Genomic DNA, 43,025 nt, shown 5'->3' with positions numbered 1-43,025 from the left:
AGGCTCGAAGGGCTGCGCAAGCTGGTCGAGCGGTATCTGCAGGAAGCACGCGTGGCGGCCGACAAGCGTGAACAGCGTCTGCTTGACGAGTTCTCGCAGCGACTAGCCGGTCGGGTCAGGAACGATTGAGTTGCCGCTCCCGAGGTTGAGTGCTAAATCTTCAAGGGCGTGGCGTATGTCGTCGCCGCGCAGTTCGTTCAGGATCAGGGAGCGCTACATGACCATCACTTCGCAGCCTTCGGCAGATGGACAGGAATTGACCATCTATATCCAGGGCCGCTTCGACTTCAGTACCCATCAAGCTTTCCGTGATGCCTACCAGCGCGTCAGCGAGACGCCAAAGCGCTACGTGATCGATCTCAAGGACGCCACCTACCTGGACAGTTCGGCCCTGGGCATGCTGCTCCTGCTTCGCGACCATGCGGGCGGCGAGGGCGCCATGATCCGCTTGATCAACTGCAGCCCCGAGGTTCGCAAGATCCTGTCGATTTCCAATTTCGAACAGCTGTTCTCCATCGAGTGATGGCCCGTGGCCTGACGATACTCATCGCCGAGGACAATCCGGCCGACCGCATGCTGCTCTCGGCCATCGTCAGTCGCCAGGGGCACCGCGTGCTGACCGCGGGCAACGGCCTGGAGGCCGTGGCGATGTTCGAGCAGGCGCGACCGCAACTGGTCCTGCTCGATGCGCTGATGCCGATAATGGACGGCTTCGACGCCGCCCGCCGCATCAAGACGCTGGCTGGCGACGAGCTGGTACCGATCATCTTTCTCACCTCGCTCGCCGAGAACGAGGCGCTGGTCAAGTGCCTCGAGGCCGGTGGCGACGACTTCGTCGCCAAGCCCTACAACCCGATCATCCTCGAAGCGAAGATCCATGCCATGGGCCGTCTGCGGCAGCTGCAGGCGACGGTGCTGGAGCAACGTGATCTGATCGCCCGGCAGAACCGGCAACTGCTCGACGAGCAGCGCCAGGCCAAGGCCATCTTCGACAAGGTGGCCCATGCCGGCTGCCTGGGCGCGCCGAACATTCGCTACCTGCAGTCGCCGCTGGCGCTGTTCAACGGCGATCTGCTGCTCGCCGCGCAGGCCCCCACCGGCAACATGTTCGTCCTGCTCGGCGACTTCACCGGGCACGGCCTGCCTGCCGCGATCGGCGCCATGCCACTGGCCGAGACCTTCTACGGCATGACCGCCAAGGGCTATTCGAGCCAGGACATCGTTCGCGAACTCAACACTAAGCTCAAGCGCATCCTTCCGGTCGGGGTGTTCTGCTGCGCGACGCTGCTGGACATCAACGTCGCGCAGGGGCTTCTGCAGGTCTGGGCCGGCGGGCTTCCCGACGGTTACCTGATCCGGCCGGGCGAGGCGGAGCCGGTGACGCTGCGTTCGCGGCATCTGCCGCTCGGCGTGCTCGATGCGCAGGCCTTCGACAATCGTTTCGAAAGCCATTCGCTGGCCCTCGGCGATCGTCTGCTGCTGGTGTCCGACGGCGTGGTGGAAAGCCGCAACGTTCAGGGCGAGCTGTTCGGCGAGGAGCGCTTGCTCGGCCTGATCGCCGGTCACGACCCGGCCAGTCTGTTCGACGAACTCCAGTGCGCGCTGATGGCCTTCCACGGCGAACTCCAGGACGACCTCAGCATGGTCGAGGTCCACCTGGTCGAAGGCGCCGAAAGCGGCGCATTGCCCGCGGTCCCGAGCGGTGCCCTGCAGCCGAGTCCGCTGGACTGGTCGGTGAATTTCGAGCTGCGCGCCGAAACCCTGCGCAGCTACAACCCGCTGCCGCTGCTCTTGCAGCTGCTGCTGCAGGTCCAGCCGCTCAGGCCGCAGGCGGGCACCATCTACACCGTGCTGGCGGAGCTCTACTCCAATGCGCTGGAACACGGGGTGCTCGGCCTGGACTCGTCGATCAAGCGCGACGCCGAGGGGTTCGCCCGTTACTACGCGCTCAGGCAGCAACGCCTGCAGGCCCTCGAAGAAGGCTACGTGAGGTTCCACTTCCACCTGCAGCCGACGGCGGAGGGCGGGCGCCTGTGCATCATCATGGAAGACAGCGGGGGCGGCTTCGATGCGACCCGCGTGTGTGCGCTTCGCCACGACACCAAGGAGCTGGCCGGGCGAGGGTTGCGCCTGGTAGAAGAGCTCTCCGACCGCTGCGAGTGGGAGGCCGACGGCAGAAGCGTACGCGTGGAGTTCAGCTGGTCGCTCGGCGCATAATCATCTTTTTCCTGGAGCGGGCCCGTGTCCCTACCTCATCTCGACAGTGCCGTACTGGCTACGCTGCAGGACGTGATGGAAGCCGAATATCCGGTGCTGCTGGAGACCTTTCTCAACGACTCGCAAGAGCGCCTGCGCTCGCTGCACCTTGCCTGCGAGGCGAAGGATGCCGAGGCGCTGCGGCGGGCCGCCCACAGCTTCAAGGGCAGCTGCAGCAATCTGGGCGCCGCGGCCCTGAGCGACCTGCTGCGCAGGCTCGAAGCGCAGGCGGGCAAGGGGCTGCTGGGCGACGCCGCAACCCTCATCGAAGAGGCGGAACACGAGTTCGCGACCGTCCGCGCTCTGTTCCTCGCCGAGCGGCAGCGTTACGGTCAGCCCTGATGCCAAGTCTCTGACGGTTTTCGCTGGCCCGGAAATTGCTCGATAGCGGTACGACCCATCAAAGCGGAAATAACGATGTCCGTTTCCCCTGATCTGCTATTGAAGCTCACGCCACCCGACCTGCGCACCAAGGCGCTTTCCCAGGGGCAGAACGCGCCTGTCAACAACGCGGGCGCGAGCACGGCACCCAATACGGGCAAGACCACCAGCCGCAGCGACGCCGCCAGCTTCGCCCAGGTGTTCGCGCAGGAGCGCCAGGCCAAGCCGGCGCAGCCGTCCAGGCCTGCCGAGCGCACCGACAGCACCGCAGCCAAGCCTCAACGGGACAAGCCGGCGGATGCCAAGCCCAAGGCCGATCCGCGTGACGGCGCGCAGGCCGCCTCGACGGGTACGCCTGCCGCCGCACCGGCCAGCGTTGCCGCTAGCGGCAACGATTTGCCTGCGACCGAGGCCGGACAGGAGGCGCCGCAGGACGGCGAGCTCGATCCGCTGCTGATGCTCGGGCTCTCCGGTCAGTTCCAGCCTGCGGTCGATCCGCTCGCTGCCCAGCAGGCGGCCCAGTTCGGGCTCGGGGGCCTGCTGCCGCAGGGGGCCGAGGGCGTACCGGCGGCGGAGGGCGACGCTGCCGACCCGATGTTGTCGCTGGCCGGCCTGAGCGAGCCTGCCACCGACGAACTGGCCCTGCAGAAGCTGTCGCTGCCGGCGACCGGCGACGGCGAGGCCGAACCTGAGGCATTGCAGTCCTTCGCCAGCGCGTTGCTGGGGGCGCAGAGTCCAGAAGGCGAATCCTCGGTGGAGCTGGACGCGGATCTCGAGGAGCTGGTGGGCGGGGCGGTGAGCCTCAAGGACAGCCGCGCGCTGGCCAGCGAATCGCAGGACAACCGTGTCAATGCGCTGACTCAGCCGGCCGCGGCCCAGGTCCAGACGCACAGGGCGGCGCTCGCCCCGGGCCAGCCGGTGCAGATGCAGCAGGAAGGCTGGAGCGAGGCGGTGGTCGACCGCGTGATGTGGCTGTCCAGCCAGAACCTCAAGTCGGCCGAGATCAAGCTCGACCCCGCCGAACTCGGGCGCATGGAAGTGCGCATCGACATGAACAAGGATCAGACCCAGGTGACCTTCCTCAGCCCGCACGCCGGCGTGCGCGATGCGCTCGAGGGACAGCTGTCGCGCTTGCGCGACATGTTCGCCCAGCAGGGCATGAACCTGGTGGACGTGAACGTCTCCGACCAGTCCCGCGGCTGGCAGGGCCAGGGCGAGGGCGGTGGGCGCAATGCGGGCCGTGCCGACAGCGGTGGTTCGCAGGACGAGGAGAACGTGCTGGGCGTCAGCGAGATCAGCGGTTCCCGCGTCTCCGGCGACCGTGGCCTGGTGGACTACTACGCCTGATTCTCATGGCGACTCGCCGCGGTTCGCGACTGGCTTCGTGAATACGGCGGGCTTCGCCATTTACGGCATCGCCGGCGTGTCCGATACTTCGACCTATCACGTTGCTGTCCGGCATTTGACGCTCGGGACGGCGCGCTTAACGACGGATTTTTGTCATGGCTAAGAAACAGGCCCCTGCCGCTGCGGCAGGGCCGGACGCTTCCCCCGGCGGCAAGGGCAAACTCAAACTCATCATCCTCATGGTTCTGGCGCTGCTGCTCGCCGTGGGCGCCTCGGTCGGCGCGACCTGGTTTCTGATGAAGAAGGACGGCAGCGAGGCGCCCGCGCGTGACGAGGCCGCCTCGGCGGTACCGACCGTCAGACAGGAAGCGGTTTATGAAGTACTGGCGCCTGCTTTTGTGGTCAATTTCAATCACAAGGGCCGCCAACGCTACATCCAGGTGAGCATCACGCTGATGTCGCGCGACCAGGCGGCGCTCGACGCGCTCAAGGAACACATGCCGCTGTTGCGCAACCGGCTGGTGATGCTCCTGTCCAGCCAGGATTTCGCCGCGCTGATGACGCCGGTCGGCAAGGAGATGCTGCGTCAGCAGGTGACCGCTGGCGTGCAGGAACTGGCCCAGAAAGAAACCGGCAAGCTTGCTGTCGAGCAAGTGCTGTTCACCAACTTCGTACTGCAATAGAAGGGCTTGCCCCAGATGGCCGTTCAAGACCTGCTCTCACAAGACGAAATCGACGCGCTCCTGCATGGAGTCGACGACGGTCTGGTCGAGACCGAAAGCGATGCCGAACCGGGGAGCATCAAGAGCTACGACCTGACCAGCCAGGATCGCATCGTCCGCGGACGCATGCCGACGCTGGAGATGATCAACGAACGTTTCGCCCGCTACACCCGTATCAGCATGTTCAACCTGCTGAGGCGCTCGGCCGATGTGTCGGTCGGCGGCGTGCAGGTGATGAAGTTCGGCGAATACGTGCATTCGCTCTACGTGCCGACCAGCCTGAATCTGGTGAAGATGAAGCCGCTGCGCGGTACGGCATTGTTCATCCTCGACGCCAAGCTGGTGTTCAAGCTGGTGGACAACTTCTTCGGCGGCGATGGCCGCCACGCCAAGATCGAAGGTCGTGAATTCACCCCCACCGAGCTGCGCGTCGTGCGCATGGTGCTGGACCAGGCCTTCGTCGATCTGAAGGAAGCCTGGCATGCGGTGATGGACGTCAACTTCGAATACATCAACTCCGAAGTGAACCCAGCGCTGGCCAACATCGTCAGCCCCAGCGAAGTGGTGGTGGTCTCCACCTTCCATATCGAGCTGGACGGTGGCGGCGGCGATCTGCACATCACCATTCCCTATTCGATGATCGAGCCGATCCGGGAAATGCTCGATGCCGGCTTCCAGTCCGACGTCGACGATCAGGACGAGCGCTGGGTCAAGGCGCTGCGTGAAGACATTCTCGACGTCAACGTGCCGCTCGGGGCCACCGTCGTGCGCCGGCAGCTCAAGCTGCGCGACATCCTGAACATGCAACCGGGCGATATCATTCCGGTCGAGGTGCCGGAAGACATGATCATGCGTGCCAATGGCATGCCGGCATTCCGGGTCAAGCTCGGCGCGCACAAGGGCAACCTGGCGCTGCAGGTGCTGTCGCCGGTAGAACGGCCCCGCTAAGCAATCTTTCTTTTTTAATTTCGTGCCGGTCGAGGATTAGCAATGGCAGACGAGAACGAACAGTCCCCCGAAGAGCAGGCACTGGCCGACGAATGGGCGGCCGCGCTGGCCGAGGCGGGCGATGCCAGCCAGGACGACATCGATGCGCTGATGAACGGGGCCGCAGCCGCGGCGCCTGCCGCACCACGCGCACCGATGGAAGAATTCGGCGGGATGCCCAAGCCCAGCGGGCAGGTGAGCCTGGAGGGGCCGAACCTGGATGTCATTCTGGACATCCCGGTATCGATCTCGATGGAAGTCGGCAGCACCGAAATCAGCATCCGCAACCTGCTGCAGCTCAACCAGGGTTCGGTCGTAGAACTGGACCGCCTGGCGGGCGAGCCGCTCGACGTGCTGGTCAACGGAACCCTGATCGCCCATGGCGAAGTGGTGGTGGTCAACGAGAAGTTCGGCATCCGCCTGACCGACGTGATCAGCCCCAGCGAACGCATCAAGAAGCTGCGCTGACATGCGAATCCTCGGACTTTTCGCCTCGCTGGCCTCGCTCGCCGCGTTGCCCGCTTTCGCCGCCGAGCCTGCGGCCACCATGAGCAGCGCGAGCATGGGCTCGCAGGTGACCAAGCTGTTGCTCGGGCTGCTGCTGGTCATCGGTCTGATCTTCCTGCTGGCCTGGCTGCTGCGCCGGGTCCAGCAGCTCAACCCGCGCGGCGCCCAGGTCATCAAGCTGATCTCCACCCAGGCGCTGGGGCCGCGCGATCGCCTGGTGCTGGTACAGGTCGGCGGCGAGCAGGTGCTGCTGGGCATCAGCGCGGGGCGGATCACGCCGCTGCACGTACTCAAGGAGCCGGTGCATCTTCCCGATGCGGAACCGGCCAATCCGGAATTCGCCCAGCGCCTGATGGAGCTGCTGGGCAGGGACAACAAGGACAAGCTTTGATGCCGCGTATTCTGCTGGCGATTTTCCTGGCGCTGGTCGCGCCCCTCGCGCTCGGTCAGGATGCCGGCGGGCTGCTTTCGCAGGGCGACAGCCCGCTGTCGATCCCCGCGATCACCCTGAGCACCAACGCGGAGGGGCAGCAGGAGTATTCGGTCAGCCTGCAGATCCTGCTGATCATGACGGCGCTGAGCTTCATCCCGGCGTTCGTCATGCTGATGACCAGCTTCACCCGGATCATCATCGTGTTTTCCATCCTGCGTCAGGCGCTGGGCCTGCAGCAGACGCCGTCGAACCAGATCCTGGTCGGCCTGACCATCTTCCTGACCCTGTTCATCATGGCGCCGGTGTTCGACCAGATTAACCGCGACGCCCTGCAGCCCTACCTGAACGAACAATTGCCTGCACAGGAGGCGATCGCGCGGGCCGAGGTGCCGATGAAGAACTTCATGCTGGCGCAGACCCGCGAAAGCGATCTGGAGCTGTTCGTGCGCCTGTCACGGCGTACCGATATCCAGAGCCCGGACGCCACGCCGCTGACGATCCTGGTGCCGGCCTTCGTGACCTCCGAGCTCAAGACCGCCTTCCAGATCGGCTTCATGATCTTCATTCCCTTCCTGATCATCGACATGGTGGTCGCCAGCGTGCTGATGGCGATGGGCATGATGATGCTGTCCCCGCTGATCATCTCGTTGCCGTTCAAGATCATGCTGTTCGTGCTGGTCGATGGCTGGGGGCTGATCATCGGGACCCTGGCCGGCAGTTTCGGAACCCTTTAGGAGCGCGACCATGACACCCGAAGTCGCAGTCGACCTGTTCCGCGAAGCGCTCTGGATGACCGCCATGATGGTCGGCATCCTGGTGGTGCCGAGCCTGCTGATCGGCCTGGTGGTGGCGATGTTCCAGGCCGCGACCCAGATCAACGAGCAGACCTTGAGCTTTCTGCCGAGGCTGCTGGTGATGCTGCTGACCCTGATCTGGGCGGGGCCCTGGCTGGTGCGGGTGTTCATGGAGTACACCGAGACCCTGGTCCGCAACATTCCGATGCTGATCGGCTGACATGCTTGAGCTGAGCAACGCGCAGATCGGCGGCTGGGTGGCGCAGTTCCTGCTGCCGCTGTTTCGCATCGCCGCCTTGCTGATGACCATGCCCATCATCGGTACCCAGCTCGTGCCGGGGAGGGTGCGGCTGTACCTGGCGCTGGCGATCACCGTGGTGCTGGTGCCTGCCCTGCCGCCGATGCCGGTGGTCGACGCGCTGACGCCGCGGGCGTTGCTGCTGATCGCCGAGCAGATTCTCATCGGGGCGATGCTGGGGTTCGCGCTGCAACTGTTCTTCCATGTGTTCATCGTCGCCGGCCAGTTGCTGGCGATGCAGATGGGCCTTGGTTTCGCCTCGATGGTCGACCCGGCCAACGGCGTCTCGGTGGCGGTGATTGGCCAGTTCTTCAACATGCTGGTCGTGCTGCTGTTCCTGGCGATGAACGGCCACCTGGTGGTGCTCGAAATCATCACCGAGAGCTTCGTCACCCTGCCGGTGGGCGGCGGGCTGAGCAGCAACCATTTCTGGGAGGTGGCCGGCAAGCTGGGCTGGGTGTTCGGCGCCGGCCTGCTGCTGGTGCTGCCGGCGATCACCGCGCTGCTGGTGGTCAACCTGGCGTTCGGCCTGATGACCCGCGCGGCGCCGCAACTGAACATCTTCAGCATCGGTTTCCCGCTGACGCTGGTGCTGGGGCTGGTCATCGTCTGGGCCGGCATGGTCGATTTCCTGGCGCAGTACCAGCTGTTCGCCACCGAGGCGCTGCAGTTGCTGCGCGAGCTGGTGGGGTCGCGATGAACAGGTCTTTCATGGAGGCGATTTCGCATGGCTGAAAGCGAAAGCGGTGCCGACAAAAGCGAGGAACCCACGGAGAAACGGCTCCGTGAATCCCGTGAGAAAGGCCAGATCGCGCGTTCGCGCGATCTCACCACCGTCGCGGTCACGCTTGCCGGCGTAGGCGGGCTGCTCGCGTCGGGCGGCAGCCTGGGCCAGGCCATGATGGGCATGATGCGCGGCAACTTCGCCCTGAGCCGGGAAACCCTGCTCGAAGAAGGCGCCATGGCGATGATGCTGATGAGCAGCGGCATGATCGCGCTCAAGGCGATCATGCCGCTGCTGGTGGTGCTGCTGGTGGCTTCGGTCATCGGTCCGATCGCCCTGGGCGGCTGGCTGTTCTCGGCCAAGGCGATGGCGCCCAAATTCAGCCGGATGAACCCCGGCGCGGGGCTCAAGCGGATGTTCTCGACCAAGGCGCTGGTCGAGCTGCTCAAGGCGCTGGGGAAGTTCCTGGTGGTGCTGCTGGTGGCGCTGGTGGTGCTCTCGGCCTATCAGGACGACCTGTTGTCCATCGCCAAGCAGCCGCTGGACCTGGCGATCATGCACAGCGCCGAGATCGTCGGCTGGTGTTCCCTGTGGATGGCCTGTGGCCTGATCCTGATCGCGGCGGTGGACGTGCCGTTCCAGCTCTGGGACAACAAGCAGAAGCTGATGATGACCAAGCAGGAAGTGCGTGACGAATACAAGGACACCGAGGGCAAACCCGAGGTCAAGGCGCGCATTCGGCGGATGCAGCGTGAAATGGCCGACCGCCGGATGATGCAGGCGATCCCCGAGGCCGACGTGATCATCACCAACCCGACCCACTTCGCGGTGGCGCTCAAGTACGACGCCGAGCGGGGCAACGCGCCGATGCTGCTGGCCAAGGGGGGTGACTTCCTGGCGCTGAAGATCCGGGAGATCGGCCAGGAGCACAAGGTCACGGTGCTGGAGTCGCCGGCGCTCGCCCGTGCGGTGTACTACTCGACCGAAGTCGACCAGGAGATTCCAGCCGGGCTGTACCTGGCGGTCGCGCAGGTGCTGGCCTACGTCTACCAGTTGCGTCAGTACCGCTCGGGCAAGGGACGCAGGCCCGACCCGCTGCCGGACCTGCCGATTCCGCCGGACCTGCGCCGCGACGAATAGCGGGTGGCGCTTGCGGCGTTACTCGATCACACCGCAGGCGACACGGGCGCCGCCACCGCCCAGCGGCTCGGGATGGTCGGCATGGTTGTCGCCGCCCTTGTGGACCATCAGCGCCAGGCCCTTGAGATCGCCCAGGCTCTTGAGTCGCGGTGCCTGCACGGGCTGGCTCGCGCTGCCATCGCTTTCGACCATCAGCGCAGGCAGGTCGCCCAGGTGCCCGTCGCCCCATGGCTCGCCGTGCTTGCCGGTGTTCTGGGGGTCCCAATGGCCGCCCGCGGCGCCGGCCGGTACCGTCTTGCCATCCTGCTCGGCGGTGCCGCAGTTACCCTTGGCATGCAGGTGGAAGCCGTGGATGCCAGGCGCCAGGTCCTTGAGTTCGGGACGGAACACCAGGCCGTATTCGTTGCTTTCGATCTTCACCGTACCGACCGATTGGCCGACGCCTTGTTCGTTGACCAGATTCATCGGGACCGAGAGCGTTTCGGCGTGTAGGCCCGCGGCCGTGCAGCTGGCCAGCGCGGCGATTATCCATTGCTTCATGTCTCGTCTCCTGTACGAGGGGGAAAGGACGGTGTGGCTACCGTTGAGTTCTGACTGCCGCAGGGCGGTCGGGTTCGCCGTAGCCGGCCCCTGGCCCGTGCCTGGTGACTCGTAGCGGCGGCTGCGCGGCTTTCACGCCAGCGTCGAAAAAGTTGGACCCCTTCTTGCTATAGCTCATGCGAGACGCAGAGAGCGTCAAAAGATTGTTATGCCTGTGGGGGCTCCGTGGATCGCACGCAACTGGTCAATATGCGCAACAACCTGGCGGGACTCAGCCGTGGCAACCTCGGGGTGCCGCTGCTGCTGCTCGTCATGATGGGCATGATGATGCTGTCGGTGCCGCCGTTCCTGTTGGATCTGCTGTTCACCTTCAACATCGCCTTGTCGATCGTGGTGTTGCTGGTGAGCGTCTACGCGCTGCGCCCGCTGGATTTCGCGGTGTTTCCGACGATCCTGCTGGTCGCGACCCTGATGCGCCTGGCGCTGAACGTGGCGTCGACCCGCGTGGTGCTGATCAACGGTCACGAGGGCGGTTCCGCCGCCGGCCACGTGATCGAGGCCTTCGGCAACGTGGTGATCGGGGGCAACTACGTCGTCGGTATCGTGGTCTTCGCGATCCTGATGATCATCAACTTCGTGGTGGTCACCAAGGGTGCCGGCCGTATTTCCGAGGTGAGCGCGCGTTTCACCCTCGATGCCATGCCCGGCAAGCAGATGGCGATCGACGCCGACCTCAACGCCGGCCTGATCGACCAGGCGGAGGCCAAGAAGCGCCGCTCCGAGGTGTCCTCCGAGGCCGACTTCTACGGCTCGATGGACGGTGCGAGCAAGTTCGTGCGCGGCGATGCCATCGCCGGCCTGCTGATTCTCTTCATCAACCTCATCGGTGGCATCGCCATCGGCATGGCGCAGCACGCGATGAGCTTCTCCGAGGCCGGCAAGGTCTACGCCTTGCTGACCATCGGTGACGGCCTCGTGGCTCAGATCCCGTCGTTGCTGCTGTCCACCGCCGCGGCCATCATGGTGACCCGCGTCACCAGCTCTGAAGACATGGGCCAGCAGGTCCAGCGCCAGATGTTCGCCTCGCCCAAGGCGCTGGCGGTCTCGGCGGCCATTCTGATCGCCATGGGGCTCGTCCCCGGCATGCCGCACATGTCGTTCCTCAGCCTGGGTGGCCTCGCCGCGGGGGGGGCCTACTGGATCTGGCACCGCCAGAAGCAGGTCAAGGTGCAGGCCGAACAGGAAGTCCAGAAGCAGCAGGAGCTGTTGCCGGCCCAGCGTGCGGCCGAGACCAAGGAGCTTGGCTGGGATGACGTGACGCCGGTCGACATGGTCGGCCTGGAAGTGGGCTATCGGCTGATCCCGCTGGTCGATCGCAACCAGGGTGGCCAGCTGCTGGCGCGGATCAAGGGCGTGCGCAAGAAGCTCTCCCAGGAGCTCGGCTTCCTGATGCCCTCGGTACACATTCGCGACAACCTGGACCTGATGCCCAATGCCTATCGGCTGACGCTCATGGGCGTGAGCCTGGCCGAAGCGGAGGTGTATCCGGATCGGGAGCTGGCGATCAACCCGGGCCAGGTGTTCGGCACGCTCAACGGCATCGCCGCCAAGGACCCGGCGTTCGGCCTGGAAGCGGTGTGGATCGAGGCCAGCCAGCGCGATCAGGCGCAGTCGCTGGGCTACACGGTGGTGGATGCCAGTACCGTGGTCGCGACCCACCTGAACCAGGTGCTGCACAAGCATTCCCACGAGCTGCTGGGCCACGAGGAAGTGCAGCAGCTGATGCAGCTGCTGGCCAAGAGCTCGCCCAAGCTCGCCGAAGAGCTGGTGCCGGGGATGATTTCCCTGTCGACGCTGCTCAAGGTGTTGCAGGCGCTGCTGCAGGAGCAGGTGCCGGTGCGCGACATCCGCACCATCGCCGAGGCCATCGCGAACGTCGCGCCGCGGAGTCAAGATCCCGCCGCGATGGTCGCTGCGGTCCGCGTCGCGCTGTCCCGCGCAATCGTGCAAAGCATTGTGGGACTAGAGCCCGAGCTGCCTGTGATCACTCTGGAACCCAGGTTGGAACAGATATTGCTCAATAGCCTGCAGAAGGCCGGACAGGGCTCCGACGACGGAATTCTGCTGGAACCCGGAATGGCCGAGAAGTTGCAACGTTCCCTGATAGACGCGGCACAGCGTCAAGAAATGTTCGGCAAGCCGGCGATCCTGCTGGTAGCCGGTCCGGTCCGCGCGATGCTCTCGCGCTTCGCCCGGCTCGCGGTTCCGAACATGCATGTGCTGGCGTACCAGGAAATACCGGACAACAAGCAGGTCACCATCGTTTCGACGGTGGGTCAGAATTAATCGAGGGTGCAGGCCATGCAGGTCAAACGTTTCTTCGCAGCCGATATGCGTCAAGCCATGAAACTGGTGCGTGACGAGCTGGGCGCCGATGCCGCGATCCTCGGCAACCGCAAGGTTGCCGGCGGGGTCGAGCTGACCGCTGCGCTGGACTACCCCGTGCAGGCGCCGGCGGCTCGCCAGCCGAACCCCGCGCTCGAAGCCGAGCTGCGCAAGACCCAGTCGCGCATCGCCGCCGCCCACGCCGAGCTGAGCAGCCGCGCCCAGGCCGATGCCGTGAGCAATCGCCAGCTGCAGAGCGAACAGAAGCCTGCTGCCGCTCCGGCCGCGTCCGCGCCAGCGCCGATGGCTGCCGCGGCTGCCACTGTCGATCCGCGCGCCTTCGATGCGATGCGCTCCGAACTGCATGGCCTGCGCGAGCTGATCGAAGTCCAGCTCGGCTCGATCGCCTGGGGCCAGATGCAAAGCCGCAAGCCGCAGCAGGCCAGCCTCTGGCGCCGCCTGCAGCGCATGGGCCTGCCCGCCGAGCTGTCGCGTGCGCTGCTGGAAAAGGTGGCTGGCATCGACGAGCCCCGCAAGGCGTGGCGCATGGTCCTGGCCTACCTGGCCCAGGCGATCAAGACCACCAAGGAAGAGCCGCTGGAAGAGGGCGGGGTGATCGCCCTGGTCGGTCCGGCCGGCGCCGGCAAGACCACCACGCTGGCCAAGCTGGCCGCCCGCTACGTTCTCAAGTACGGCGCGCGCAACATCGCGCTGGTGAGCATGGACAGCTATCGCATCGGCGCCCAGGAGCAGCTCAAGACGCTCGGACGGATTCTTGACGTGTCGGTGACGCCGGTGGATGCCGGCCAGTCGCTGACCCAGGCGCTCGCGCCGCTGGCACGCAAGCGCGTGATCCTGATCGATACCGCCGGGCTGCCGGCCAGCGATCCGGCGCTGCGCATGCAGCTCGAGGCCCTGGCCAGCCGTGGCATCAAGTCCAGGAACTACCTGGTGCTGGCGGCGACCAGCCAGAGTCAGGTCCTCAAGGCCGCCTGGCACAGCTACAAACGCTGCGGGCTGGCCGGCTGTATCCTGACTAAGCTGGATGAGGCCGGTAGCCTCGGTGAAGTGCTGGGGCTGGCCATAAGCCAGCGTCTGCCGGTAGCCTATCTCGCCGACGGTCCGCGGATTCCGGATGACCTGCATCTGCCGCGCGCCCACCAGCTGGTCAGCCGGGCGGTAAGCCTGCAAAGCACCGAAGATCCCAGCGAGGAAGCCATGGCTGATATGTTCGCAGGGCTGTACAACGACTCTTCGCGTCGGGTCGGGTGAACGTTACCCGCACCGGCCAGACAAAAAACAGACGCGTCCAGTGGGACGCATCTATGGCCCCACAGGCCTCAGCGAGACAAAGGTGTTTAATTAAATGGGTATGCATCCCGTACAGGTGATTGCGGTGACCGGCGGCAAGGGTGGCGTCGGCAAGACCAACGTGTCGGTCAATCTGGCGCTGGCCCTGGCCGACCTCGGTCGCCGGGTGATGCTGCTCGATGCCGACCTCGGGCTTGCCAACGTCGACGTCCTGCTCGGGCTCAGCGCCAAGCGCACCCTGGCCGACGTGATCGAAGGCGAGTGCGATCTGCGCGACGTCATCCTGCAGGGCCCAGGCGGTATCCGCATCGTTCCGGCCGCGTCCGGCACGCAGAGCATGGTGCAGCTCTCGCCCATGCAGCACGCCGGCCTGATCCAGGCGTTCAGCGACATCAGCGAGAACCTCGACGTGCTGATCGTCGACACCGCGGCGGGCATCGGCGATTCGGTGGTGAGCTTCGTTCGCGCCGCCCAGGAAGTGTTGCTGGTGGTGACCGACGAGCCGACCTCGATCACCGACGCCTATGCCCTGATCAAGCTGCTCAACCGCGATTACGGCATGAGCCGTTTCCGTGTGCTGGCCAACATGGCCCACACCCCGCAGGAAGGGCGCAACCTGTTTGCCAAACTCACCAAGGTGACCGAGCGTTTCCTCGACGTGGCCCTGCAGTACGTAGGGGCCGTGCCGTACGACGAGACGGTGCGCAAGGCGGTACAGAAGCAGCGCGCCGTATATGAAGCCTATCCCCGTTCCAAATGCTCGCTGGCCTTCAAGGCCATCGCGCAGAAGGTCGATACCTGGCCGCTGCCGGCAAACCCGCGCGGCCACCTCGAGTTCTTCGTGGAACGCCTCGTTCGACCAACCGCAGATAACCCCGTATGACAGCAGCCGGACTTCGTATGTATGAAAACAAGTCGCAAGCGAAGGACTCGCAGTACCAGCTGATCGAGCAGTATGCCCCCCTGGTCAAGCGCATCGCCTATCACCTGCTGGCGCGTCTGCCGGCCAGCGTTCAGGTCGATGATCTGATGCAGGCCGGCATGATCGGTCTGCTCGAGGCCTCCAAGAAATACGACGCCGGCAAGGGCGCCAGTTTCGAGACCTATGCGGGTATTCGAATACGCGGCGCCATGCTCGACGAAGTGCGCAAGGGCGACTGGGCGCCGCGTTCGGTACACCGCAATTCGCGCATGGTCAGCGACGCGATTCGCTCGATCGAAGCGAAAACCGGACGTGACGCTAAAGATCACGAAGTTGCTGCCGAACTTAAATTGAGTCTCGATGAGTACTACGGCATCCTTGGCGACACTTTGGGCAGCCGCCTGTTCAGCTTCGATGACCTGCTTCAGGAGGGCGAACACGGCGAACTGAACGAAGACGCCAGCAGCGCCCACCCCGAGCCTTTTCGCGACCTTGAAGACGAGCGCTTCCAGCAGGCCCTGGCCGAGGCGATCGCCAATCTTCCCGAGCGCGAAAAACTGGTGTTGTCGCTGTACTACGACGAAGAGCTGAATTTGAAGGAAATCGGGCAGGTGCTCGGCGTCAGCGAATCGCGGGTGAGTCAGCTGCACAGTCAATGTGCCGCCCGCTTGCGTGCTCGCCTCGGCGAATGGCGCGCACGCTGAGCGGTTCTCGATGGATGACGTGCTCAGCTGCTAAGGCATTTTGGGACTTACGGAGGTCGACTTGGACAAGAACATGAAAATCCTCATCGTCGATGATTTTTCGACGATGAGACGGATCATCAAGAATCTCTTGCGTGATCTTGGTTTCACCAATACTGCCGAAGCGGATGACGGCACCACCGCGTTGCCGATGCTGCAGAGCGGAAGTTTCGATTTCCTCGTGACCGACTGGAACATGCCCGGCATGACCGGCATCGACCTGCTGCGCGCCGTGCGCGCCGATGAGCGCCTCAAGCACCTGCCGGTGCTGATGGTGACCGCCGAAGCCAAACGCGACCAGATCATCGAAGCCGCCCAGGCCGGGGTGAACGGTTACGTGGTCAAGCCGTTCACGGCTCAGGTATTGAAAGAAAAGATCGAGAAGATCTTCGAGCGGGTTAACGGCTGATGTATGCCGCGAGGGCACTATGGCGAATATCGAACCACAACCAGGTGACCTCGAGTCGACCCTGAAAAACCATGCCCGCGAGCTGACGGAGCATTTGGAAAAAGGCCAGTTCAGCGATGCGGCGCAATTGATTCACGCGATGGCGCAGGTTCACGACAACGGCCTGTACCGTGAGGTCGGCAAGCTGACCCGCGAACTGCACACCGCCATCGTCAATCTCCAGATCGACCCCCGGACTCCGCACGCGACGGAGGTATCGCAGATTTCCGATGCCACCGAGCGGCTTTCGTACGTCGTCCAGATGACCGAGCGCGCCGCCAACCGGACCATGGATCTGGTGGAGGAGTGCGCGCCTCTGGTCAACGACCTGAACGACGAAGCCAAGGTGCTCAGCGCCGAATGGGGCAAGCTGCTGCGCCGCGAGATCGGCCTGGAGTCGTTCCGCGAACTGGCCAAGCGCATCGAGCTCTACCTGGCGCGCAGCGAGCGCGACACGCAGAAGCTGTCTTCTCACCTGAACGACATCATGCTGGCGCAGGACTATCAGGACCTGACCGGGCAGGTGATCAAGCGCGTTACCCAACTGGTGACCGAGGTCGAGGGGAACCTGGTCAGGCTGGTGCTCATGGCCAGTCAGGTCGACCGCTTCACCAATGTGACGCACGACCATGAACAGATCAAAAAAGAGCAAGAACTACAAAAAGGTCCTTCCAAAGGTGAAGGTCCGCAGATTCATGCCGATAAGCGTGAAGACGTCGTATCCGGTCAGGACGATGTCGACGATCTGCTTTCCAGTCTTGGTTTCTAGGGGTATGCCAATATGAGCTTCGACGCCGATGAAGAAATCCTTCAGGATTTCCTAGTTGAGGCTGGCGAGATTCTTGAGTTGTTATCCGAACAGTTGGTGGAGCTGGAAAGCAGCCCTGACGACACGGCACTGCTCAATGCCATCTTTCGCGGTTTCCATACGGTCAAGGGGGGCGCCGGCTTCCTCCAGCTCAACGAGCTGGTCGAGTGCTGCCACATCGCCGAAAACGTGTTCGACATCCTGCGCAAGGGCGAGCGTCGCGTTGACTCGGAATTGATGGACGTCGTGCTCCAGGCACTGGACGCCGTCAACGAGATGTTCGGCCAGGTCCGCGAGCGGACCGACATGACGCCTGCCTCGCCCGAGCTGCTCGCAGCCCTCGCGCGGCTGGCCGAGCCGGCGTCCGATGCCGCTCCGGTGACCGCGGCGCCTGTTGCGCCGGCCCCGGTCGCGGTCGCACCGGCCGCCGCCGCGCAGCCCGCTTCCGGCGACATCACCGAAGAAGAATTCGAACAGATGCTCGACGCGCTGGGCCAGCCTGACCCGGCTACCGAGCCGGCCGCGACGGGAGCGGCTACGGACGAAATCACCGACGACGAATTCGAGTCCCTGCTCGACCAGCTGCACGGCAAGGGGCAGTTTTCCGCAGCGCCCCCGGCTCAGGCGCCTGCGACACCGGCCGCGTCGGCCGCCGCCCCGCAGAGCGACGAGATCAGCGACGACGAGTTCGAGGCGCTGCTCGACCAGTTGCACGGCAAGGGCAAGTTCGAGCCGGCGGTGGTTGCCGCCGAAGACGCGCCTGCTGCTCCCGCGCCCGCCGCGGCTTCGGGCGACGAAATCACAGACGACGAATTCGAAGCGCTGCTCGACCAGCTGCACGGCAAGGGCAAGTTCGCCGAACCCGCCGCCGCGGCCTCCAGCGCGCCGGCCCCCGCACCGAAGCCTGCTGCGCCTGCCCCGATAGCGGCCGCTGCGCCGGCCAAGGCGGCGGTGGCTGCCGAAGCGCCCAAACGCGCGGCGGCCGCACCGGCCGACAAGCCGGCCGCGGCCAGCGAGGCGGAGACGACCGTTCGGGTCGACACCGCGCGTCTCGACGAGATCATGAACATGGTCGGCGAGCTGGTCCTGGTGCGTAACCGCCTGGTGCGCCTGGGCTCCAACAGCGGCGACGAGGCGATGTCCAAGGCCGTGTCCAACCTGGACGTGGTGACCGCCGATCTGCAGACCGCGGTGATGAAGACCCGCATGCAGCCGATCAAGAAGGTCTTCGGGCGCTTCCCGCGGCTGGTCCGCGACCTGGCCCGCAACCTGAAGAAAGAGATCAACCTGGAGCTGGTCGGTGAGGACACCGATCTGGACAAGAACCTGGTCGAGGCCCTGGCCGATCCGCTGGTGCACCTGGTGCGCAACGCGGTCGACCACGGCATCGAGTCGCCGGACGAGCGCGAGGCTGCCGGCAAGCCACGCACCGGCCGGGTGGTGCTGTCCGCCGAGCAGGAAGGCGACCACATCCTGCTGATGATCACCGATGACGGCAAGGGCATGGACGCGGCGGTCCTGCGCGCCAAGGCGGTCGAGAAGGGACTGCTGGACAAGGACGCCGCCGATCGCCTGAGCGAGCTGGAGTGCTACAACCTGATCTTCGCGCCGGGATTCTCGACCAAGACCGAGATCTCCGACGTCTCCGGGCGTGGCGTGGGCATGGACGTGGTCAAGACCAAGATTTCCCAGCTCAACGGCACGGTCAACGTGTTCTCCACCAAGGGCAGCGGATCGAAGATCGTGATCAAGGTCCCGCTCACGCTGGCGATCATGCCGACCCTGATGGTGATGCTGGGCGACCAGGCCTTCGCCTTCCCGCTGGTCAACGTCAACGAGATCTTCCACCTGGATCTGTCGCGTACCAACGTGGTGGACGGCCAGGAAGTGGTCATCGTCCGCGACAAGGCGCTCCCGCTGTTCTACCTCAAGCGCTGGCTGGTGCAGGGCGCCGCCCACGAAGAACAGCACGAAGGGCACGTGGTGATCCTCAGCATCGGCAACCAGCGCATCGGCTTCGTCGTCGACCAGCTGGTCGGCCAGGAAGAGGTGGTCATCAAGCCGTTGGGCAAGATGCTGCAGGGCACGCCTGGCATGTCCGGCGCGACCATCACCGGCGACGGACGCATTGCCTTGATCCTCGACGTGCCGAGCATGCTCAAGCGCTACGCACGCAAGATCTGATTCAGCGAGGCGGCGGTCGCATGGCGGTCGCCGCCGCTAGGAGTACTCAATGGCAGTCAAGGTCCTGGTGGTAGACGATTCCGGCTTTTTCCGCCGGCGCGTCTCCGAGATCCTTTCATCCGATACGAATATCCAGGTGGTCGGCACCGCGACCAATGGCCGCGAGGCGATCGACCAGGCGCTGGCGCTCAAGCCGGACGTCATCACCATGGACTACGAGATGCCGATGATGGACGGCATCACCGCGGTTCGGCAGATCATGCAACGCTGCCCGACGCCGGTCCTGATGTTCTCTTCGCTTACTCACGAAGGCGCCCGGGTCACCCTCGATGCGCTCGACGCCGGCGCGGTCGACTACCTGCCGAAGAATTTCGAAGACATCTCGCGCAACCCCGAGAAGGTCAAGCAGATGCTCTGCGAGAAGGTGCATACCATCGCGCGGAGCAATCGACGTTACAGCGGTTTTTCCGGGGCCTCGGCGCCGACGCCTGCCGCGGCACCGGCTTCGCGCAACGCCGCCGCCCCGGCGCCGCGGGCGAGCAGCGCGACGCCGGCCGTCAGCGCGGCGCCCAAGCGCAAGCACTACAAGCTCGTCGCCATCGGCACTTCCACCGGCGGTCCGGTGGCTCTGCAGCGGGTCCTGACCCAGTTGCCGGCCGATTTCCCGACGCCCATCGTGCTGATCCAGCACATGCCGGCCGCCTTCACCAAGGCCTTCGCCGAGCGGCTGGACAAGCTCTGCCGGATCAGGGTCAAGGAGGCCGAGGACGGCGATCTGCTGCGCCCCGGCCTGGCGCTGCTGGCTCCTGGCGGCAAGCAGATGATGATCGACGGGCGCGGCTCGGTCCGCATCCTGCCCGGCGACGAGCGCCTGAACTACAAGCCCTGCGTCGACATCACCTTCGGCTCGGCGGCCAAGTCGTTCAACGACAAGGTGCTGGCGGTCGTGCTCACTGGCATGGGCGCGGATGGCCGTGAAGGTGCGCGCCTGCTCAAGCAGTGCGGCAGCCAGGTCTGGGCGCAGGACGAGGCCAGCTGTGTGATCTACGGAATGCCGATGGCGGTGGTCAAGGCCAATCTCAGCGATGCGATCTACAGCCTCGACGACATCGGTCGTCACCTCGCCGAGGCATGCATCTAGTGGATGTACTGAGCCTCATCGGGCTTGCCCTGGCGTTCATCGCGATCGTCGGTGGCAACTTCCTCGAAGGCGGCCACATTTCGGCGCTGCTCAACGGGCCGGCCGCGCTGATCGTGCTGGGCGGTACGCTTGGCGCGGTACTGCTGCAGACACCGATCACGGTGTTCAAGCGCGCCATGGTGATAGGTCGCTGGATCTTCTTCCCGCCGCGCATCGACCTGGCACGCGGGATTTCCAGTGTGGTCGGCTGGAGCATGACGGCGCGCAAGGAAGGTCTTCTGGGCCTGGAGCCGGTCGCCGACAGCGAGGCCGATCCCTACGCACGCAAGGGTCTGCAGTTGCTCATCGACGGTGCCGAGCCCGAAGCCATCCGCAGCATTCTGGAAGTCGATCTCTACACCCAGGAGACGCGTGATCTGCGCGCGGCCAAGGTGTTCGAAGCCATGGGCGGCTATTCGCCGACCGTCGGCATCATCGGCGCGGTGATGGGCCTGATCCACGTCATGGGCAATCTCGCCGACCCCAGCCAGCTCGGCAGCGGTATTGCCGTGGCCTTCGTCGCGACCATCTACGGGGTCGCCTTCGCCAACCTCCTGGTGCTGCCCATCGGCAACAAGCTCAAGTCCGTGGTGCAGAAGCAGTCGGCCTACCGGGAGATGATTCTCGAAGGCGTGCTGTCGATCGCCGAAGGGGAAAATCCGCGCTCCATCGAACTCAAGCTGCAAGGCTTCATGGATTGATGCGATGGCACGACGCAGGCGTGAGGAAGAGCATGAAAACCACGAACGTTGGCTGGTCTCCTACGCCGACTTCATCACGCTGTTGTTCGCGTTCTTCGTGGTGATGTATTCGATCTCGTCGGTGAACGAAGGCAAATACAAGATTCTCTCCGAGTCGCTGGTGGGGGTCTTCAGCAGCCAGGACCGTTCCATCAGGCCGATCCCGATCGGCGAGGAGCGGCCGCGCACCACCGACACCACTCGCCTGGATTTCGATCAGGGTGCGACCAACGCTCAGGTCGAAACACCTGAAGATCCGCTGGACAGCATCGCCCGGAGCATGCGCGAGGCGTTCGGCGACCTGATCGGCGACGGGCAGCTGACGGTCCGGGGCAACGAATTGTGGATCGAGCTGGAACTGAGCTCGAGCCTGCTGTTTCCCAGTGGCGATGCGATTCCCAACGACCATGCGTTCGAGCTGATCGAGAAGGTCGCCAGCATTCTCGCGCCCTACCAGAACCCGATCCATGTGGAGGGGTTCACCGACAACCTGCCGATCAGCACCGCCAGTTATCCCACCAACTGGGAGCTGTCCGCCGCCCGCGCCGCCAGCGTGGTGCGCATGCTGGCGGCGCAGGGCGTCGACGCCGACCGTTTGGCCGCCGTCGGGTATGGGGAATTCCAGCCGGTCGCCGACAACGCGACGGCCGAGGGACGCGCGCGCAACCGGCGTGTCGTGCTGGTGGTCTCGCGCAACCTGGATGTACGCCGCAGCGTGACCAGTGCCGGCAGCGCCAACACCCACGCGGACACGACGCTGCAACGTGCTGGCACGCAAACTGCACCCCGTGCCGACAGGTAGGCTGCCGATGTCGGCAACGTCAAATCACCGTCGCGTCCCTTCGGCGCGGCGCCAGTTCCCGATCCGTAACGGTCCGGGAGGAAGAACGTCATGAGAGTCTGGGCTGTAGCCAATCAAAAAGGCGGTGTGGGCAAGACCACTACCTCTGTCGCGCTGGCAGGCTTGCTCGCCGATTCGGGCAAGCGCGTGGTCGTGGTCGATCTGGATCCGCACGGGTCGATGACCAGCTATTTCGGCCAGGACCCCGATAACCTCGAGCACAGCGTCTTCGACCTGTTCCAGCATCAGGGCAGCGTGCCGGAAGGCTTGCCGCGCCAGTTGCTGCTGCCGACCAGCCATGAACGCATCTCGCTGCTGCCGTCCAGCACCGTGCTGGCGACGCTCGAGCGACAGTCGCCGGGGCAGAGCGGCCTTGGGCTGGTGGTGGCCAAAAGTCTGACGCAGCTGTGGCAGGACTTCGATCATGCGATCATCGACAGCCCGCCGCTGCTCGGCGTGCTGATGGTCAATGCCCTGGCCGCCAGCCAGCAGCTGGTCATCCCCGTGCAGACGGAGTTCCTGGCGGTCAAGGGACTCGAGCGGATGGTCGCGACCCTGGCGATGATCAACCGTTCGCGCAAGCAGGCGTTGCCGTACACCATCGTGCCGACGCTGTTCGACCGGCGCACCCAGGCCTCGATGAATACGCTCAAGGTCCTGCGTCAGGGTTACGAAGCCAATCTGTGGCCGGCGTTCATTCCCATCGACACCCGTCTGCGCGACGCGAGCCGGGCGGGCCTCGTGCCTTCTCAGTTCGATCCGGGCAGCCGTGCGGTGATCGCCTATCGGGCGCTGCTCAAGCAGCTGCTGGCCTTCCAGGCCACCCCGCAGGTAGCCTGAGGTGTACGCAACTAATTGTGGCCGGGGCTCAAGTCCGCGCCGGTGCCAGCCGATAGCCTGTTCAGATATTTTTTACGAGTGCGTTTGATGAGTCGCTCCGTTCTCACCGCAACCCGCCCTCAGGTGGCGCTTCAGTCCTACCTCGACGCGCTGCTGCAGGAAGCGGCGATCGAGCTGGCCGATTCGGTCACGCTCGACGAGTTCCAGGCTGCCGTGCTCGAAGAGCAGCAGCGCGACGCGGCGCCGAAGGTGGCCGTGGTCGCCTCGCCTGTTCGGGCTCCGGCACCTGTAGCCGCTCCCGTTGCGGTAGCGCCGGCCGCGCCTGTGCTGGTCGCGCCGGTTGCGGAAAAGCCGCTGCCGGTTCCGCCGGTGGCGGCGCCTGCGCCCGTCGTTGCGCCTGTGCTGGACATCGGCTCGCCTGTGCTCGAGCGGGTGCCCGGGGTCGAGCCGCCGGCAACGCCGCCGTTGCAGTTCGATGGCCAGCCGGCGTGGGGTGAAGAGCCGTTCGAATGCCTGCTGTTCGATGTCGCGGGGCTGACCCTGGCCGTTCCGCTGGTCAGTCTGGGTTCGATCTACCCGCTGGCAGGGCAGGAGCTGACGCCATTGTTCGGCCAGCCTGACTGGTTCCTGGGCATACTTGCGTGCCAGGCGGGCAATCTCAAGGTGCTCGATGCGGCGCGCTGGGTGATGCCGGACCGCTACCGCGACGATTTCCGCGAAGGCCTGCAGTATGTGATTTCGGTAGAAGGGTACGAGTGGGGCCTGGCGGTGCATCAGGTCAGCCGTTCGATCCGGCTCGATCCTCGGCAGGTCAAGTGGCGTTCTCAGCGCAGCCAGCGTCCCTGGCTCGCCGGAACGGTGATCGAGCACATGTGTGCGCTGCTCGATGTGGCCGCGTTGGCCGAGTTGATCGCGAGCGGCGCGGCCAAGCGCGCCGAGCAGGAGCAGGCGCTGGCCGTGAAGCCGGCCGGGCGCAAGCGAAACTGAATGGAAACCCGGGCGTGTTCCTGCGCCCGGCATGGATAATCGACCGTCACAGCGGTAACTGAGAGGCTGGGCTATGAAAATGACGTCTTCACAGGGTTCGGAAGATCCCATTCTGCAATGGGTGACCTTCCGCCTGGACAACGAGACCTACGGCATCAACGTGATGCAGGTCCAGGAAGTGCTGCGTTACACCGAGATCGCCCCGGTGCCGGGTGCGCCGAGCTACGTGCTCGGCATCATCAACCTGCGTGGCAACGTGGTGACGGTGATCGATACGCGCCAGCGTTTCGGCCTCGATCCCGCGCCGATCAGCGACAACACCCGCATCGTCATCATCGAGGCCGATCGCCAGGTCGTCGGCATTCTGGTCGATAGCGTCGCCGAGGTCGTCTACCTGCGTCAGTCCGAGATCGAAACCGCGCCCAACGTGGGCAACGACGAGTCGGCCAAGTTCATCCAGGGCGTTTGCAACAAGAACGGCGAACTTCTGATCCTGGTCGAGCTCGACAAGATGATGACCGAAGAAGAATGGTCGGACCTGGAGAACATCTGATCCCATGCTGATCGCTGCGGTGGTTGTGCTCGCGGTGTGTTGCGTCGGCCTGCTGGGCCTGCTGCTGTGGCTGATGCAAAGCCACAAGTTGCAGGTACAGCTGCAGGCCGAGCGCGACGCCATGCGTGACCAGCGCATCAAGGAGCTCGGCAAGCGGCTGGATGCCTATCTCGAAGGCAGCATCCGCATCGGCGAAGAGCTGCATGAGCTGCGCCGTCTCGTCGCGCCGTTGCCGGACAAGCTGACCCAGCTCGAACAGCGCGATCCGGGCAGCCTTTCGTTCAGCCAGGCCGCCCGGCTGGTGGGCATGGGTGCCAGCGTCGATGACCTGACCCAGTCCTGCGGCCTGACCCAGGCCGAAGCCGAACTGATGAGCAAGCTGCACCAGAGTCGGCGCCCGCAGCGCTGATCGCTGGGCGCCGGCCTGCCGGCCTCGAGTCCTTCCCCCGCCGGCGCGATGCCCGGCCGTTCCCGTTCGACATCAGGTCGATTGAACCCCTCGCGACTTCCTGCCCTCAAACGTTCAGGAATGACCCTCCGGTCATTCGGGCTCCGCATGGCTCAGGCCGGGGAGGGCGTGATGTTGCGCATTCTGGTTCTCATCCTGTTCAGCGTCCCCGCCTGGGGGCATGCCGAAGAAGCGCCGCTGGAAGTGGAAGGCGCGATGACGGTCAACGTCTTTCAGGCCAAGCGCCTCTACGACCTGGGGGCGGTGTTCGTGGACGTCAGGCCGACGCGCGAGTGGAGCTGGGGGCATATCCATGGTGCCGTCCATCTCGACCTGCATGGCCGTTTCCCGGGACTGGCCCAGGGCCAGTGGCCGCGCGAGGTGCCGCTGGTGATCTATTGCGACAGCGAGGTCTGCCCCAGTGGCGCGGCCGCGGCGCAGCGCGCGGTGGCCTGGGGTTACAAGCAGGTGTTCTATTTTCGCGAGGGCTACTTCGCCTGGCAGCTGGCGGACTTTCCCCAGGGCAAGAGCATGGAGGGTGAACTCTCCACCCTCAGCGCCCAGGCCCACTGAGCAGCAGGGGTGCGTCGCCGTCGTCGCGCTGGCCGAATCCCTCGGGTGCCTTGCCCTTGAGGTACCAGGCGAAGGCGATGATCTCGGCGATGCTGCGGTAGAGCGCCTCGGGAATCGCGTCGCCGAGTTCGAGCCTGGCCAGCAGACGGACCAGTTCGGCGTTCTCGTAGATCGGCACCTCGTGTTCGCGAGCGATGGCAAGGATCGCCTCGGCCAGCGCATCGTCGCCCTTGGCGGTCACGCTCGGTGCGTTGCGGCCGTCGTAGGCCAGTGCGATGACTTGCTTGCTCATGCGGTTTCGTCCACGAAGCGTTGTTCGAGCGAGGTCTTCGGCCCCTGGGGCGGCGTGCCCTGGCGACAGGCCAGTTCGCCGACCGCGAGCCCGGCGGCCACCAGTCGGTCGCGAAGGTGGTCGAGTTCCCCGTTGATCAGGTGCGCGGTGCTGGCGCGCTCGGCCCAGAGCTGGCTCGAGAGGTTGCCCTGGGCGAGCTGAGCCTGGACCTGCAGCGGGCCGAGAGGGGACAGGTCGAAGGCGAGCTCGACGCGCCAGACGATTTCCTGCTTTTCCTTGCGCTGTTCGGGCGGGCTTTCCTCGCGCTGCAGCTTGACCTGCAGGGGCACGATGTCGCGCTGGTCGCGCATGGGGATTTCCATCTGCCAGGTGGTCAGCAAGGTGCCTTCCGGGCCGACCTGGGACTGAGCCAGGCTCGACAACTGATGGGTCTGCAGCCGCGAGACGGCGGCTGCGGCGAGCTTGAGCAGGGTTTCCAGGTCCGCTTCCTCGTCCATGCCCTGAAGCAGCCGGCTCGGTAGCGGAAAGCCCATCGCCTGCTGGCGCGCGCCGTTCTGCCCGAATACCCCGAGTGCATGACGGGCGAAGGCCGGAAGCGCCTGGCCCATGGCCGCGCCGGCCTGGGCCGAGGCGAATGGCGTGCTGCCGGGCAGGCTGGGCAGCAGCTGGGCGATGAGCCGCAGCAGGGCGGCCTTCATGTCGCCCTGGGCCGCGCCGTGTTGACCCGCCAGCAGTCGTGCCTCCAGCAGCGTGCCGCTTTTTTCCAGCGCCTGGGCAAGGGCCTTCGGGTCGGTGAGCTCGCTCACCTCCGGCATGAGGCCGAGCAGTTTTTCCGCGGCGCCTTTGAGCCCCTCCGGCAGCGAGCCCGCATTGCGCAGCGCTCCGAGCAGGCCCTCGAGCGATGCCTGGCGCTCCTGTTGCGCGGCCATCTGCTGGCCGAGCGCGAGCTGGTCCAGGCGACCGCTCAGCGGCAGGAAGCTCAAGGCCTGGCTGCCCTTGACCTGGGCGGTCAGCAGGGTGCCCAGCGGCAATGGTGTGGTGGACGCGATCTCCAGTTTTTCATTGGCCATGGCGGTGTTGAGCAGTTGGACCACCATTTTGAATACGGCGTGTTCGCCCTTGGCCGCCGCGATCTGCTGGCTGGCCACCACCTTGCCCTGGAGGATGGTGCCGATGGGCACGCGGTCCAGGTCGATGCTGCCCGTTGGCTGGCGCGCCAGTGCCTGCAGGTTGGCCATCAACCGATTGTCGGACAGGGCGGTGACGGCATAGGCGGTGCCCGTGGCCACGGCGCGGTTGCTGAGGGCTTCGAGCGTGGTCTGGCGACCGTTGTCGAGGGTCAGGCGCAGGATGAGCTGGAAGGCCTGGCCGCTTTCCTTGACGCTGACGACTTCCGCCTCGGCGCTCTCGCCCGCGGCGAGCAGGCCCTGCATGGGCTGGAGCAGCTTGAGCGCCAGATCCGCAGCGGCTGCCGCGGAGCGGGGCGGGGCGGCTGGAAGAGGTTGCGCGGCCTTGATCTCGGTCATGTTTGCTTCAAATGCCCTTACAACCTGACGGTTTAGCGGTCTTCGGCGGTCATGGATGCCATGTATAATCGCGCCCCGGTTGGCCCGGCGCCCGGTCAGTATAGCGGCCCGTCCATTCCCTTCTTGAATGCCAGCAGGTGTCCCCAAGCGTGTCCGATCCTTTCCTTCAAGCTGTTGCGCTCACCTGCGAGAGGGATTGGCGGCTGCTGTTCGACGGCCTGGCCTTCAGCCTCGAGCGAGGCCAGATGCTGCAGGTCTCCGGGCCCAACGGCAGCGGCAAGACCAGCCTGCTGCGCGTGCTCGCCGGCCTGATGCAGCCGACCGCCGGGGAGGTCCTGCTCGATGGCGAGCCGCTGGCGTCCCGCGCCGATGTGGCCCGCAACCTGGTGTGGATCGGCCATGCCGCGGGCATCAAGGGGCTGCTCAGTCCGGAGGAGAACCTGGCATGGCTCTGCGCGCTGCAGCAGCCGGTCAGCCGCGAGGCCATCTGGCAGGCCCTCGCGACGGTTGGGCTGCGCGGATTCGAGGATGTGCCCTGCCATACGCTCTCGGCCGGCCAGCAGCGCCGTGTCGCCCTGGCCCGGCTGTATCTCACGGCGGCGCCCCTGTGGATCCTCGACGAGCCGTTCACCGCGCTGGACAAGCATGGCGTGGCCCAGCTCGAAGCGCATCTGGTGGCCCATTGCGAGCAGGGCGGTGTGGTGGTGTTGACCACGCATCACAGCCTGCAGACACGGCCGTCGGGTTTCGACGAGATTCTGTTGGGGCAGACGGCATGAGCGGTGTCTTCACCTTGCTCCTCAAGCGGGAGGCGCGCCTGCTGATTCGGCGTCCCGCGGAGCTGGCCAATCCGCTGGTGTTCTTCGCCATCGTCATCGCGTTGTTTCCGCTGGCGGTCGGGCCGGAGTCTCAACTGTTGCAAAGCATTTCCCCAGGTTTGTTGTGGGTAGCGGCGCTGCTGGCCGTGCTGCTCTCGCTCGACGGGCTTTTTCGCAGCGATTTCGAAGATGGTTCCCTTGAGCAGTGGGTCGTTTCGCCGCACCCTCTGGCGCTTCTGGTGCTCGCCAAGGTGCTGGCACACTGGGTGTTCTCGGGCCTGGCGCTGGTCCTGCTGGCTCCCTTGCTGGGGCTGATGCTGGGCTTGCCGGTCCAGGCGCTGCCGGTGCTGCTGCTCTCGCTGTTGCTGGGCACGCCCACCCTGAGCCTGCTGGGCGCGGTGGGCGCGGCCCTGACCGTCGGTCTCAAGCGCGGCGGCCTGTTGCTGGCGCTGCTGATTCTGCCGCTGTACATCCCGGTGCTGATCCTTGGCAGCGGGGCGTTGCAGGCGGCGTTGCAAGGATTGCCGACGGCCGGCTACCTGTTGTGGCTGGCCAGCCTCACCGCACTGGCGGTGACCCTGACACCCTTTGCGATTGCCGCCGGGCTGAAGATCAGCGTCGGTGAATAGACGCAGGTACCGACCGCTGGGGCTCGACGTCGCCCTGGCCGAGCATTCTCCGGGGGCTTGCCCTCGCCGGAAACGAGTCATTCGATGAACTGGACATGGTTTCACAAGCTGGGTTCGCCCAAATGGTTCTACGAGATCAGCGGGCGCTGGCTGCCCTGGTTCGGCTGGAGCGCCGCGCTGCTGCTGACGGTGGGCGTGGTCTGGGGGCTGGCGTTCGCGCCGCAGGATTACCAGCAGGGCAACAGCTTCAGGATCATCTACATCCATGTGCCGGCCGCCTTCCTGGCCCAGTCCATCTACCTGATGCTCGCCGTCGCCGGTGCCGTCGGGCTGATCTGGAAGATGAAGCTGGCGGACGTCGCACTCCAGCAGGCCGCGCCGATCGGCGCCTGGATGACTTTCATCGCACTCTTGACTGGCGCCGTCTGGGGCAAGCCGACCTGGGGCGCCTGGTGGGTCTGGGACGCGCGCCTGACCTCGATGCTGATCCTGCTGTTCCTTTATTTCGGGATCATCGCCCTGGGCAACGCCATCAGTAACCGGGACAGCGCGGCCAAGGCCTGCGCGGTGCTGGCGCTGGTCGGCGTGGTGAACATCCCGATCATCAAATATTCGGTGGAGTGGTGGAACACCCTGCACCAGCCGGCCACCTTCAAGGTCACCGAGAAGCCGGCGATGCCGATGGAGATGTGGCTGCCGTTGCTGGTCATGGTGATCGGTTTCTATTGTTTCTTCACTGCCGTGCTGCTGATGCGCATGCGCCTCGAGGTGTTGCGTCGCGAGGCGCGCAGCAGCTGGGTGAAAAGCGAGATCAAGGCACTGGTAGGGGGCTCGCGATGAATTTCTCCTCGTTCGCCGAATTCGTCGCCATGGGCAACCATGGCGTCTATGTCTGGTCGTCCTATGGCATCAGCCTGGCGGTACTGGCCTTGAACGTCGCGCTGCCCCTGCTGGCACGCCGGCGGCACCTGCAAGACGAGGCGCGCCGTTTGCGCCGGGAGGAAATGAAGTGAATCCGGTACGCAAAAAGCGGCTCTACATCGTCCTGGCGATCCTCGCCGGGGTCGGTATCGCCGTTGCCCTGGCGCTTTCCGCGCTGCAGCAGAACATCAACCTGTTCTACACCCCGACCCAGATCGCCCGTGGCGAAGCGCCCGAAGGCACGCGGATCCGCGCGGGCGGCCTGGTCGAAGAGGGCTCGGTCAAGCGTGACCGCGAATCGCTGGCGGTCGATTTCCGTGTCACCGACGGTGCCGAAACGGTCACCATCCGCTTCCAGGGCATCCTTCCCGACCTGTTCCGCGAGGGGCAAGGCATCGTCGCGCTTGGGCGGGTGAACGAGGAGGGCATCCTGGTGGCCGACGAAGTGCTGGCCAAGCACGATGAAAACTACATGCCGCCCGAAGTCACCCAGGCGCTCGAGCAGAGCGGCATGATGAAGCATTACGAAGGCGGCAAGCAGGGGTACGCGAAATGATTCCGGAGCTCGGCCATCTGGCCATGATTCTGGCCCTGTGCCTGGTACTGGTGCAGGCGGTCTTCCCGCTGATCGGCGCCTGGCGCGGTGATCGTCTGTGGATGAGCCTGGCGCAGCCGGCGGCGTGGGGGCAGTTCGCCTTCCTGGCGTTCTCCTTCGCCTGTCTGACCTATGCGTTCATGGTCGACGACTTCTCCGTCGCCTACGTGGCGAACAACTCCAACAGCGCCTTGCCGTGGTACTACAAGTTCAGCGCCGTATGGGGTGCCCATGAGGGCTCGCTGCTGCTGTGGGCGCTGATCCTGGCCGGCTGGACCTTCGCCGTGTCGGTGTTCTCCCGCCAGCTTCCCGAAGAGATGCTGGCGCGCGTGCTCGGCGTCATGGGACTCATCAGCATCGGCTTCATGCTCTTTCTGATCGTCACGTCCAACCCGTTCGAGCGCTTGCTGCCGCAGGCGCCGGTCGATGGCCGCGACCTGAACCCGCTGCTGCAGGACTTCGGCCTGATCGTTCACCCGCCGATGCTCTACATGGGCTACGTCGGCTTCTCCGTGGCCTTCTCATTCGCCATCGCGGCCCTGCTCGGTGGCCGGCTCGACGCGGCCTGGGCCCGCTGGTCGCGTCCCTGGACCCTGGTGGCCTGGGCGTTCCTCGGGATCGGCATCGTGCTCGGCTCCTGGTGGGCCTACTACGAACTGGGCTGGGGCGGCTGGTGGTTCTGGGACCCGGTGGAAAACGCCTCCTTCATGCCCTGGCTGGTCGGCACCGCGTTGATCCACTCCCTGGCGGTGACCGAAAAGCGCGGCGTATTCAAGAGCTGGACGGTGCTGCTGGCGATCGCGGCCTTCTCGCTGAGCCTGCTGGGAACCTTCCTGGTGCGCTCCGGGGTGCTGACCTCGGTGCATGCCTTCGCGACCGATCCTGAGCGTGGCGTGTTCATCCTGTGCTTCCTGCTGCTGGTCGTCGGCGGTTCGCTGGGGCTGTTCGCGCTGCGTGCGCCGGTGGTCAAGAGCCAGGTCGGCTTCGGCCTCTGGTCCCGGGAAACCCTGTTGCTGGTCAATAACCTGCTGCTGGTGGTGGCCACCTCGATGATCCTGCTGGGCACGCTGTATCCCTTGCTGCTCGACGCGCTGTCGGGAGCCAAGCTGTCGGTCGGCCCTCCGTATTTCAACGCCATGTTCCTGCCGCTGATGGCGCTGGTCATGCTGGCGATGTCGGTCGGTATCCTGGTGCGCTGGAAGGACACGCCGGTGAAGTGGCTGACGGGCATGCTGGTGCCGGTGCTGATCACCAGTGGCGTGCTCGGGGTGGTCGCCGCGTTTGCCTTCGGCGATTTCCACTGGACGGTCCTGGCGACCTGCTTCCTCGCCGCCTGGGTGGTTGTCGCCGGGGTACGCGACCTGCTCGACAAGACTCGTCACAAGGGACTCTTGGCCGGCGCCCGTGGCCTGTCGCGCAGTTACTGGGGCATGCAGATCGCCCACCTGGGCATCGCGGTCTGCGCACTGGGCGTGGTGCTGTCCAGCCAGCAGAGCGACGAGCGCGACCTGCGCATGGCGCCGGGCGACTCGCTGCAGATGGGCGGCTACAGCTTCATCTTCGAGGGCGCCGTCCATCATGACGGCCCCAACTTCACCTCGGACAAGGCCACCATCCGCGTGCTCAAGGGCGAGCGCCAGATCGCCGTGCTGCATCCGGAGAAGCGGCTCTACACCGTTCAGCAGATGCCCATGACCGAGGCCGGTATCGACCCGGGCTTCACCCGCGACCTCTATGTCGCGCTGGGCGAGCCGCTGGAAGACGGCGCCTGGGCCGTGCGCGTGCACATCAAGCCCTTCGTCCGCTGGATCTGGCTGGGTGGCCTGCTGATGGGCCTCGGCGGCGTGCTGGCGGCCTGCGACCAGCGCTATCGGGTCAAGGTCAAGACACGCGTACGCGAGGCCCTGGGCCTGGGCGCGCAAGGAGCCTGATGATGAAACGAGTGCTGATGCTGTTGCCGTTGGCGATCTTCCTCGGTATCGCCGTCTTCCTCTACCGCGGGCTGTTTCTCGATCCGTCCGAGCTGCCCTCGGCATTGATCGGCAAGCCCGTGCCGCAGTTCTCGCTGCCTTCGGTCGAAGACGAGCAGCGCCTGATCAGCGAGGCCGACCTCAAGGGCAAGCCTGCGCTGGTCAACGTCTGGGCGACCTGGTGCGTGGCCTGCAAGGTCGAGCATCCGGTGCTCAATGCCCTGGCGGCGCAGGGCGTGAACATCCACGGGGTCAACTACAAGGACGACAACGCCGCGGCGCAGAAGTGGCTCCGCGAGTTCCATGATCCCTATCAGCTGAACATCCGCGACGAGCAGGGCAGCCTGGGCCTTGACCTGGGGGTCTACGGCGCGCCCGAGACGTTTCTGATCGACAAGCACGGCGTGATCCGACACAAGTTCGTCGGCGTCATCGACGAGCGTGTCTGGCGTGAAAAGCTCGCCGTGCTCTATCAGGAGCTGGTGGACGAATGAACAGATACCTTTGCGCCCTGCTGATCGGGTTGACCCTGAGCGCCGGTGCGTTCGCGGCGATCGATACCTATGAGTTTCGCGACGAGACCGAGCGCCAGCGCTATCGCACGCTGACCGAGGAGCTCCGCTGTCCGAAATGCCAGAACCAGAACATCGCCGACTCGAACTCGCCGATCGCGATGGACCTGCGCCAGGAAATCTTCCGGATGCTCGAAGAGCAGAAGAGCGACGAGCAGATCGTCGACTATCTGGTCGCCCGCTATGGCGATTTCGTGCGCTACAAGCCGCCGGTCAACGCCAAGACCCTGATCCTCTGGTACGGCCCGTTCGTGCTCCTGGCGATCGGTTTCGGCACCGTGGCGATGATCCTCCTGCGGCGTCGCCGCCGGGTCGACGGCCCCACCTCAAACACCCTTTCCGAAGCCGAGCGCGAACGGCTCGCCACGCTGCTGGATAACAAAGACCCATGATCGATTTCTGGATTGGCGCCGGCCTGCTGTTGATGGCCGCGCTGCTGTTTCTACTGCTGCCCATCATGCGCGGTCGCCGCGCCCAGACGGAGGAGGACCGCACCTCCCTCAACGTCGCGCTCTATCAGGAGCGGCTCGATGAACTGGCGGCTCAGCATGCCGCCGGCACGCTCACATCCGAACAGCTCGAGGCGGGCAGGGCAGAGGCCGCCCGCGAACTGCTGAGCGACACCGAAGGCGGCGAAGCGCATCGCGTGTCGCGGCTGGGCAGGGGGGCGCCGCTGGTGGCCGCACTGCTGGTGCCGTTGATGGGCTATGGGCTTTATCTGCACTGGGGCGCCAGCGACAAGGTGGAGCTGGCGCGCCAGTTCGCCCAGCAGGCCGGCTCGATCGAAGAGGTCACCCAGCGTCTCGAGCGCGCCGTCGAGGCCCAGCCGGAGTCCGCCGAGGGCTGGTACTTCCTCGGTCGCGCCTACATGGCCCAGGAGCGGGCCGCCGATGCGGCCGTGGCCTTCGAGCGCGCGGCCAATCTGGCGGGTCGCCAGCCCGAGCTGCTGGGGCAGTGGGCCCAGGCCCTGTATTTCGCGGGCGACAAGCAGTGGACCGAACAGCTTCAGGCTCTGACCGACGAAGCGCTGAAGGCTGACCCGGACGAGGTCACCAGCCTCGGCCTGCTTGGCATCGCGGCCTATGAAGAGGGCCGGTTCGCTCAGGCGATCGCTTTCTGGGAGCGCCTGGTCTCGGTGCTGGGCGAGCAGGACCCGTCTCGCGCCGCCATCGAGGGTGGCATCGCCCGTGCCCGCGCCGAACTCGGCGAATCGGCGCCCGAACCGACTGCGCCCGGACAGGCCGAATCGGCCGCGGCGGTGGAGGTGAAGGTAAGCGTCCGGCTCAGCGCCGAGCTTGCCGACGAGGTGCGGCCGAATGACAGCGTCTTCGTCTTCGCCCGCGCCGTATCGGGTCCGCCGATGCCGCTGGCCGTGAAGCGCTTGAGCGTCGCCGACCTGCCCGCCGAGGTCACGTTGGCCGATGCCGATGCAATGATGCCGCAACTGAAGTTGTCCAACTTCGAACAGGTGCAACTGGTTGCCCGGATTTCCCGCGATGGCGATGCCACCCGGGGCGAATGGTCCGGGCAGAGCGATGCGCTGGATCTCGCTGCGAGCGCCGAGCGCCCGGTTCAGCTGACCATCGACACGCCAGAGCGCCGCTGATTCGTTCTGACGACCGAGGTACTGCATGACCGTACAGGATTTCCCCCCTCGCCAGACGGCCTTCAGGCGTGTGCGCCTGGGGACCGTGGCTGCCCTGGGCGCCTTGCTCGCGGCGTGCGCCGGCACGCCCTACGAGACCGCTCCCCAGACTCAGCCACCGGTGCCGCAGACACCTGCGCCGGGTCCGGTGATCACGCCCCCTCCGCCGGTGCAGACGTCCCCGGCACCGCGCCCGCCGGCCACCCAGCAGAGCCATCCCCGTTACGCCCCGCCGCCACACGCACCGGCGCACTGGGACAATCGCCTGGGCGTCTATGTGGTGGAAGGCAGGGATCTCTACTACCGTGAACGGCTTTATTACCGCTGGGATGGCGAGTGGCTGTGCGCCGGCCGGCCTGACGGCCCCTGGGAGCCGGTCGCGCTGCCGAGCGTGCCGCCGGGATTGCGCAACCGTCACTGAATCGACGGCACGCTCTGGCGAGCGGCTGCGACGGTCATTCGGGCTAAAGCTGTTCCGCCGCTTGCCGATAAAGGGTCAAGCGGCGAACAGCGCGCCTTTTTACCGTCCCGGTGGATGCCCGGTGACGCAGGACAATCGGAGTAGATTCATGAATGCCTCTGTGAAGCGTCTCGAAGAAACCGGCAGCGCGTTGCGCTCGGCCCTGGCGCAGCAGGACTGGACCGCCATCGGCGAGCTGGACCTGCTGTGCCGGCAAGCCGTGGAAGACGCGATGCGGGAGCCGGAGCGGGACGAGGGCGTCATTCGCCTGCGCATCCAGGAATTGCTCGAGCTCTATCGCGAACTGGTCGGAATGTGCCAGGCCGAGCAGCGCCGCATCGCCGATGAGCTCATGCAGCTCAACCAGTCCAAGCAGGGGGCGAAGGTCTACCAGCTTTTCGGCTGATCCCGCCGCTTCGCCCTCCCGCCCGTCGCGCCGGAATCATTTCCGGCACCGATGCCTCACTTTCGTGGTTGCGTTACCTAACCGTCTTCGTGTTTAAATCACGTCATAAATTTGACTCAGTGCTCATTTTTTACTTAACTAGTGGCCAAATGCCTGTTGGTGCGATCGTCGTGGACGTAGCGCCGGCTTTCTTCCAGCCCCATAGAGTTCTGAAACCACGATGTGGCGCGAAACCAAGATTCTGTTGATCGACGATGACAGCGAACGTCGCCGCGACTTGGCGGTAATTCTGAATTTTCTGGGCGAAGACCATCTGGCCTGCTCGAGCACCGACTGGCGTAACGCCGTGGCGCCGCTCGAATCCAGCCGCAGCGTGCTCAGCGTGATGCTCGGGGAGGTCAAGGCGCGGGATGGGGCCGTCGAACTGCTCAAACAGATCAGCAAGTGGGACGAGAACGTTCCGCTGCTGCTGATCGGTGATCCGGCGCCAGCCGAGTGGCCGGACGAAGTGCGTCGCCGCGTGCTGACCAGCCTGGAGATGCCGCCGAGCTACAACAAGCTGCTCGATTCGCTGCACCGCGCCCAGGTCTATCGCGAGATGAACGACCAGTCCAAGGCCCGCGGGCGGCAGCGCGAACCGAACCTGTTCCGCAGCCTGGTCGGCACCAGTCGGGCCATCCAGCACGTGCGGCAGATGATGCAGCAGGTCGCCGACACCGAGGCCAGCGTGCTGATCCTTGGCGAATCGGGCACCGGCAAGGAAGTGGTCGCCCGCAACCTGCACTACCACTCCAAGCGTCGCCAGGCGCCCTTCGTGCCGGTCAACTGCGGCGCGATTCCGGCCGAGCTGCTGGAAAGCGAGCTGTTCGGCCATGAAAAGGGTGCTTTCACCGGCGCCATCACCGCGCGGGCAGGGCGTTTCGAGCTGGCCGAGGGCGGTACCCTGTTTCTCGACGAGATCGGCGACATGCCGCTGCCGATGCAGGTCAAGCTGCTGCGCGTGCTGCAGGAGCGCACCTTCGAGCGCGTCGGCAGCAACCGTACGCAAAGCGCCGACGTGCGGATCATCGCCGCGACCCACAAGGACCTGGAGAAGATGATCGAGGAAGGCAGCTTCCGCGAGGATCTCTACTACCGGCTCAACGTATTTCCGATCGAAATGGCGCCGCTGCGCGAGCGCGTCGAAGACATCCCGCTGTTGATGAACGAGCTGATTTCCCGCATGGAGCACGAGAAGCGCGGCTCCATCCGCTTCAACTCGGGCGCCATCATGTCCCTGTGCCGCCATGACTGGCCGGGCAACGTGCGCGAGCTGGCCAACCTGGTCGAGCGCATGGCGATCATGCATCCCTACGGAGTGATCGGCGTGATGGAACTGCCGAAGAAATTCCGCCACGTCGACGATGACGACGAGCAGTACATGACCGCCGCCAGCGACGACCTCGAGGAGCGGGTTGCCTTCAACGTGCCGATGACGGGCCTGGAAGCCAGCGCCATGCTGCCGGCCGAGGGCCTGGACCTGAAGGACTACCTCGGCAACCTCGAGCAGGGCTTGATCCAGCAGGCGCTCGATGATGCCGGCGGGGTAGTCGCCCGTGCCGCGGAGCGTCTGCGCATCCGGCGGACCACCCTGGTCGAGAAGATGCGCAAGTACGGAATGAGCCGTCGCGACGACGAGGGCGAAGAAGCCTAGCGTCTGGTTGCGTTTCACCGACGCCCCGCCACGTGCGGGGCGTTTTCGTATCCGCCCTTGCTCCGTTCGTCCGGTTGCGGCCACGGCCGGGCACGATGTTTGCTGCTGCCCCTGCGAACGCCCATCTTTTGACGGCACGAGTACGCGCAGTGAAGCCCATCACCCACCCGACCAGCCCCGAATCCGCCGAGCCCGCGACGACGCTCGAGCTGGAGCAGTCGCTGCGGCGGTTCAGCCAGATCTCCGCCCAACTGGGGCAGTCGCACGGAATGCTCGAAGACCGCGTGGCTGAACTCAAGCAGGAACTGGCGCTGGCCGGGGCGCAGCGTGAGCAGGAGCTGGCGGAAAAGGAGCGTCTTGCCGGGCGCCTGCGCAATCTGCTCGACCTGCTGCCCGGTGGTGTGATCGTGATCGATGGCGCAGGACGCGTCAGCGAGGCCAATCCTGCCGCATGCCAGCTGCTGGACGGCCCGCTTCAAGGCGAGCGCTGGCGCGACGTCATTGCGCGCAGCTTCGCGCCGCGCCGCGATGACGGCCACGAGATTTCCCTGTCCAACGGCCGCCGCCTGTCCATCGCCACGCGCTCGCTGGCCGACGAACCGGGCCAGTTGGTGCTGCTCACCGATCTGACGGAAACCCGTCACCTGCAGGCGCAACTGGCTCGCCACGAACGGCTTTCCTCGCTGGGCAGGATGGTCGCGTCGCTGGCGCATCAGATTCGCACGCCGTTGTCCGCGGCGCTGCTCTACGCTGGCCACCTGACAGACGCGGCGCTGGCGGTCGAGCACCGGCAGCGCTTCGCCGGCCGCCTCAAGGAGCGGTTGCATGAGCTCGAGCATCAGGTGCGCGACATGCTGGTGTTCGCCCGGGGCGATCTGCCGATGTCCGACCGTCTGAGCCCGGGGGCGCTGTTGCAGGCCCTGCGTCTGGCGGCCGAGACCCAGGTCGAGGGCGTGGCGGTGCGCTGGCAGTGCGACAGCCACGCCGGCGAGTTGCTCTGCAATCGCGACACCCTGGTGGGCGCGCTGCTCAACCTGCTGGAGAACGCCATCCAGGCTGCCGGCCGCGAGGCGCGGATCAAGGTGCATTTCTACACCCGCGGGACGACGCTCCGGCTCTGCGTGAGCGACAACGGCCCGGGTATCGAGCCGGCGTTGCTGGCGCGCCTGGGTGAACCCTTTCTTACCACCAAGACCACCGGCACGGGCCTGGGTCTTGCGGTCGTACAGGCGGTGACGCGCGCTCACCAGGGCCAGTTGAGCCTGTTGTCGCGTCCCGGACGCGGCACCTGCGTGCTGCTGTCGCTACCGCTGATTTTCCCGGCTGCGGCCGGAAACAAGGAGTGAAGTCCATGACAGCGAAGATCCTGCTGGTCGAAGACGATCGGGCCTTGCGCGAGGCGCTTGGCGATACGCTGATGCTTGGCGGCCACGAGCACAGAGCCGTGGATTGCGCCGAAGCCGCGCTGGTAGCGTTGCAGGAAGAGGCCTTCGGCCTGGTACTCAGCGACGTGAACATGCCGGGCATGGACGGCCATGCGCTGCTGCGAATGGTGCGCACCCGCTACCCGCAGATTCCGGTGTTGCTGATGACGGCCTACGGCGCGGTCGAGCGAGCGGTCGAGGCCATGCGTCTCGGCGCCGTGGATTACCTGGTCAAGCCATTCGAGCCGCGTACGCTGCTCGAACTGGTGGCGCGGCATGCCTGCGGCCACCTGGGCCGATCCGATCGCGAGGGCCCGGTTGCCTGCGAGCCGGCCAGCCAGCAGCTGCTGGCGTTGTCGGCGCGGGTCGCCCGGAGCGACTCCACCGTCCTGATCTCGGGCGAGTCCGGCACCGGCAAGGAGGTACTGGCGCGCTACATCCACCAGCAATCCCCTCGCCAGGGCAGCCCGTTCATCGCCATCAACTGTGCGGCGATCCCGGACAACATGCTCGAAGCCATGCTGTTCGGCCACGAGAAGGGCGCTTTCACCGGCGCCATCGCGGCCCAGCCCGGCAAGTTCGAGCAAGCGAACGGCGGAACCCTTCTGCTGGATGAAATCACCGAAATGCCGCTTGGGCTGCAGGCCAAGCTGCTGCGCGTACTGCAGGAGCGCGAGGTCGAGCGCGTCGGTGCCCGCAAGCCGATCACCCTCGACATCCGGGTGATCGCCACCACCAACCGTGACCTGGCGGCCGAAGTCGCGGCCGGGCGATTCCGCGAGGACCTGTTTTACCGGCTTTCGGTGTTCCCCCTGGCCTGGCCGCCGCTGCGCGCGCGTCCGGCCGACATCCTGCCCCTGGCCGAACGCCTGCTGGCGATGCACGCCCAGAAGATGAAGGCCGGCTCGGTGCGCCTGTCGGGCAATGCCCAGCGCTGCCTGCTGGCCCATCCATGGCCGGGGAACGTCCGGGAGCTGGACAATGCCATCCAGCGCGCCTTGATCCTGCAGCAGGGCGGACTGATCCAGCCCCACGACCTGTGCCTGAATTCGACCATCGGCCTGGTGCCGCCGGCTGCCGCCAGCGCAGCGCCGGCGGCTCCGGTTAGCGAGGCGGCGCAAAGCGCGGCGGGGCTGGGCGAGGATCTGCGCCGGTGCGAATTCCAGGTGATCATCGACACCTTGCGCAACGAGCGCGGGCGGCGCAAGGAGGCGGCGGATCGCCTCGGCATCAGCCCGCGTACGCTGCGTTACAAGCTGGCCCAGATGCGCGATGCCGGGTTCGACGTCGAGGCCTATCTCTACGCCAGCTGAGTGGCCCGCGAGGCGGCGCTCAGCGGTGCCTGTGCAGGCGCGCCAGGGCCTGGTTGACCGCCTGCCAGCCTTCGACCGCCGTCTCGCCGACCTCGGCGAACACCTTCTCCAGCAGCCGCGCCTGCTCACGGCGCAGCGCCTGCTCCAGCTTCGCGCCCTGGGCCGACAGCCGTAACAGGCGTTTGCGCTTGTCCTCTTCGGCCGTGAGGCTTTCCACCAGATGCATCTCGATCAGCTGGCGCAGCGGAATGTTGAGCGCCTGCTTGCTGACGCCCAGATGGCCGAGCAGGCCGGTCACGCTGAGCCCTGGATAGCTGGCGATGAAGAACAGGATGCGATGGTGCACCCGCGACAGTCCGCGCCGCGCCAGGATTTCGTCGGGCTTGGCGGTGAACGCCTGGTAGCCGTGGAACAGGCTTTCCATGAACTGACGCTGAACGGCGCTTTTTTTTAGGTCAGGCATATTGACGTTTTTATCGGTGGGGGCGTACTTTCGGTCAAGTAGTTTGACTCATTTGTCCCGCCCCTGCATCCGGTACTCCCATGGCTTTCTCGAAACGCGTCGACCGCCTGAAAAGCTCCCTGATCCGTGAAATCCTGGCTGCCGCGCAGCGTCCCGAAGTCATGTCGTTCGCCGGTGGGTTGCCGGCCGAGGCGATGCTGCCCAAGGTCGACTGGGCGCCGATGCCGGCAGCCCTCGGCCAGTACGGGATGAGCGAGGGCGAGCCTGCGCTGCGCGAAGCCATCGCAGCCGAGGCGCGGGCGCTCGGCGTGCCCTGCGAGGCGAGCCAGGTGCTCATCGTCAGTGGTTCGCAGCAGACGCTGGACCTGGCCTCCAAGCTGTTCATCGACCCGGGTACCGAGGTCCTGCTCGAAGCGCCGACCTACCTGGCGGCACTGCAGGCGTTCCAGTTCTTCGGTGCCGATTGCATCGCCGTCCCGCAGGAAAGCGACGGTCCGCAACTCGAGGCGCTGCGCCGTGCGCTGGAGCGCAGCACGCCGGCCTTCGCCTACCTGATCCCGACCTTCCAGAATCCCTCGGCGGTGCGCTACAGCGAAGCCAAGCGCGAGGCGGTCGCCGCGCTGCTCGACGAGTTCGGCGTAGCCCTGATCGAGGACGAGCCCTATCGCGAACTGGTGTTCGACGAGGGCTGTGCGCGTCCCATCGTCAGCCGGTTGCGCAAGGCCAGCTGGATCTACACCGGTACGGTTTCCAAGACCCTGCTGCCGGGATTGCGGGTCGGCTACCTGATCGCTTCGCCGGACCTGTTCCCCTACCTGCTGCGCCTCAAGCAGTCGGCGGACCTGCACACCAATCGCATCGGCCAGTGGCAGGCCTTGCAGTGGCTCGGCAGCGAGCAGTATCGCGCCCACCTGGCCGAGCTGCGCGACTTCTACCGCCTTCGCCGCGATGCCATGCAGGCGGCGTTGCTCGAGCATTTCGCCGACCTGGCCGACTGGGAGATTCCCCAGGGCGGGTTGTTCTTCTGGCTGACGCTCAGGCAGCCGCTCGATACGCGCACGCTGCTCGACGCGGCGCTGCAGCGCAACGTCGCCTTCATGCCGGGCGAGCCGTTCTTCGTCGACCCGGATCGGCATCCGGGCCATCTGCGGTTGAATTTCAGCCATGTCGGCCCCGACCGGCTTGGCGAGGGGCTGCGTCGGCTGGCGGCGGTGATTCGTGAGGCGTTGCCGGCCGAGGCGGCCTAAAGCGAGAGCGAGGGGGATGTCATGTACAAGGTTTATGGCGATTACCGTTCGGGTAATTGCTACAAGGTCAAGCTGATGCTGCACCTGCTCGGCCGCGCGTACGAGTGGGTGCCGATCAATGTCCTGCGCGGCGAGAGCCGCTCGCCGGAATTCCTGCAGAAGAACCCGAACGGCAAGATCCCGGTGCTGGAACTCGATGACGGCAGTTGCCTATGGGAGTCCAACGCGATTCTCAACTACCTGGCCGACGGCAGCGAGTTCCTGCCGAGCGATCCGCGGTTGCGTACCCAGGTGCTGCAATGGCAGTTCTTCGAACAGTACAGCCATGAGCCCTACATCGCGGTGGCGCGCTACATCAAGCTCTATCTCGGCCTGCCCGAGGAGCGCCGCGAGGAGTACGAGGCCAAGCAGTTCGATGGCTATCACGCCCTGGCGGTGATGGAGCAGCAGCTGCAGCGCACGCCTTATCTGGTCGGCGAGCAGTATTCGATCGCCGATGTGGCGCTGTATGCCTACACCCATGTGGCCGAAGAGGGCGGATTCGATCTGGCGGCGTATCCGGCGATACGGGCCTGGCTGCAGCGGGTGGCAAGCCATCCGCGGCATGTCGGCATGTACGACTGACGAGGCGGGGCGGGCAAGGCCCGTAGCGAAGCGAAGGGGCGCCAGGCGGCGCCCCTTTTCATTGGCGAATCAGCGGACCAGGCCCAGGAATTCGCTGCGCGTGGCGGCATTCTCGCGGAACTGCCCGAGCATCACCGAGGTGACCATCGAGGAGTTCTGCTTTTCCACGCCGCGCATCATCATGCACATGTGCTGCGCCTCGATGACCACCGCGACGCCCCAGGCACCGGTGACGTTCTGGATCGCCTCGGCGATCTCGCGGGTCAGGTTCTCCTGGATCTGCAGGCGACGGGCATACATGTCGACGATGCGCGCGACCTTGGACAGGCCCAGCACCTTGCCGTTGGGCAGGTAGGCGACGTGGGCCTTGCCAATGAACGGCAGCATGTGGTGCTCGCAGAGCGAATACAGCTCGATGTTCCTGACCAGCACCATTTCGCTGTTGTCGGAGCTGAACAGCGCGCCGTTGGTGACCTCTTCGAGGGTCTGCTGGTAGCCCTTGCACAGGTACTGCATGGCCTTGGCGGCGCGTTTGGGCGTGTCGAGCAGGCCTTCGCGGTTGACGTCCTCGCCGAGCTGGCCAAGGATCGCGGTGTAGTGTTGTTCCAGAGACATTGAAATACCTGTCAGGCGTCGGGAGCGCGAGAGGCGCAGGGTAGGGGGCAAGCGCAGCGCTGGCAAGTGCGGGATGGGCGTACGTTTCGTACGTTATTCGTCCCGCCCCTCCAGCATGGTGCGCTTGAGCATGACGTACAGCGCGCCGCTGCCGCCATGGCGCGGCAGGCACGAGGTAAAGCCCAGAACCTGCGGGTGCTGACGCAGCCAGGTATTGACGTGGCTCTTGATCAGCGGCCGCTTGCCATCGAGCCGCGCGGCCTTGCCATGGGTCACGCGCACGCAGCGGATCTCGTATTTGCCGGCTTCGGCCAGGAAGTCCCACAGCTGTTCTCGCGCCTTTTCGACGGTCAGTCCGTGCAGGTCGAGGCTGCCCTCGAACGGAATCTGCCCGGCCTTGAGCTTGCGCATCTGGGCCTCCTGCACGCCGTCACGGCTCCAGTACAGCTCGTCTTCGGCGCCGACGTCGATGACGAACTGGTCGGACAGGCCGTCGATACGCGGCTCGTCGGTGCGCACCGTCGCGTTGGCGCGGCGTGTCGCGATCTGCTCGCGGTTGTCGCGTGCCTTTCCGGTCTCGGCGCGCTCGTGGCGGATCGGCTTCACGCCGCGCACGGCTGACTGGAACAGGGAAAAGTCGTCGTCTTGCATAGGGCCTCCACAGAGGCGGCCAGTTTACCAGTCGAACGCGGGAGGGTGGGTCGCCCCGAGCGACTAGCT

The 43,025-nt window shown here is 65.5% G+C and carries 50 protein-coding genes; 44 read left to right on the top strand and 6 right to left on the bottom strand.

All coding sequences use genetic code 11. From position 1 onward, the window contains the following. The 13 genes from DN824_RS19480 to flhB form a co-directional block, all read left to right on the top strand. Positions 1 to 129, top strand: a 129-nt coding sequence (locus tag DN824_RS19480) for a flagellar FliJ family protein (RefSeq protein ID WP_174236545.1), incomplete at its 5' end; no start/stop codon positions are given. A gap of 88 nt (positions 130 to 217) precedes the next feature. Further along, positions 218 to 523: an STAS domain-containing protein gene (locus DN824_RS19475; protein WP_138410016.1), complete on the top strand. Its 306-nt coding sequence runs from the start codon at positions 218 to 220 to the stop codon at positions 521 to 523. Further along, a complete protein-coding gene (locus DN824_RS19470) occupies positions 523 to 2,217 on the top strand; it encodes an ATP-binding SpoIIE family protein phosphatase (protein WP_138410015.1) in 1,695 nt (564 codons plus the stop codon). Before DN824_RS19475 ends, DN824_RS19470 begins: the two co-directional genes overlap by 1 nt. A 24-nt stretch (positions 2,218 to 2,241) precedes the next feature. After that, the gene (locus DN824_RS19465) at positions 2,242 to 2,598 is read left to right on the top strand and encodes an Hpt domain-containing protein (protein WP_138410014.1); all 357 of its coding nucleotides are present in this window, start codon (positions 2,242 to 2,244) and stop codon (positions 2,596 to 2,598) included. A gap of 75 nt (positions 2,599 to 2,673) precedes the next feature. Then, entirely contained in the window at positions 2,674 to 3,984 is a 1,311-nt protein-coding gene (locus tag DN824_RS19460; protein ID WP_138410013.1) for a flagellar hook-length control protein FliK, read from the top strand. Between the two features lie 155 nt (positions 3,985 to 4,139). Beyond that, the gene (gene fliL, locus DN824_RS19455; protein WP_138410012.1) at positions 4,140 to 4,667 is read left to right on the top strand and encodes a flagellar basal body-associated protein FliL; all 528 of its coding nucleotides are present in this window, start codon (positions 4,140 to 4,142) and stop codon (positions 4,665 to 4,667) included. A gap of 15 nt (positions 4,668 to 4,682) precedes the next feature. Continuing rightward, on the top strand, positions 4,683 to 5,654 hold the full coding sequence (fliM, locus tag DN824_RS19450; RefSeq protein WP_138410011.1) for a flagellar motor switch protein FliM: 972 nt from the start codon (positions 4,683 to 4,685) through the stop codon (positions 5,652 to 5,654). Positions 5,655 to 5,696: 42 nt separating this feature from the next. Further along, on the top strand, positions 5,697 to 6,161 hold the full coding sequence (fliN, locus tag DN824_RS19445; protein ID WP_138410010.1) for a flagellar motor switch protein FliN: 465 nt from the start codon (positions 5,697 to 5,699) through the stop codon (positions 6,159 to 6,161). 1 nt (position 6,162) lies between these two features. Next, positions 6,163 to 6,591: a flagellar biosynthetic protein FliO gene (gene fliO / locus DN824_RS19440; protein WP_138410009.1), complete on the top strand. Its 429-nt coding sequence runs from the start codon at positions 6,163 to 6,165 to the stop codon at positions 6,589 to 6,591. Beyond that, a complete protein-coding gene (gene fliP / locus DN824_RS19435; protein ID WP_138410008.1) occupies positions 6,591 to 7,367 on the top strand; it encodes a flagellar type III secretion system pore protein FliP in 777 nt (258 codons plus the stop codon). The genes fliO and fliP overlap by 1 nt, the downstream gene beginning before the upstream one ends. A gap of 10 nt (positions 7,368 to 7,377) precedes the next feature. Further along, positions 7,378 to 7,647 (top strand): flagellar biosynthesis protein FliQ, encoded by a 270-nt coding sequence (gene fliQ / locus DN824_RS19430; protein ID WP_138410007.1) that lies wholly within the window; start codon positions 7,378 to 7,380, stop codon positions 7,645 to 7,647. Position 7,648: 1 nt separating this feature from the next. After that, the gene (gene fliR / locus DN824_RS19425) at positions 7,649 to 8,425 is read left to right on the top strand and encodes a flagellar biosynthetic protein FliR (RefSeq protein WP_138410006.1); all 777 of its coding nucleotides are present in this window, start codon (positions 7,649 to 7,651) and stop codon (positions 8,423 to 8,425) included. Between the two features lie 27 nt (positions 8,426 to 8,452). After that, on the top strand, positions 8,453 to 9,589 hold the full coding sequence (flhB, locus tag DN824_RS19420) for a flagellar biosynthesis protein FlhB (protein ID WP_138410005.1): 1,137 nt from the start codon (positions 8,453 to 8,455) through the stop codon (positions 9,587 to 9,589). An 18-nt stretch (positions 9,590 to 9,607) separates the two neighbouring features. Here the strand turns inward: flhB and sodC are convergent, their stop codons facing one another. Further along, positions 9,608 to 10,129 (bottom strand): superoxide dismutase family protein, encoded by a 522-nt coding sequence (sodC, locus tag DN824_RS19415; protein ID WP_138410004.1) that lies wholly within the window; start codon positions 10,127 to 10,129, stop codon positions 9,608 to 9,610. A gap of 225 nt (positions 10,130 to 10,354) precedes the next feature. Here sodC and flhA point away from each other — a divergent pair, with 225 nt between their 5' ends. From flhA to DN824_RS19340, 15 genes are all read left to right on the top strand, one after another. After that, the gene (gene flhA, locus DN824_RS19410) at positions 10,355 to 12,475 is read left to right on the top strand and encodes a flagellar biosynthesis protein FlhA (RefSeq protein ID WP_138410003.1); all 2,121 of its coding nucleotides are present in this window, start codon (positions 10,355 to 10,357) and stop codon (positions 12,473 to 12,475) included. 15 nt (positions 12,476 to 12,490) lie between these two features. After that, positions 12,491 to 13,786: a flagellar biosynthesis GTPase FlhF gene (gene flhF, locus DN824_RS19405; RefSeq protein WP_138410002.1), complete on the top strand. Its 1,296-nt coding sequence runs from the start codon at positions 12,491 to 12,493 to the stop codon at positions 13,784 to 13,786. Between the two features lie 94 nt (positions 13,787 to 13,880). After that, positions 13,881 to 14,708: a flagellar synthesis regulator FleN gene (gene fleN / locus DN824_RS19400; RefSeq protein ID WP_138410001.1), complete on the top strand. Its 828-nt coding sequence runs from the start codon at positions 13,881 to 13,883 to the stop codon at positions 14,706 to 14,708. Beyond that, entirely contained in the window at positions 14,705 to 15,451 is a 747-nt protein-coding gene (gene fliA / locus DN824_RS19395; RefSeq protein WP_138410000.1) for an RNA polymerase sigma factor FliA, read from the top strand. Before fleN ends, fliA begins: the two co-directional genes overlap by 4 nt. A gap of 73 nt (positions 15,452 to 15,524) precedes the next feature. Continuing rightward, positions 15,525 to 15,899 carry a chemotaxis response regulator CheY gene (locus DN824_RS19390; RefSeq protein ID WP_170829026.1) on the top strand — a complete coding sequence of 125 codons (375 nt, stop codon included), beginning with the start codon at positions 15,525 to 15,527 and terminating at the stop codon, positions 15,897 to 15,899. Between the two features lie 19 nt (positions 15,900 to 15,918). Continuing rightward, on the top strand, positions 15,919 to 16,707 hold the full coding sequence (locus DN824_RS19385; protein WP_138409999.1) for a protein phosphatase CheZ: 789 nt from the start codon (positions 15,919 to 15,921) through the stop codon (positions 16,705 to 16,707). A 12-nt stretch (positions 16,708 to 16,719) separates the two neighbouring features. Continuing rightward, positions 16,720 to 18,930 (top strand): chemotaxis protein CheA, encoded by a 2,211-nt coding sequence (locus DN824_RS19380; protein WP_138409998.1) that lies wholly within the window; start codon positions 16,720 to 16,722, stop codon positions 18,928 to 18,930. A gap of 49 nt (positions 18,931 to 18,979) precedes the next feature. Then, complete coding sequence (locus DN824_RS19375) at positions 18,980 to 20,071, top strand: protein-glutamate methylesterase/protein-glutamine glutaminase (RefSeq protein WP_138409997.1); 1,092 nt, start codon at positions 18,980 to 18,982, stop codon at positions 20,069 to 20,071. After that, entirely contained in the window at positions 20,071 to 20,811 is a 741-nt protein-coding gene (locus DN824_RS19370) for a flagellar motor protein (protein ID WP_138409996.1), read from the top strand. The genes DN824_RS19375 and DN824_RS19370 overlap by 1 nt, the downstream gene beginning before the upstream one ends. A gap of 4 nt (positions 20,812 to 20,815) precedes the next feature. Continuing rightward, the gene (gene motD / locus DN824_RS19365) at positions 20,816 to 21,652 is read left to right on the top strand and encodes a flagellar motor protein MotD (RefSeq protein WP_138409995.1); all 837 of its coding nucleotides are present in this window, start codon (positions 20,816 to 20,818) and stop codon (positions 21,650 to 21,652) included. A gap of 90 nt (positions 21,653 to 21,742) precedes the next feature. Continuing rightward, the gene (locus DN824_RS19360) at positions 21,743 to 22,531 is read left to right on the top strand and encodes a ParA family protein (protein ID WP_138409994.1); all 789 of its coding nucleotides are present in this window, start codon (positions 21,743 to 21,745) and stop codon (positions 22,529 to 22,531) included. Between the two features lie 87 nt (positions 22,532 to 22,618). Beyond that, a complete protein-coding gene (locus DN824_RS19355) occupies positions 22,619 to 23,518 on the top strand; it encodes a CheW domain-containing protein (RefSeq protein WP_138409993.1) in 900 nt (299 codons plus the stop codon). Positions 23,519 to 23,591: 73 nt separating this feature from the next. Next, positions 23,592 to 24,071, top strand: coding sequence for a chemotaxis protein CheW (locus DN824_RS19350; RefSeq protein WP_138409992.1), 480 nt, complete (start codon positions 23,592 to 23,594; stop codon positions 24,069 to 24,071). Positions 24,072 to 24,075: 4 nt separating this feature from the next. Then, entirely contained in the window at positions 24,076 to 24,480 is a 405-nt protein-coding gene (locus DN824_RS19345) for a DUF2802 domain-containing protein (protein ID WP_138409991.1), read from the top strand. A gap of 171 nt (positions 24,481 to 24,651) precedes the next feature. Next, entirely contained in the window at positions 24,652 to 25,092 is a 441-nt protein-coding gene (locus tag DN824_RS19340; protein WP_138409990.1) for a rhodanese-like domain-containing protein, read from the top strand. Here the strand turns inward: DN824_RS19340 and DN824_RS19335 are convergent. Together DN824_RS19335 and fliK are read right to left on the bottom strand one after the other, a co-directional pair. After that, positions 25,073 to 25,384: an EscU/YscU/HrcU family type III secretion system export apparatus switch protein gene (locus tag DN824_RS19335; RefSeq protein WP_138409989.1), complete on the bottom strand. Its 312-nt coding sequence runs from the start codon at positions 25,382 to 25,384 to the stop codon at positions 25,073 to 25,075. The genes DN824_RS19340 and DN824_RS19335 overlap by 20 nt on opposite strands. Continuing rightward, the gene (fliK, locus tag DN824_RS19330) at positions 25,381 to 26,910 is read right to left on the bottom strand and encodes a flagellar hook-length control protein FliK (RefSeq protein ID WP_138409988.1); all 1,530 of its coding nucleotides are present in this window, start codon (positions 26,908 to 26,910) and stop codon (positions 25,381 to 25,383) included. Before fliK ends, DN824_RS19335 begins: the two co-directional genes overlap by 4 nt. Positions 26,911 to 27,059: 149 nt before the next feature. Between fliK and ccmA the strand changes: the two genes are divergently transcribed. The 14 genes from ccmA to DN824_RS19260 all read left to right on the top strand — a co-directional run bounded on the left by ccmA (position 27,060) and on the right by DN824_RS19260 (position 39,356). Next, positions 27,060 to 27,689 carry a cytochrome c biogenesis heme-transporting ATPase CcmA gene (gene ccmA / locus DN824_RS19325; protein ID WP_138409987.1) on the top strand — a complete coding sequence of 210 codons (630 nt, stop codon included), beginning with the start codon at positions 27,060 to 27,062 and terminating at the stop codon, positions 27,687 to 27,689. Beyond that, positions 27,686 to 28,357, top strand: coding sequence for a heme exporter protein CcmB (gene ccmB / locus DN824_RS19320; RefSeq protein WP_138409986.1), 672 nt, complete (start codon positions 27,686 to 27,688; stop codon positions 28,355 to 28,357). The genes ccmA and ccmB overlap by 4 nt, the downstream gene beginning before the upstream one ends. An 84-nt stretch (positions 28,358 to 28,441) precedes the next feature. Next, positions 28,442 to 29,197 carry a heme ABC transporter permease gene (locus tag DN824_RS19315; RefSeq protein ID WP_138409985.1) on the top strand — a complete coding sequence of 252 codons (756 nt, stop codon included), beginning with the start codon at positions 28,442 to 28,444 and terminating at the stop codon, positions 29,195 to 29,197. Next, positions 29,194 to 29,370, top strand: a complete 177-nt coding sequence (gene ccmD, locus DN824_RS19310) for a heme exporter protein CcmD (protein ID WP_138409984.1) — start codon at positions 29,194 to 29,196, stop codon at positions 29,368 to 29,370. Before DN824_RS19315 ends, ccmD begins: the two co-directional genes overlap by 4 nt. Further along, a complete protein-coding gene (ccmE, locus tag DN824_RS19305) occupies positions 29,367 to 29,834 on the top strand; it encodes a cytochrome c maturation protein CcmE (RefSeq protein ID WP_138409983.1) in 468 nt (155 codons plus the stop codon). The genes ccmD and ccmE overlap by 4 nt, the downstream gene beginning before the upstream one ends. Further along, the gene (locus DN824_RS19300; protein WP_138409982.1) at positions 29,831 to 31,804 is read left to right on the top strand and encodes a heme lyase CcmF/NrfE family subunit; all 1,974 of its coding nucleotides are present in this window, start codon (positions 29,831 to 29,833) and stop codon (positions 31,802 to 31,804) included. Before ccmE ends, DN824_RS19300 begins: the two co-directional genes overlap by 4 nt. Positions 31,805 to 31,806: 2 nt before the next feature. After that, positions 31,807 to 32,337: a DsbE family thiol:disulfide interchange protein gene (locus tag DN824_RS19295; protein ID WP_138409981.1), complete on the top strand. Its 531-nt coding sequence runs from the start codon at positions 31,807 to 31,809 to the stop codon at positions 32,335 to 32,337. Continuing rightward, entirely contained in the window at positions 32,334 to 32,807 is a 474-nt protein-coding gene (locus tag DN824_RS19290; RefSeq protein ID WP_138409980.1) for a cytochrome c-type biogenesis protein, read from the top strand. Before DN824_RS19295 ends, DN824_RS19290 begins: the two co-directional genes overlap by 4 nt. Continuing rightward, positions 32,804 to 34,021, top strand: coding sequence for a c-type cytochrome biogenesis protein CcmI (gene ccmI / locus DN824_RS19285; protein ID WP_138409979.1), 1,218 nt, complete (start codon positions 32,804 to 32,806; stop codon positions 34,019 to 34,021). Before DN824_RS19290 ends, ccmI begins: the two co-directional genes overlap by 4 nt. A 25-nt stretch (positions 34,022 to 34,046) precedes the next feature. Beyond that, a complete protein-coding gene (locus tag DN824_RS19280) occupies positions 34,047 to 34,481 on the top strand; it encodes a hypothetical protein (RefSeq protein WP_174236544.1) in 435 nt (144 codons plus the stop codon). 148 nt (positions 34,482 to 34,629) lie between these two features. Then, positions 34,630 to 34,926 (top strand): flagellar protein FliT, encoded by a 297-nt coding sequence (gene fliT / locus DN824_RS19275; protein WP_138409978.1) that lies wholly within the window; start codon positions 34,630 to 34,632, stop codon positions 34,924 to 34,926. A 220-nt stretch (positions 34,927 to 35,146) separates the two neighbouring features. Further along, complete coding sequence (locus DN824_RS19270) at positions 35,147 to 36,619, top strand: sigma-54 dependent transcriptional regulator (RefSeq protein ID WP_138409977.1); 1,473 nt, start codon at positions 35,147 to 35,149, stop codon at positions 36,617 to 36,619. A gap of 149 nt (positions 36,620 to 36,768) precedes the next feature. Then, on the top strand, positions 36,769 to 37,965 hold the full coding sequence (locus DN824_RS19265; RefSeq protein ID WP_241666741.1) for a sensor histidine kinase: 1,197 nt from the start codon (positions 36,769 to 36,771) through the stop codon (positions 37,963 to 37,965). Positions 37,966 to 37,970: 5 nt separating this feature from the next. After that, complete coding sequence (locus tag DN824_RS19260; RefSeq protein ID WP_138409975.1) at positions 37,971 to 39,356, top strand: sigma-54-dependent transcriptional regulator; 1,386 nt, start codon at positions 37,971 to 37,973, stop codon at positions 39,354 to 39,356. Between the two features lie 19 nt (positions 39,357 to 39,375). Here DN824_RS19260 and DN824_RS19255 read toward each other — a convergent pair whose 3' ends face one another. Further along, positions 39,376 to 39,819 carry a MarR family winged helix-turn-helix transcriptional regulator gene (locus DN824_RS19255; RefSeq protein ID WP_138409974.1) on the bottom strand — a complete coding sequence of 148 codons (444 nt, stop codon included), beginning with the start codon at positions 39,817 to 39,819 and terminating at the stop codon, positions 39,376 to 39,378. An 80-nt stretch (positions 39,820 to 39,899) separates the two neighbouring features. On the opposite strand from DN824_RS19255, the gene DN824_RS19250 reads away from it, so the two are divergent. Together DN824_RS19250 and DN824_RS19245 are read left to right on the top strand one after the other, a co-directional pair. Beyond that, on the top strand, positions 39,900 to 41,066 hold the full coding sequence (locus DN824_RS19250) for an aminotransferase-like domain-containing protein (protein ID WP_138409973.1): 1,167 nt from the start codon (positions 39,900 to 39,902) through the stop codon (positions 41,064 to 41,066). A 21-nt stretch (positions 41,067 to 41,087) separates the two neighbouring features. Then, positions 41,088 to 41,690: a glutathione S-transferase family protein gene (locus tag DN824_RS19245; protein WP_138409972.1), complete on the top strand. Its 603-nt coding sequence runs from the start codon at positions 41,088 to 41,090 to the stop codon at positions 41,688 to 41,690. Between the two features lie 69 nt (positions 41,691 to 41,759). Here DN824_RS19245 and folE read toward each other — a convergent pair whose 3' ends face one another. After that, positions 41,760 to 42,305 (bottom strand): GTP cyclohydrolase I FolE, encoded by a 546-nt coding sequence (gene folE / locus DN824_RS19240; RefSeq protein WP_138409971.1) that lies wholly within the window; start codon positions 42,303 to 42,305, stop codon positions 41,760 to 41,762. 93 nt (positions 42,306 to 42,398) lie between these two features. Then, a complete protein-coding gene (locus DN824_RS19235) occupies positions 42,399 to 42,956 on the bottom strand; it encodes a Smr/MutS family protein (RefSeq protein ID WP_138409970.1) in 558 nt (185 codons plus the stop codon). Between the last annotated feature and the right edge of the window lie 69 nt (positions 42,957 to 43,025).

This window comes from Stutzerimonas nosocomialis, assembly GCF_005876855.1.
Classification (GTDB): domain Bacteria; phylum Pseudomonadota; class Gammaproteobacteria; order Pseudomonadales; family Pseudomonadaceae; genus Stutzerimonas; species Stutzerimonas nosocomialis.
The sequence above is the reverse complement of the archived record's forward strand: the minus strand, read 5'-3'. Positions and strand labels throughout refer to the sequence as shown.

Bases quoted from the DNA above. Each gene is read 5' to 3' on its own strand.
- DN824_RS19475 (WP_138410016.1), top strand. From the start codon at position 218: ATGACCATCACTTCGCAGCCTTCGGCAGATGGACAGGAATTGACCATC.
- DN824_RS19470 (WP_138410015.1), top strand. From the start codon at position 523: ATGGCCCGTGGCCTGACGATACTCATCGCCGAGGACAATCCGGCCGAC.
- DN824_RS19460 (WP_138410013.1), top strand. From the start codon at position 2,674: ATGTCCGTTTCCCCTGATCTGCTATTGAAGCTCACGCCACCCGACCTG.
- fliL (WP_138410012.1), top strand. From the start codon at position 4,140: ATGGCTAAGAAACAGGCCCCTGCCGCTGCGGCAGGGCCGGACGCTTCC.
- fliM (WP_138410011.1), top strand. From the start codon at position 4,683: ATGGCCGTTCAAGACCTGCTCTCACAAGACGAAATCGACGCGCTCCTG.
- fliN (WP_138410010.1), top strand. From the start codon at position 5,697: ATGGCAGACGAGAACGAACAGTCCCCCGAAGAGCAGGCACTGGCCGAC.
- fliO (WP_138410009.1), top strand. From the start codon at position 6,163: ATGCGAATCCTCGGACTTTTCGCCTCGCTGGCCTCGCTCGCCGCGTTG.
- fliP (WP_138410008.1), top strand. From the start codon at position 6,591: ATGCCGCGTATTCTGCTGGCGATTTTCCTGGCGCTGGTCGCGCCCCTC.
- fliQ (WP_138410007.1), top strand. From the start codon at position 7,378: ATGACACCCGAAGTCGCAGTCGACCTGTTCCGCGAAGCGCTCTGGATG.
- fliR (WP_138410006.1), top strand. From the start codon at position 7,649: ATGCTTGAGCTGAGCAACGCGCAGATCGGCGGCTGGGTGGCGCAGTTC.
- flhB (WP_138410005.1), top strand. From the start codon at position 8,453: ATGGCTGAAAGCGAAAGCGGTGCCGACAAAAGCGAGGAACCCACGGAG.
- sodC (WP_138410004.1), bottom strand. From the start codon at position 10,129: ATGAAGCAATGGATAATCGCCGCGCTGGCCAGCTGCACGGCCGCGGGC.
- flhF (WP_138410002.1), top strand. From the start codon at position 12,491: ATGCAGGTCAAACGTTTCTTCGCAGCCGATATGCGTCAAGCCATGAAA.
- fleN (WP_138410001.1), top strand. From the start codon at position 13,881: ATGGGTATGCATCCCGTACAGGTGATTGCGGTGACCGGCGGCAAGGGT.
- fliA (WP_138410000.1), top strand. From the start codon at position 14,705: ATGACAGCAGCCGGACTTCGTATGTATGAAAACAAGTCGCAAGCGAAG.
- DN824_RS19390 (WP_170829026.1), top strand. From the start codon at position 15,525: ATGAAAATCCTCATCGTCGATGATTTTTCGACGATGAGACGGATCATC.
- DN824_RS19385 (WP_138409999.1), top strand. From the start codon at position 15,919: ATGGCGAATATCGAACCACAACCAGGTGACCTCGAGTCGACCCTGAAA.
- DN824_RS19380 (WP_138409998.1), top strand. From the start codon at position 16,720: ATGAGCTTCGACGCCGATGAAGAAATCCTTCAGGATTTCCTAGTTGAG.
- DN824_RS19375 (WP_138409997.1), top strand. From the start codon at position 18,980: ATGGCAGTCAAGGTCCTGGTGGTAGACGATTCCGGCTTTTTCCGCCGG.
- motD (WP_138409995.1), top strand. From the start codon at position 20,816: ATGGCACGACGCAGGCGTGAGGAAGAGCATGAAAACCACGAACGTTGG.
- DN824_RS19360 (WP_138409994.1), top strand. From the start codon at position 21,743: ATGAGAGTCTGGGCTGTAGCCAATCAAAAAGGCGGTGTGGGCAAGACC.
- DN824_RS19355 (WP_138409993.1), top strand. From the start codon at position 22,619: ATGAGTCGCTCCGTTCTCACCGCAACCCGCCCTCAGGTGGCGCTTCAG.
- DN824_RS19350 (WP_138409992.1), top strand. From the start codon at position 23,592: ATGAAAATGACGTCTTCACAGGGTTCGGAAGATCCCATTCTGCAATGG.
- DN824_RS19345 (WP_138409991.1), top strand. From the start codon at position 24,076: ATGCTGATCGCTGCGGTGGTTGTGCTCGCGGTGTGTTGCGTCGGCCTG.
- DN824_RS19340 (WP_138409990.1), top strand. From the start codon at position 24,652: ATGTTGCGCATTCTGGTTCTCATCCTGTTCAGCGTCCCCGCCTGGGGG.
- DN824_RS19335 (WP_138409989.1), bottom strand. From the start codon at position 25,384: ATGAGCAAGCAAGTCATCGCACTGGCCTACGACGGCCGCAACGCACCG.
- fliK (WP_138409988.1), bottom strand. From the start codon at position 26,910: ATGACCGAGATCAAGGCCGCGCAACCTCTTCCAGCCGCCCCGCCCCGC.
- ccmB (WP_138409986.1), top strand. From the start codon at position 27,686: ATGAGCGGTGTCTTCACCTTGCTCCTCAAGCGGGAGGCGCGCCTGCTG.
- DN824_RS19315 (WP_138409985.1), top strand. From the start codon at position 28,442: ATGAACTGGACATGGTTTCACAAGCTGGGTTCGCCCAAATGGTTCTAC.
- ccmD (WP_138409984.1), top strand. From the start codon at position 29,194: ATGAATTTCTCCTCGTTCGCCGAATTCGTCGCCATGGGCAACCATGGC.
- DN824_RS19300 (WP_138409982.1), top strand. From the start codon at position 29,831: ATGATTCCGGAGCTCGGCCATCTGGCCATGATTCTGGCCCTGTGCCTG.
- DN824_RS19295 (WP_138409981.1), top strand. From the start codon at position 31,807: ATGAAACGAGTGCTGATGCTGTTGCCGTTGGCGATCTTCCTCGGTATC.
- DN824_RS19290 (WP_138409980.1), top strand. From the start codon at position 32,334: ATGAACAGATACCTTTGCGCCCTGCTGATCGGGTTGACCCTGAGCGCC.
- ccmI (WP_138409979.1), top strand. From the start codon at position 32,804: ATGATCGATTTCTGGATTGGCGCCGGCCTGCTGTTGATGGCCGCGCTG.
- DN824_RS19280 (WP_174236544.1), top strand. From the start codon at position 34,047: ATGACCGTACAGGATTTCCCCCCTCGCCAGACGGCCTTCAGGCGTGTG.
- fliT (WP_138409978.1), top strand. From the start codon at position 34,630: ATGAATGCCTCTGTGAAGCGTCTCGAAGAAACCGGCAGCGCGTTGCGC.
- DN824_RS19270 (WP_138409977.1), top strand. From the start codon at position 35,147: ATGTGGCGCGAAACCAAGATTCTGTTGATCGACGATGACAGCGAACGT.
- DN824_RS19260 (WP_138409975.1), top strand. From the start codon at position 37,971: ATGACAGCGAAGATCCTGCTGGTCGAAGACGATCGGGCCTTGCGCGAG.
- DN824_RS19255 (WP_138409974.1), bottom strand. From the start codon at position 39,819: ATGCCTGACCTAAAAAAAAGCGCCGTTCAGCGTCAGTTCATGGAAAGC.
- DN824_RS19250 (WP_138409973.1), top strand. From the start codon at position 39,900: ATGGCTTTCTCGAAACGCGTCGACCGCCTGAAAAGCTCCCTGATCCGT.
- DN824_RS19245 (WP_138409972.1), top strand. From the start codon at position 41,088: ATGTACAAGGTTTATGGCGATTACCGTTCGGGTAATTGCTACAAGGTC.
- folE (WP_138409971.1), bottom strand. From the start codon at position 42,305: ATGTCTCTGGAACAACACTACACCGCGATCCTTGGCCAGCTCGGCGAG.
- DN824_RS19235 (WP_138409970.1), bottom strand. From the start codon at position 42,956: ATGCAAGACGACGACTTTTCCCTGTTCCAGTCAGCCGTGCGCGGCGTG.